At 68.3% G+C, this 57,671-nt stretch carries 47 protein-coding genes (2 of these 47 cut by a window edge); 22 read left to right on the forward strand and 25 right to left on the reverse strand.

Features of this window, described 5'->3' with window-relative positions; all coding sequences use genetic code 11:
- Positions 1-780, reverse strand: the 5' portion of a protein-coding gene (locus tag RTL41_RS10050) for an HlyD family type I secretion periplasmic adaptor subunit (RefSeq protein WP_312163914.1). 594 nt of this gene lie to the left of the window's left edge; the window shows 780 of its 1,374 coding nt (coding positions 1-780); its start codon is at positions 778-780; its stop codon lies beyond the left edge, outside the window.
- Entirely contained in the window at positions 777-2,504 is a 1,728-nt protein-coding gene (locus RTL41_RS10055; protein ID WP_312163917.1) for a type I secretion system permease/ATPase, read from the reverse strand. Before RTL41_RS10055 ends, RTL41_RS10050 begins: the two co-directional genes overlap by 4 nt.
- A 210-nt stretch (positions 2,505-2,714) precedes the next feature.
- Between RTL41_RS10055 and RTL41_RS10060 the strand changes: the two genes are divergently transcribed.
- The gene (locus RTL41_RS10060) at positions 2,715-3,482 is read left to right on the forward strand and encodes a DUF6270 domain-containing protein (protein WP_312163920.1); all 768 of its coding nucleotides are present in this window, start codon (positions 2,715-2,717) and stop codon (positions 3,480-3,482) included.
- Here RTL41_RS10060 and RTL41_RS10065 read toward each other — a convergent pair.
- Genes RTL41_RS10065 through RTL41_RS10075 form a run of 3 tightly spaced genes read right to left on the reverse strand, consistent with a single transcriptional unit; the run spans position 3,464 to position 7,663 of the window.
- Positions 3,464-4,696 (reverse strand): hypothetical protein, encoded by a 1,233-nt coding sequence (locus tag RTL41_RS10065; RefSeq protein WP_312163922.1) that lies wholly within the window; start codon positions 4,694-4,696, stop codon positions 3,464-3,466. The genes RTL41_RS10060 and RTL41_RS10065 overlap by 19 nt on opposite strands.
- A gap of 55 nt (positions 4,697-4,751) precedes the next feature.
- A complete protein-coding gene (locus RTL41_RS10070; protein WP_312163923.1) occupies positions 4,752-5,795 on the reverse strand; it encodes a hypothetical protein in 1,044 nt (347 codons plus the stop codon).
- Positions 5,792-7,663: a hypothetical protein gene (locus tag RTL41_RS10075; RefSeq protein ID WP_312163924.1), complete on the reverse strand. Its 1,872-nt coding sequence runs from the start codon at positions 7,661-7,663 to the stop codon at positions 5,792-5,794. Before RTL41_RS10075 ends, RTL41_RS10070 begins: the two co-directional genes overlap by 4 nt.
- 192 nt (positions 7,664-7,855) lie before the next feature.
- On the opposite strand from RTL41_RS10075, the gene RTL41_RS10080 reads away from it, so the two are divergent.
- From RTL41_RS10080 to RTL41_RS10090, 3 genes are read left to right on the forward strand one after another with little or no spacing between them, the layout of a single operon-like run.
- Positions 7,856-8,875, forward strand: a complete 1,020-nt coding sequence (locus RTL41_RS10080; RefSeq protein ID WP_312163926.1) for a hypothetical protein — start codon at positions 7,856-7,858, stop codon at positions 8,873-8,875.
- A gap of 24 nt (positions 8,876-8,899) precedes the next feature.
- Entirely contained in the window at positions 8,900-12,097 is a 3,198-nt protein-coding gene (locus tag RTL41_RS10085) for a glycoside hydrolase family 99-like domain-containing protein (protein ID WP_312163928.1), read from the forward strand.
- Positions 12,094-13,236: a glycosyltransferase family 4 protein gene (locus RTL41_RS10090; protein WP_312163930.1), complete on the forward strand. Its 1,143-nt coding sequence runs from the start codon at positions 12,094-12,096 to the stop codon at positions 13,234-13,236. The genes RTL41_RS10085 and RTL41_RS10090 overlap by 4 nt, the downstream gene beginning before the upstream one ends.
- A gap of 60 nt (positions 13,237-13,296) precedes the next feature.
- Here the strand turns inward: RTL41_RS10090 and RTL41_RS10095 are convergent, their stop codons facing one another.
- Complete coding sequence (locus tag RTL41_RS10095; RefSeq protein ID WP_312163931.1) at positions 13,297-13,992, reverse strand: hypothetical protein; 696 nt, start codon at positions 13,990-13,992, stop codon at positions 13,297-13,299.
- A gap of 207 nt (positions 13,993-14,199) precedes the next feature.
- Between RTL41_RS10095 and RTL41_RS10100 the strand changes: the two genes are divergently transcribed.
- The 6 genes from RTL41_RS10100 to RTL41_RS10125 all read left to right on the forward strand — a co-directional run bounded on the left by RTL41_RS10100 (position 14,200) and on the right by RTL41_RS10125 (position 20,837).
- Positions 14,200-15,237, forward strand: a complete 1,038-nt coding sequence (locus RTL41_RS10100; RefSeq protein ID WP_312163933.1) for a dehydrogenase — start codon at positions 14,200-14,202, stop codon at positions 15,235-15,237.
- 10 nt (positions 15,238-15,247) lie between these two features.
- On the forward strand, positions 15,248-15,973 hold the full coding sequence (locus RTL41_RS10105) for a methyltransferase domain-containing protein (protein WP_312163935.1): 726 nt from the start codon (positions 15,248-15,250) through the stop codon (positions 15,971-15,973).
- A 142-nt stretch (positions 15,974-16,115) separates the two neighbouring features.
- Entirely contained in the window at positions 16,116-16,949 is an 834-nt protein-coding gene (locus RTL41_RS10110) for an ABC transporter permease (protein WP_312163938.1), read from the forward strand.
- Complete coding sequence (locus tag RTL41_RS10115) at positions 16,946-17,701, forward strand: ABC transporter ATP-binding protein (RefSeq protein WP_312163939.1); 756 nt, start codon at positions 16,946-16,948, stop codon at positions 17,699-17,701. The genes RTL41_RS10110 and RTL41_RS10115 overlap by 4 nt, the downstream gene beginning before the upstream one ends.
- 17 nt (positions 17,702-17,718) lie before the next feature.
- Positions 17,719-19,602: a hypothetical protein gene (locus RTL41_RS10120; RefSeq protein WP_312163941.1), complete on the forward strand. Its 1,884-nt coding sequence runs from the start codon at positions 17,719-17,721 to the stop codon at positions 19,600-19,602.
- Complete coding sequence (locus tag RTL41_RS10125; protein ID WP_312163943.1) at positions 19,599-20,837, forward strand: glycosyltransferase family 4 protein; 1,239 nt, start codon at positions 19,599-19,601, stop codon at positions 20,835-20,837. The genes RTL41_RS10120 and RTL41_RS10125 overlap by 4 nt, the downstream gene beginning before the upstream one ends.
- Here RTL41_RS10125 and RTL41_RS10130 read toward each other — a convergent pair.
- Positions 20,822-22,021 carry an MFS transporter gene (locus tag RTL41_RS10130; RefSeq protein WP_312163945.1) on the reverse strand — a complete coding sequence of 400 codons (1,200 nt, stop codon included), beginning with the start codon at positions 22,019-22,021 and terminating at the stop codon, positions 20,822-20,824. The two genes, RTL41_RS10125 and RTL41_RS10130, sit on opposite strands and share 16 nt — an antisense overlap.
- A 137-nt stretch (positions 22,022-22,158) precedes the next feature.
- Positions 22,159-22,428 carry a hypothetical protein gene (locus RTL41_RS10135; RefSeq protein WP_312163947.1) on the reverse strand — a complete coding sequence of 90 codons (270 nt, stop codon included), beginning with the start codon at positions 22,426-22,428 and terminating at the stop codon, positions 22,159-22,161.
- A 121-nt stretch (positions 22,429-22,549) separates the two neighbouring features.
- Between RTL41_RS10135 and RTL41_RS10140 the strand changes: the two genes are divergently transcribed.
- Complete coding sequence (locus tag RTL41_RS10140) at positions 22,550-23,203, forward strand: type II toxin-antitoxin system HicB family antitoxin (RefSeq protein ID WP_312163949.1); 654 nt, start codon at positions 22,550-22,552, stop codon at positions 23,201-23,203.
- Between the two features lie 6 nt (positions 23,204-23,209).
- On the forward strand, positions 23,210-24,463 hold the full coding sequence (locus RTL41_RS10145) for a DUF445 domain-containing protein (protein ID WP_312163951.1): 1,254 nt from the start codon (positions 23,210-23,212) through the stop codon (positions 24,461-24,463).
- A 15-nt stretch (positions 24,464-24,478) separates the two neighbouring features.
- Here the strand turns inward: RTL41_RS10145 and RTL41_RS10150 are convergent, their stop codons facing one another.
- Positions 24,479-26,068: a methyl-accepting chemotaxis protein gene (locus RTL41_RS10150; protein ID WP_312163952.1), complete on the reverse strand. Its 1,590-nt coding sequence runs from the start codon at positions 26,066-26,068 to the stop codon at positions 24,479-24,481.
- An 11-nt stretch (positions 26,069-26,079) separates the two neighbouring features.
- Positions 26,080-26,400, reverse strand: coding sequence for a hypothetical protein (locus RTL41_RS10155; protein ID WP_312163954.1), 321 nt, complete (start codon positions 26,398-26,400; stop codon positions 26,080-26,082).
- 255 nt (positions 26,401-26,655) lie between these two features.
- On the opposite strand from RTL41_RS10155, the gene tauD reads away from it, so the two are divergent.
- Complete coding sequence (gene tauD / locus RTL41_RS10160; protein ID WP_312163957.1) at positions 26,656-27,534, forward strand: taurine dioxygenase; 879 nt, start codon at positions 26,656-26,658, stop codon at positions 27,532-27,534.
- On the opposite strand, the gene RTL41_RS10165 is transcribed toward tauD, so the two are convergent.
- The 3 genes from RTL41_RS10165 to RTL41_RS10175 all read right to left on the reverse strand — a co-directional run bounded on the left by RTL41_RS10165 (position 27,535) and on the right by RTL41_RS10175 (position 30,150).
- Positions 27,535-29,196 (reverse strand): glycosyltransferase family 4 protein, encoded by a 1,662-nt coding sequence (locus RTL41_RS10165; protein ID WP_312163959.1) that lies wholly within the window; start codon positions 29,194-29,196, stop codon positions 27,535-27,537.
- A gap of 32 nt (positions 29,197-29,228) precedes the next feature.
- A complete protein-coding gene (locus tag RTL41_RS10170; RefSeq protein WP_312163962.1) occupies positions 29,229-29,363 on the reverse strand; it encodes a hypothetical protein in 135 nt (44 codons plus the stop codon).
- A gap of 73 nt (positions 29,364-29,436) precedes the next feature.
- Positions 29,437-30,150 carry a 2OG-Fe dioxygenase family protein gene (locus tag RTL41_RS10175; protein ID WP_312163963.1) on the reverse strand — a complete coding sequence of 238 codons (714 nt, stop codon included), beginning with the start codon at positions 30,148-30,150 and terminating at the stop codon, positions 29,437-29,439.
- Positions 30,151-30,347: 197 nt separating this feature from the next.
- Between RTL41_RS10175 and RTL41_RS10180 the strand changes: the two genes are divergently transcribed.
- Together RTL41_RS10180 and RTL41_RS10185 are read left to right on the forward strand one after the other, a co-directional pair.
- Positions 30,348-31,370, forward strand: coding sequence for a DJ-1/PfpI family protein (locus RTL41_RS10180; RefSeq protein ID WP_312163966.1), 1,023 nt, complete (start codon positions 30,348-30,350; stop codon positions 31,368-31,370).
- Positions 31,371-31,465: 95 nt separating this feature from the next.
- Positions 31,466-31,966, forward strand: coding sequence for a response regulator (locus RTL41_RS10185; RefSeq protein ID WP_312163968.1), 501 nt, complete (start codon positions 31,466-31,468; stop codon positions 31,964-31,966).
- 9 nt (positions 31,967-31,975) lie between these two features.
- Here the strand turns inward: RTL41_RS10185 and RTL41_RS10190 are convergent, their stop codons facing one another.
- On the reverse strand, positions 31,976-33,115 hold the full coding sequence (locus RTL41_RS10190) for a hypothetical protein (RefSeq protein WP_312163970.1): 1,140 nt from the start codon (positions 33,113-33,115) through the stop codon (positions 31,976-31,978).
- A gap of 174 nt (positions 33,116-33,289) precedes the next feature.
- On the opposite strand from RTL41_RS10190, the gene RTL41_RS10195 reads away from it, so the two are divergent.
- Both RTL41_RS10195 and RTL41_RS10200 read left to right on the forward strand, forming a co-directional pair.
- Positions 33,290-34,282: a hypothetical protein gene (locus RTL41_RS10195; protein ID WP_312163972.1), complete on the forward strand. Its 993-nt coding sequence runs from the start codon at positions 33,290-33,292 to the stop codon at positions 34,280-34,282.
- A 64-nt stretch (positions 34,283-34,346) separates the two neighbouring features.
- Positions 34,347-34,613 (forward strand): DUF2171 domain-containing protein, encoded by a 267-nt coding sequence (locus RTL41_RS10200; protein ID WP_312163975.1) that lies wholly within the window; start codon positions 34,347-34,349, stop codon positions 34,611-34,613.
- 8 nt (positions 34,614-34,621) lie between these two features.
- On the opposite strand, the gene RTL41_RS10205 is transcribed toward RTL41_RS10200, so the two are convergent.
- The 7 genes from RTL41_RS10205 to RTL41_RS10235 all read right to left on the reverse strand — a co-directional run bounded on the left by RTL41_RS10205 (position 34,622) and on the right by RTL41_RS10235 (position 44,204).
- On the reverse strand, positions 34,622-34,945 hold the full coding sequence (locus RTL41_RS10205; RefSeq protein WP_312163978.1) for a hypothetical protein: 324 nt from the start codon (positions 34,943-34,945) through the stop codon (positions 34,622-34,624).
- Between the two features lie 61 nt (positions 34,946-35,006).
- Positions 35,007-36,470 (reverse strand): esterase-like activity of phytase family protein, encoded by a 1,464-nt coding sequence (locus RTL41_RS10210; RefSeq protein WP_312163981.1) that lies wholly within the window; start codon positions 36,468-36,470, stop codon positions 35,007-35,009.
- Complete coding sequence (locus RTL41_RS10215; protein ID WP_312163984.1) at positions 36,460-38,799, reverse strand: TonB-dependent receptor domain-containing protein; 2,340 nt, start codon at positions 38,797-38,799, stop codon at positions 36,460-36,462. The genes RTL41_RS10210 and RTL41_RS10215 overlap by 11 nt, the downstream gene beginning before the upstream one ends.
- Before the next feature lie 344 nt (positions 38,800-39,143).
- The gene (locus RTL41_RS10220) at positions 39,144-40,139 is read right to left on the reverse strand and encodes a nitronate monooxygenase (RefSeq protein WP_312163986.1); all 996 of its coding nucleotides are present in this window, start codon (positions 40,137-40,139) and stop codon (positions 39,144-39,146) included.
- A gap of 160 nt (positions 40,140-40,299) precedes the next feature.
- Positions 40,300-41,934 (reverse strand): AMP-binding protein, encoded by a 1,635-nt coding sequence (locus tag RTL41_RS10225; protein ID WP_312163989.1) that lies wholly within the window; start codon positions 41,932-41,934, stop codon positions 40,300-40,302.
- 381 nt (positions 41,935-42,315) lie between these two features.
- Positions 42,316-43,221 (reverse strand): LysR family transcriptional regulator, encoded by a 906-nt coding sequence (locus RTL41_RS10230; RefSeq protein WP_312163992.1) that lies wholly within the window; start codon positions 43,219-43,221, stop codon positions 42,316-42,318.
- A 209-nt stretch (positions 43,222-43,430) separates the two neighbouring features.
- A complete protein-coding gene (locus tag RTL41_RS10235; RefSeq protein ID WP_312163994.1) occupies positions 43,431-44,204 on the reverse strand; it encodes an enoyl-CoA hydratase-related protein in 774 nt (257 codons plus the stop codon).
- Positions 44,205-44,449: 245 nt separating this feature from the next.
- On the opposite strand from RTL41_RS10235, the gene RTL41_RS10240 reads away from it, so the two are divergent.
- The 5 genes from RTL41_RS10240 to RTL41_RS10260 all read left to right on the forward strand — a co-directional run bounded on the left by RTL41_RS10240 (position 44,450) and on the right by RTL41_RS10260 (position 52,850).
- Positions 44,450-45,946, forward strand: a complete 1,497-nt coding sequence (locus RTL41_RS10240) for a fatty acid--CoA ligase family protein (RefSeq protein ID WP_312163996.1) — start codon at positions 44,450-44,452, stop codon at positions 45,944-45,946.
- Between the two features lie 75 nt (positions 45,947-46,021).
- Positions 46,022-47,305, forward strand: coding sequence for a MaoC family dehydratase N-terminal domain-containing protein (locus RTL41_RS10245; protein WP_312163998.1), 1,284 nt, complete (start codon positions 46,022-46,024; stop codon positions 47,303-47,305).
- 376 nt (positions 47,306-47,681) lie between these two features.
- Positions 47,682-49,046, forward strand: coding sequence for an MFS transporter (locus tag RTL41_RS10250; protein ID WP_312164000.1), 1,365 nt, complete (start codon positions 47,682-47,684; stop codon positions 49,044-49,046).
- A gap of 585 nt (positions 49,047-49,631) precedes the next feature.
- Complete coding sequence (locus tag RTL41_RS10255; protein WP_312164033.1) at positions 49,632-51,716, forward strand: TonB-dependent receptor; 2,085 nt, start codon at positions 49,632-49,634, stop codon at positions 51,714-51,716.
- A 282-nt stretch (positions 51,717-51,998) separates the two neighbouring features.
- Positions 51,999-52,850: an SDR family oxidoreductase gene (locus tag RTL41_RS10260; protein ID WP_312164002.1), complete on the forward strand. Its 852-nt coding sequence runs from the start codon at positions 51,999-52,001 to the stop codon at positions 52,848-52,850.
- A 277-nt stretch (positions 52,851-53,127) separates the two neighbouring features.
- Here the strand turns inward: RTL41_RS10260 and RTL41_RS10265 are convergent, their stop codons facing one another.
- From RTL41_RS10265 to RTL41_RS10280, 4 genes are all read right to left on the reverse strand, one after another.
- The gene (locus RTL41_RS10265; protein ID WP_312164004.1) at positions 53,128-54,204 is read right to left on the reverse strand and encodes an acyl-CoA dehydrogenase family protein; all 1,077 of its coding nucleotides are present in this window, start codon (positions 54,202-54,204) and stop codon (positions 53,128-53,130) included.
- Positions 54,201-55,415 (reverse strand): acyl-CoA dehydrogenase family protein, encoded by a 1,215-nt coding sequence (locus RTL41_RS10270; RefSeq protein ID WP_312164006.1) that lies wholly within the window; start codon positions 55,413-55,415, stop codon positions 54,201-54,203. The genes RTL41_RS10265 and RTL41_RS10270 overlap by 4 nt, the downstream gene beginning before the upstream one ends.
- Positions 55,416-55,503: 88 nt before the next feature.
- Positions 55,504-56,679, reverse strand: coding sequence for an acyl-CoA dehydrogenase family protein (locus tag RTL41_RS10275; RefSeq protein ID WP_312164008.1), 1,176 nt, complete (start codon positions 56,677-56,679; stop codon positions 55,504-55,506).
- A protein-coding gene (locus RTL41_RS10280; protein ID WP_312164010.1) for an acyl-CoA dehydrogenase family protein crosses the window boundary here: on the reverse strand, positions 56,676-57,671 show its 3' portion. It continues 153 nt past the right edge of the window; only the last 996 of its 1,149 coding nucleotides appear in the window; the start codon falls outside the window, past its right edge — the gene reads right to left on this strand; it ends in the stop codon at positions 56,676-56,678. The genes RTL41_RS10275 and RTL41_RS10280 overlap by 4 nt, the downstream gene beginning before the upstream one ends.

Consider the following 57,671-nt stretch of genomic DNA (forward strand, 5'->3'; position numbering starts at 1 on the left):
GATCTGCTCGCGCAGCCGGGTGATCTCGGCGATCAGCGATCCCCGCCGGCCGGCCAGGTCGGCCAGGGTGCGCTGGTAGCGCAGGATCAGCGTCTTGGGCGCATAGCCCTTCTCGTAGAGGGTCTGGTAGCCGGCCAGCTCCTCGCGGGTCAGCCGGTCCGATTCCTTGACCGCGTCGACCTGGGCCTGGACCCCGCCGATCTGGGTCTCGAGCTGCTGCAGCTTCTGGGCGAGCACCGCGCCCTGGGTCTCGAAGAACTGCCGGCGCGAGGTGAAGAGGAACTCCTGGTCACGGATGATTCCCGCGACCCTGGGATCGCTGGCGGCCCGCGCCGTGAGGTCCGGCGGAATCACCAGCACCTTCTGGTCGGTCGCCTCGGCCTGGAAGCGCGCCAATTGGGCGGTGAAGGTGTCCTGCTGGTTCTGCAGCACGTCGGTGCTGGCCCGCGGCTGGACCTCGTCGAAGGTCAGCAGCACCTGATTCTGGCGCACATGCTGGCCTTCCCTGACCAGGATGGCCTTCACCGTGCCGCCTTCGCGATGCCGGATCGTCTTGCGGTTGTCCTCGACCCGGACCATGCCGGGCGCCACCACGGCGCTGTCGATCCGGGCCACGGCCGAGAACAGCGTCAGGCCGACGACGAACACCCCGACCACGGTCGCCCCAGCCACGATCGGCCGGCGCATGCGCTGGGCCAGCGCCGGGTCGAGCGGAACCAGGTCCTTGTCGTCGAAAGACGGCGTGACGTAGGGCTTGGGCGCGTTGAAATCCATCTTCATCGGCCGGCCTCGATCGCGCGGGGAGTAGCGGGCTGGACGACCCGCGCCATGACCTGGTCACGCGGCCCGAACATCTCCATCCGGCCGTCGCGCAGCATCAGCATCTTGTCGGCCGAACGGAACACGCTCGGCTTGTGGGAGACGATCACGATCGTCGAGCCGCCGGCCTTCAGCGCGTCGAGCGCGTTGACCAGCGCCTCCTCGCCTTCGGCGTCCAGCGCGGCGTTCGGCTCGTCCAGCACGATCAGGCGCGGCGTGCCCAGCAGCGCGCGGGCCAGGCCCACCCGCTGGCGCTGGCCGGCCGACAGCACGTGGCCGGATTCGCCCAGATCGGTGTCGTAGCCGCTGGGCAGGCGCAGGATCAGTTGGTGCACTCCGGCCACCTGGGCGGCGCGGACCACCTGCTCGTCGTCCACGTCGGCGCGGAAGCGGGCGATGTTGTCGCGGATGCTGCCCGAGAACAGCTCGGTGTCCTGCGGCAGGTAACCGACGTGACGGCCGAACTCCGAACGGTCCCAGGAGAACACGTCGGCGCCGTCGAGGCGGACGTTGCCGCTGTTGGGCTGCCAGATCCCGACCATCAGGCGGGCCAGGGAGGACTTGCCGGCCCCCGACGGCCCGATGATGCCCAGCATCTCGCCCGGCTCGATCTTGAAGTTGACGCCCTGCAGCACGAAGCGCGTGGCGCCTTGCGGCGCGAAGTTGACGCCCTCGACGGACAGTTGGCCCAGCGGCTTGGGCAGGGTCGTGGCGGCCTTGGTCGGCTTGTAGTCGGCGAACAGCGAATTGAGCCGCTGATAGGCGCGGTAGCCGTTGGTCAGCGCGTCCCAGGAGCCGACCAGCCGCTCGATCGGCTGCAGCGCGCGGGCGGCCAGGATCATGTTGGCGAACAGCAGGCCCGAGTGGATCTTGCCCTTGACCACGAGGTAGGCGCCGATGGCGATGATCAGCACCTGGATCGCCTGGCGGGTGAACTTGCTGACGTTGCTCAGCACGCTGGCCCGCTCGCTGGCCGCGGCGCTGCGCTCCATGGTGATCGAGCGGAAGCCGGCCCAGCGCGAACCCAGGGGCTCGACCATGCCCATGGCGCGCACGACCTCGCCGTTGCGAAGCGCGGCGTCGGTGAAGGCGTAGCTGCGCAGGGCCGCGTCGTTGGCCTCCTTCAGCGCCGGCCGCGTGGCGCGGTCCTGGATCAGGGTGATGACGAACAGCAGCACGGCGCCGGCGATGGTCACCATGCCGATGAGCGGGTCGATGATCAGCAGCACGACCATGAACACCGGCATCCAGGGAAGGTCGAACATGGTGCTGAACGCCGGCCCGGTCAGCATCTGGCGGAAGGTGTCCAGGTCGCGCAGGGCCTGGGAGCGCGCCGCCGGATTGCCGCGGATCACGCTGTCGAACAGCGCCGAGAACACCCGGCCCGACACCCGTTGATCCATGATGACGCCGTAGTTGATCAGGACCTTGGCGCGGTAATCGTCGATCAGGCCCGAGACCAGGAAGGCCAGCATCACCATGAAGGTGAGGACCAGCAGCGTGGGGACGCTGTAGCTGGACAGCACGCGGCCGTAGATCTGGAAGGTGAAGATCGGCAGGGCCAGGTACAGCAGGTTCGAAACCAGACTGAACCCGCCGGCATAGGCCAGCGGCTTGTAGCCTTCCTTGATCGCCCGGGTGAGCGGATTGTCAGGCATATCCGCGAACGGATTGAAAATCTTCATGCGCGCCGCGCCGTTCCGTGGATGGTCGCCGCCGATGGCCGGAGTGACCATGGCCGAAATAGGTGCTCGAAGTCCAAGGCGGATTGCGCCAAAAACGCGCGACACATGATCGGGCCTCTTAAGGATGTCAATGGCGCACGCTGCTGCGTGGATTCTCGCCATGCGTGTTTGAATTGCAGCGGTCGTCGCCCGAGACGCGAGGAGTAGGGATTGTCCAGGGTCGCCGTAATCGGGAGTTGCATTACCCGCGATGTGTGGCCGATCGTGGGCGAAGCGCCGACGGACGACCTGCTCTATATTTCACGCACCAGCCTGCCGAGCCTGTTTGCGCCGCCGCTCAAGGGCGTGGAGATCAGCGAAGACCTGCCGCCTGCGCTCGCAGTCTTCCCACATCGCTCCATGGTCGCCGATCTACATAAGAGCGCGCTGGCGGCGCTTGTGGAGCATCGCCCCACCCATATCATCTTCGACTTCGTCGACGAGCGCCTGGACCTGCTTGCGGTGCAAGGCACCATCGTCACCCACAGTTGGGAACTGGACGTCAGCGGCTACCTCGGCCAGCCGGCCTTCGAGGGCGCGCGCGACATCCCGCGCACCAGTCCCGCCAGCGACCTGATCTGGCGCCAGGGACTGGACCAGATGGCCGCCCTGCTGCGGATGACGCCGCTGGCCGAGGCGGCCCTGATCCTTCACGAAACGAAGTGGGCCACGCAATACCTGGACGAGGCCTGCGTGCGGCGGCCGTTCGACGTGGTCGAGATATTCACCGGAAAGCCGGCGTCGATCGCCGACTACAACACCGTCCTGGCCCAGCATCAGAACGCCTTCGCGGCGGCGCTGCCGCAGGCGGTGCGCATCTCGGCGCCGGCCGATCTTCATCTGGCCGACAGCCGTCACCGCTGGGGACTCAGCCCCTTCCACTACGTCGAGGACTATTACCGCGACATCTGGCGCCAGCTTCAGGCGCTCGGCGTCTGAGCGCGGGCCCACCGCTCCAGCGGCGTCAACGGACGGCCGGCGCAGTCGGCCGCCGCGTCGAGGAACCCGATCTCCGGCCGGCCCAGCCACGGCTCGCTGATCCGCCAGGCGCCGCCCTGGAGATAGTCCACCAGGGGATTGCGCCCCGGGGCCAGTCCCTCGACCCGCAGGGCCAGGTATCGGGGCGTGTCGAACCAGGCGCTGGGACTGCGCCCCTCCGCGCCGCCGACCAGCAGGAAATGCACGAGCGGCTCGCCGCCGGCCGCAACGTCCGGATACTGGCCGCGATACCAGCCCGGATCGAACAGCGGGTGCGGCTTCAGCCCTGAAGCCGCGCCGGCGGTCAGGTAATGAGCCAGCGAGGGCGCGTCATCGAGGCCCGCCTGCGCGACCTGGGCGGCGTAGTAATCGGCGGCGAACAGCGGATGCGGGCTCAGTCCCCGTGCCGCGCCCTCGCGCTCGTAGTGCAGGATCGGGTTTTCGCCGCTGGAAATCAGGTCCGGCGCCTGGCGCACATAGTATCCGACATCGAACAGCGGGTGGGGATCGCGCCCCTCGCCCGCCCCGATGCGCACGAAATGCTCGAGCGGCGAAAGGCCGGTCTCGGCCAGTTGCGCGGCGTTCCGCGCCCGATAGAACTCGCCGTCGAACAGCGGATGCGGATCGATCCCCTCGGCGGCGCCATGCAGCAGATAGTGCGCTAGCGGGCTGACCCGCGTCCCGGCCAGGTCGCTCCGCCGCCGCAGGTACCAGGCCTGGTCGAACAAGGCGGGCGGCTGCAGGGCCAGGTCGCCGCCGCGGCGGGCATAGGCCGCGATGGCGCGCAGGCGGCGTCCCTCGCCGGCCTGGGAGGCCCAGAGACCGGACCGGGCGATGACGAGCGCCTGGCCGATCGAGCCGAGCCGTTCCAGCGCGCCGTCCAGCCGCCGGGCGATGCGGTTGTAGCGGCGCGGGCGCGCGAACGGACGCGCGGCCGCCTGGTATCCGGTCAGGGCGATGCTCCGGGCCTCGGCCTCCAGCGCCTCGCGGGCCAGCAGCGCGTCGCTCAGCGCCGCGCCAAGCCGGGTCCGGTTGAGGCCGTTCTCGGCGGAGGCGCGCTGGCTGGCGCCATGCAGCGTGGCGCACAGCCGGGCGAGAGCCTCGACCTTGTCGATCAGCACGCCGGTCGTCTGGGTGTCTTCGGGCGCCGCATCGGCCCCGATATCGGCCGCCATGATGGCCCGGCCCTCCTTGGTTCTCGGCTTCGTGTCGGTCCGGCCGGCGCGGCTGTCAAGCCGCCGGGCGCGCCGCCAGCCCTTCGTCGCGCAGCCAGGCGAGGTAGCCGCCATCGGTCACGTCGAAGGGATCGGGGAAGCGCTCGCGCAGGTCGGCGCGGTCGCGCCAGATCAGGCGATGGGCCTTGTCGATCGGCGTTCCGTCGCCAAAGACGCCATAGGCCCAGTAACGGTCCGGGATGATCGGATCGCGCGCGGCGTCGACCTGCTCCTTGTACCAGCGCCAGATCTCGAAGACCGCGTGGTTGTCGCCGGCATAGCGCCGGGTCATCGCATCGCCCGTCGGCCCCAGCTTGGTGAAGTGCCAGAATCGCAGCGGCGCGCCGTTGACGGTGATGGCCCCGTCGCGGCCGATCGCGACCGTCCGCTGGCTGATGTTCCAACTGGCGACGTTGCAGCCCGGGTCGCGGACCACGCCGACCTTGTCGAACAGCGCCGGCGCATGGTCGCACCACTTCTGGTCCACGAACAGGCCGGCGGGAATGTCGTCGTAGCAGAACTCGAGAAGGCGGTCGTTCCACCACCGGGCGAAACGCGCCCCCTCGCCGCGGGTGCGGATCGCCACGAAACCCAGGTTGAAGATGCCCGTGCGCGAGGCCGACAGGTCGTTGTCCAGGATCGCCTGACGATCGGTGTTCGGGTCGAGCAGGTGCGGGGTCAGCAGGATGTCGCTGTCCTGCAGTCGCGCCAGCACCGGCCCCAGGCTCTCGAAGAGCGCGGTGTCGGGATCGAGATAGACCACCGCATCGGCGCCGGAACCGCAGGCCTGGTGCAGGAACGGCCCCTTCACGGCGGTGCAGACCTCGACCACGTCGTGCTTGAACAGCCAGGCCTCGAAGTCGGGGATCGCCAGGTCCTGCGCATAGACCACCCTGTCGAACGGCTCGTCCTCCACCCGCAGTTGGAAGCCCGGCGGCGGAACGTCGGTGATCAGGGCGACGAGATCCCAATCCGGATGGAAGCGGCGCAGGCTGGCGAACAGCACGCGCGCCCGGTCGAGATAGGCGAAGGTGAAGCTCGAGAAACAGGTGACCCTCACGTCGCCTCCACCAGTTCGGCGGTGAGCTTGCTGAAGGCGAGGTCGTAGAGCGCCGCCCCCCGCCGCGCCCGCGCCAGTTTCAGGATCTCGCCGCTCTCGAACAGCGCTTCCAGAGCGCGCTCGTCGTCCAGCAGCAGCCCATGCTCGCGGGCGAAGACCGCGACATTGCCGCTATCGGGTCCGGTCACCACCGCGGCGCCGGCGGCGGCGGCCTCGTAGGCGGCGAACGAAAAGGTCTCGATGCAGAGCGACCAGATCATCGCCGCGTCGATCTCCAGGTCGATCATCGCCTGGCGCATGGCCAGCGGTTCGGCGGCGGTGACCGTCACCGGATGATGCGCCGCCAGGGCGCCGGCCGCCGGCTTGCTGGCCAGGTGGATGAACGCATAGCGCTCGTCGTCGGCGAAACGCGCCGCCAGGTGGCGGAAGATCGGCCAGCCCTTGTGCACCGAGGGCGTGCCGGGAAAGGCGAAACGGAACGGACGCTCGGAGGCCGGGCGCGGCGCCTCGCCGGTCGGGACGAGGCGCGCCAGCGGCGCGACCACCTCGCCCGTCGCCTCCAGGTCGCCGCCGGCGCGCCAGGCGTCGAGCGCCACCTGCGAGGGCGCGGCGACGGTCAGGTCCAGCCGCTGGAACAGCCGCTGGTGCTCGCGCACATGCGCGGCGCGGGCGGGGCCATAGACGCAGACCCCGCAGGCCGCGCTGCCCTGGGGCGGCGCCCCGCAGCTCTCCACGTCGTTGCGCATCAGGTGGATGCCGGCGCAGAGGCTGCCCATGTCGTGCAGCCAGAAATGGCCGGCGTTGAGACCGGCCGAGCGGACGATGTCGATCACGTCGCGGCTGGAATGGCCCAGCATGTTGTGGATCGCGAAACTGCCGGGCCCCGCCGGCGTCGCCGCCTTCAGCGCCTGGGCGATGGCGGCCCGGACGAAGGCGCCGACGGCCTTTCCGTTCCAGAGCACGCCCATCGGCGTCTCGGTCGCGCCGCTGCGCACGGTGGGCCAGCCGTTGGCCGGATGGACATGCAGGTGGTTGCGGCCCAGCCGGGCGAACTCGGCCGACTCGCGCTGCACGCAGAGCTGCGAGCCTCCCACCGAGCGGCTGTAGTCGTCCTGGCTGAAGGTCAGGTGCAAGCCCTGGAGCGGAGAGGCGCGCATCGTCTCGATCAGCGCCTCGGCGGACGAGAGCTCCACCGGGCGCGCCCAGCGCCGGGCGTCGGCCACCCGCGCCGCGAACGGCTTCAGGTTCGCCAGCACCTCCTGCCGAAAACCGTTGTCCGCCTTGGTCGTCCGGCCTTCACGGCGGCCCTGCGTCACATAATGGATGAACGGATGACGGCCGCTGGCCGCGACGTCGGGGTTGAGCTCGAGATAGCTCGCCGTCGAAAAGTCGTAGCTGGGGTCGCGCCCCTCGCGCCAGCCCAGCCGCAGGAAGTGGTCGAGCAGGTCGCCGCCCGCCTCGGCCACGTCGGGGTTCATGGCCAGGTAGAACTTCGGATCGAAGAACTCCGCGGCCGCGGCGCGCTCGTCGGCGCTGATCCGCGTCCCGCCGACCCCGTGGACCAGGGCGTAGTAGTCCCCCGCCCGCGCTGACGGAACGATCTCGCGCCCCTGCCGCCAGCCGATGGTCAGATAGTGCGCGAACGGGTTGGTCCCGCTCTCGGCCACGTCCGGGTTCTGTTCGAGATAGGCGTCGGTGGAGAACCAGGGCGCCGGGTCGCGGCCTTCGCGCCAGCCCCTGAGTCCATAGTGACCCGCCGGATCGACATCCGCATAGGTGAGGTCCGAATGGGCCTGGCGGTAGAAGTCGAAGTCCATCGCCACCACCAGCAGACGGTGGGCGCGATCTGGTGAGGCCGCGGCGGCCATGTGCGATCTTTCCGTGCGACGCCAAGCCTGGGTTTGCATCAGATGCGCCGGGCGATCAACCGCGTCGGCCTTGCAGCGACGGCCAAGCGGCCATACAGCGGAGCGTTAGGGCCGGGGGCCCTGGTTCGAAACCGCGCCGCCATCGCAGGTTTCCTCAACCGGCGAAGACGCCCAAGGCGAGACAAGGCGACCATGCAGCAGACCTTCGAGCGGACCGCCTATCTGGTCCTGGGCATGCACCGTTCCGGCACCTCGGCGACCGCGCAACTGCTGGCCCTGGCGGGCGCGGAACTGCCCGACAACGTCATGCCGGGCGACGAGCACAACGCCAAGGGCTACTTCGAACCCTGGAAGATCTCGGTGTTCAACGACCAGCGCCTGCGCGCCGCCGGCAGCGCCTGGGACGACCCCTTCAACCTGCCCTACGCCCCGCTGGCGCCCGAGGCCGAAGCCGACTGGACCGCGCGCGCGCTCGACCTGTTCAAGGCCGAGTTCGGCGAGTCGATCCATCCGCTGCTCAAGGACCCGCGCGTCTCGGTGCTGCTGCCGCTGTGGCGCGCGGTGCTGAACGCGGCCGGGATCGGGGCCCGCGTGGTGATCCCGGTGCGCCATCCGCTGGCGGTGGCCGGCTCGCTGGCGCGCCGCGACGCCTTCCCGGTCGAGAAGTCGGTGCTGATCTGGACGCTCTACATGCTGGCCGCCGAGGCCGGCAGCCGCGACCTGCCGCGCGCCTTCGTCTCCTATGACGGGCTGCTGGCCGACTGGCGCACGGAGGTCGCGCGCATGGAGACGGCGCTCGGCGCGCCCCTGCCGCGGCTGACCGAGCGCTCGGCCCAGAAGATCGACGCCTTCCTCACCAAGGACCTGCGTCATAATGACGGCCTGGGCGAGCTGGCCGACGTGCCGATGGCGGGCCCGATGGCGCAGGAGGTGCTGGACTGGTTCACCGCCGCCGCGGCCGGCCAGGCGCCCGACCGCGCGCCCCTGGAGCGCGCCGCCGCCCAGATCGCCCAAATGAAGTCGCAGATGGGCGTATTGGTCTCGCCCGTGACCAGCACCCTTGATTCGACCCGCGCCGAGCTTCTCTACCAACGCCAGCTAGGCGAGGTGCAGGAGCAGCAGATCAGGACCCTCCAGCGCGAGCTCGCCGAGCTGCGGCAGGAACGCGCCCGGATCGAGGCCGTGGTCGACTCGGCCCTGGCCGGCCGCTAATCACCGCGCCCGAGACTTCAGACCTTGGCCAAAGACACTCCCAAACCCGTTCCCGACGTCGCGGCGGAAGCCCTGCTGGCCAAGCGGCGCGACCTGCACCGCGCCCACCGGGTCGTGGCCGAAGACCGCTGGAACCGCTTCCGCAAGGCCGCCGCCCGCCGCGTCGGCGTCGCCGACAAGGGCCCGACCGAGCAGCGCATCGACCTGATGCTGGCGCGGGCCAAGTGGCCCGGCCGCGCCGCCCTGATCGCCCGCTCAGGCGTCTGGGACTTCAGCCTGCGCAGCGGCCTGGGACGTGACGGCGGCAAGGCCCGCGGCCTGATCGACTATGTGCGCGCCGGTCCCGACGGCAGCGCCAATCCCAAGGCCCTGTTCGACCAGGCCTGGTACCTGGAGCGCAACGACGACCTGGCGGGATCGCGCTGGGCGCCGCTGGCCCACTACCTGGTCGCCGGCGACAAGGAGGGGCGCGACCCGCACCCGCTGTTCGACCTGAAGGACTATCGCGCCCGCCACGCCGTAAAGGTCGCGGCCACCGGCCTCACCGCCCTGCAGCACTTCCTGCACAAGGGTGTCGCCGAGGGCTACGATCCCCACCCGCTGTTCGACGTGCGCTACTATGTCGGCCAGGCCGAGGAGGTCGCCGACAGCGGCGAGAACCCGCTGGCGCACTATCTGCGCGAGGGCTGGCGCAAGGGCTACGAGCCGCATCCGCTGTTCAACGGCGCCTGGTACCTGGCCATGAATCCGGACGTGGCCGAGACGGACGCCGCCCCCCTGCTGCACTACGCCACCAGCGGCGCCAGCGAGGGCCGCAGCCCGCACCCGCTGTTCGATCCGGGCTGGTACATGGACCGCTATCGCGACGCCGCGCCGATGGGTTCGAGCGCCCTGGCGCACTTCCTGGCCTACGGCTTCGAGGAACGCCGCGACCCCAGCATCCACTTCGACACCGCCTTCTATCTCGACCAGCAGGCCGACCTGCCCGAGGGCGTGCATCCGGTGGTCCACTACCTGACCGCCGGGGCCTTCGAAGGCGTCTCCCCGGCCGCCGACTTCAACGAGGTCGCCTACCTGCTGGAGAACCCGCAGGCGGCCGAGACGCCGATCTCCTCGCTGGAGCACTGGGCGCTCAGCCGCGCGCCCAAGCCCGAGCCGGGCGCCACCGTCCCGCGTCCGCAAGGCGAGGCGGGCCTGTTCGAGCAGTTGCGCGCGGCCGGCCGCGCCCGCGACGCCGGCGCCTATGACAACCAGGCCTATCGCGACCTGAAGGCGGCGCGAAAGCGCATCCGCGAGCGCGCCCTCGCCGACGTGCGGGTCAAGCCCTTCGACCTGATCAAGGTCGAGGCCCGCGACGTCGAGAAGGCCGCCGCGGCCCTGGCGTTCGACGCGCCCAAGGCGCCGAAGGTCTCGATCGTCATCCCCGCCTACAACAACCTGACCTTCACCCTGGAATGCCTGGCGGCGCTGAAGGCCGGCGGCGACCTGGCCGAGGCCGAGGTCATCGTCATCGACGACGCCTCCAGCGACGACACCGCCAGGGTGCTGGCCAAGGTTCCCGGCCTGAAGCTGATCTCGAACCCGCAGAACCTCGGCTTCATCCGCACCTGCAACCGCGCCGCCCAGGACGCCACGGGCGAGTTCGTGGTCTTCCTCAACAACGACGTCCAGGTGCGCAAGGGCTGGCTGTCCGCCCTGCTGCGCCCCTTCGCCGAGGAGCAGGACGTCGGCGCCAGCGCGCCCAAGATGCTGTTCCCGGACGGCCGCCTGCAGGAGGCCGGCGCGCGCATCGGCGTCGACGGCGCCTCGGAGATGATCGGGCTGTTCGAAGACCCCGCCCTGCCGCGCTGGAACGTGCGGCGCGAGGTGGACTACGCCTCGGGCGCCTGCCTGATGGTCCGCCGCCAGGTGTTCGCCGAGCTGGGCGGCTTCGACCTGACCTTCGCGCCCGCCTATTGCGAGGACGCCGACCTCTGCTTCCGCCTGCGCGAGCGCGGCCTGCGGATCATCTACGAGCCGACCTCGCAGATCGTCCACCACCTCAGCGTGACCGCCAATTCGATCGACAGCGGCTACAAGCATCGCCTGGCGGTGCGCAACCAGCAGAAGTTCGTCGAGCGCTGGGGCGAGCGGCTGGAAGCGCTCAACCGCATACGGACGATCGCGTTCCACCTGCCGCAGTTCCACACCGTGGCCGAGAACGACCGCTGGTGGGGTCCGGGCTTCACCGAGTGGACCAATGTCAGCCGCGCCCTGCCCAACTATCGCGGCCACTACCAGCCGCATGTGCCGGCCGATCTCGGCTTCTATGACCTGTCCAATCCCGAGGCGATGCGCCGCCAGGCCGAGCTCGCCAGCCGCTATGGGATCGGCGGGTTCTGCCACTACTTCTACTGGTTCACCGGCGGGCGCCGGATCCTGGAGACGCCGCTGGCGCCGCTGCTGGCCGGCAAGGAGGACGACTTCCCGTTCTGCCTCTGCTGGGCCAACGAGAACTGGACCCGCACCTGGGACGGCCAGGAGCGCGACGTGCTGCTGGCCCAGACCTATGCGAGCGGCGACGCCGAGGCGTCGATCGCCGAGATGGAGCCGTTCCTCCGCCAGCCCAACTACATCCGGGTGAACGGCAAGCCGCTGGTGCTGATCTACCGCCCCGGCCTGCTGCCGGACGCCAGGGTCTGGGCGGACGCCTGGCGCAGCCATTGCCGCAAGGCGGGCGTCGGCGAGATCTTCCTGGCCTTCGTCGAGAGCTTCGAGAAGGCCGGCGGCAAGATCGATCCGGCCAGCATCGGCTTCGACGCCTCGGTCGAGTTCCCGCCCGCCGGCGCCGGCGCGCTGATCCATCCGCCCGGCCCGCTCTACAACGCCCGCTTCGAGGGCCGCGTGAACGACTATCGCCAGATGGTGCGCGGCTACCTGGCCGCCGAGCCGCTGGGCCACAAGCGGTTCCGGGGGGTGATGCCCTCGTGGGACAACACCCCGCGCCGCCAGGACAGCGGCTGGGTCTACCAGCACGCCAGCCCCGGCGCCTTCCAGGCCTGGACCGAGGCGATGTTCGAGGAGACCCGCCGCCAGAACTTCGGCGACGAGCGCATCGTCTTCATCAACGCCTGGAACGAGTGGGGCGAAGGCGCTCACCTGGAGCCCGACCAGCGCTACGGCCACGCCTGGCTGGAGGCGGTGAAGAACGCCGCCGACGTCGACCTGCTGGACAAGTCATGACCCCAGACGATCTCGTCCTCGTCGGCCACCCGTTCTCGGCCATCGGCATGGCCGAGCATGTGCGCTCGGCCTTCCGCGCCTTCCGCGCCGCCGGCGCCACGCCCGGCCTCATCGACATCTACGGCATGGACCGCGGCAAGGACCCCGACTTCGAGCGGGAGTTCGCCGGCCACGTCGTTCCCAGGCTCAGCCCCAAGGCCAACCTCTTCTGCATCAACGCCGACGAGGTGGAGCAGGCGATGGGCGTGCTGGAGCACCTGGGCTCGGGGCCGGCGTTCGAGAGCGCCTACAACATCATCTATCCGGCCTGGGAGCTGGCGAAGTATCCCAAGCCCTGGGCCAGGATCCTCGACCGCTTCGACGAGGTCTGGGCGCCGTCGCAGTTCATCCAGGGGGCGGTGAGCGCGGCGACCAAGCGCCCGGTCGTGCACATGCCGCTGTCGGTGGAGCTGACCATGTCGTCGTTCCTCGGCCGGCGGCACTTCGGCATCCCGGAGAACGCCTTCGTCTGCCTGTTCTTCTTCGACTTCTCGTCCTACGCCGAGCGCAAGAACCCCTTCGCCATGCTGGAGGCGTTCGAGAAGCTGGTCGCCCAGCGCCCGCACGCGCCGCTGCATGCGGTGGTGAAGTACAAGGGCGGCGACGACGGCAATCCGGCCCGCAAGGAGCTGGAGCGGCGCATCCGCGCCATGGGCGGCCAGATCCAGGCGATCACCCGCCAGCTCAGCGACAACGAGATCAAGAACCTGGTCCGCTGCTGCGACGCCTTCGTCTCGCTGCACCGCTCCGAGGGCTTCGGGCGCGGGCCGGCCGAGGCGATGGTGATGGGCCGCGCGGCGGTGGCCACCAACTATTCCGGCAATCTCGACTTCATGACGCCGGAGACCAGCCGGCTGGTCGACTGCAAGCTGATCCCGGTGGCCAAGGACGCCTATCTGTTCGGCGAGGACCAGGTCTGGGCCGATCCGTCCGTCGACCACGCGGTCGAGCTGATCGGCGGCCTGCTGGACGATCCGGCCGAAACCCGCGCCCTGGGCGAGCGGGCGCGGCGCCACATCCGCAGCCGCTTCAGCGCCCGGGCCATCGGCCTGCGCTACGTCGCCCGGATGGAAGAACTGGCCGCCGCCAAGGCCGCCTGACCCTCCGAGCGCTCCGGCGAACGCCTCTTTTCCTCCCCATTGATGGGGGAGGAAACAATACTAGCGCGAGGCGATCGTGGTCGGCCCGACCGGGGCCATGGCCAGGGCGTTGGCCCCGGGGTTCTCCGTCACCGCGATCTGGTGGACCATGAACCCGCCGCCGGCCTGGTCGTCGGTGTCGAGACGGATCTGGTCGATCAGCGAGGTCGTCCAGTCGTCGCCGCCCCTCTTCAGGTTGGCCATGTCGTAGACCAGCACCACGGTCTCGTTGACCGCCGGGTCGGCCCCGTCCCGCGGCTTGGCCTGGTACTCGCCGGCCTCGCCGTGATTGGCGGTCGAATAGAACACCGAGCCGTCCCAGTCGGCGCCCGCGCGGGTCCGCGTCAGGCGCACCAGCACCAGCGAATAGCGGCTGCCGTCCAGGGCCAGGCCCTTGGGCGAGCGCAGGACGGGATCGACCCCGGCGTTGCGCAGGTCCATGCCCAGCGGGCTGGCGGGCAGCACCTCGCCGCCGGCGGCGACGAAGCCCTCGGTCGAGCCGTCGAAGGTCCACAGCCGCCCGGCCTTCAGCGGCGCGCCGTTGATCTCGAAGCGCTGCGCGTCGTCGTTCCAGGTCACCACCTGGGGGCGCTGGTTCTGCGCGATCTTGATGGGTTCGGGCGCGACGGCGGCGCGCGCCCACGGCGCGGGCTGATCGCAAGCTGCGAGGGTAAGCGCAAAGGCGGCCACACCCGCGATTGTCAGAGTGGATTTCATGCGAGACTTCCGAGCCCCCTTGGGGGGAGGTTGACGCGGCCCAAAGCCCAGATAGATAGCCATCCCCGCTCTCGCCAGGGTCACGGTGAAGATATTGCGACGAGTCGAAGGGCGGTTCTGTGGCGCCGTTCGAGGTTGCCAAGCCGGCCCGCGGCGACTACCCCGCCAGACATCGCAGTCAGTCAGGTCGGGATCCGAGCGCCCATCATGCGTCATGAACTGGTGCGCGCCCGCGCCCCCCTTCGTCTCGGTTTCGGCGGCGGCAGCACGGACGTCTCGCCCTATTGCGACGAGCACGGCGGCGTGGTGCTGAACGCGGCCATCGACCTCTTCGCGCACGTCACCGTCCAGGCCCGCGACGACGACCAGGTCCGGCTGGTGGCGGCCGACCGCGACCAGACCTGGCAGGCGGGGGCCGTCGCGCCGCTGCCCACCGACGAGCCGCTGCGCCTGCTCAAGGGCGTCTACAACCGCTTCATGGCCGATCATGCCGGGGGCCGCGCCTTGCCGCTCACCCTGGTCTCCTACGCCGACTGTCCGCCAGGCTCGGGCCTTGGCTCCTCCTCCGCTCTTGTCGTGGCGATGGTGGAGGCCATGCGCAGGTTCATGGGACTCTCGATGAATCCCCACCAGGTCGCCAGCCTGGCCTTCGACATCGAGCGGCGCGAACTGGGCCTGGCCGGCGGCGCGCAGGACCAGTACGCCGCGGCCTATGGCGGCCTCAACCTGATGCGCTTCTTCGACGAGGCCCGCGTCGAGGTCGAGGGCGTCCCCGTCCCCGACCGGGTGATGAAGGAGCTGGAGGCCAGCCTCGTACTCTATTTCACCGGGGTCAGCCGCGAATCCGCCGCGATCATCGACGAGCAGACGGCCAACATGCGCAGCCAGGCCCCCAAGTCGATCGAGAGCCTTCACGCCATCAAGGCCAGCGCCTTCGAGATGCGCGACGCCCTGCTGGCCGGCGACCTGCCGCGGTTCGGCGAGCTGCTGGACTCCGGCTGGAGCCTGAAGAAACAGACCGCCCACAACATGTCCTCGCCGATGATCGATGCGGTCTACGAGGCGGCCAAGGGCTTCGGCGTGTTCGGCGGCAAGGTCTCGGGCGCCGGCGGCGGCGGCTTCATGATGTTTCTCGTCGATCCGACCCGGCGCGAGGGGCTGAAACGCCTGCTTGGAACCTTCGGCGGCGTGGCCCAGGCCGCCCGCTTCACCGCCGCCGGGGCGGAATCCTGGGACGTACGATAGGATCAAGGCCTTGAAAGAACTTTCGAAATCCATCGTTCGCCGGATGGCCGACCCCAACTTCACCCGGCGCTGGTTCGTCGGCGAAGGGCTGGACATCGGCGGCAAGCCCGACCCGCTGTCGCTCTACGTCCCGTTCTTCCCGGGCCTGAAGTCCGTCCGGGTCTGGGACTGGGAGGACGGCGACGCGCAGTATCTCGAAGGCCTGGCGCCCGAGAGCCTCGACTTCGTCCATTCCAGCCACTGCCTGGAGCACCTGGTCGATCCGCGCCAGGGCCTGAAGGCCTGGTTCGGCGCGATCAAGCCCGGCGGCTTCCTGATCGTCACCGTGCCCGACGAGGACCTCTACGAGCAGGGCGTCTTCCCCTCGACCCACAACCGCGACCACAAGTGGACCTTCACCATGCTGAAGGCGCGCTCATGGAGCGACCGCTCGATCAACGTGCTGGAGATCCTCTCCGAGCTCGGCCCGGCCGCCGACGTCGAGAAGGCGGCGCTGCTGAACTCGACCTTCCGCTACGACCTGCCCCGCTTCGACCAGACCCTGACGCCGATCGGCGAATGCGGCATCGAGTTCGTCGTGCGCAAGCGTTCGGCGGCCGAACTGGAGGCCGGCGGCCTCGTGCGCGAGACCGCCCAGCCCTCGCCCGCCGAGCGCCGCCACTTCAACCAGTACCGGGCCGACCACGCCCACATGAAGACCAGCGCTCCGCCGTTTGAGGACGAAAGCCCGCTCTAAGCCGCCGCGGGGCGCGCCGGAGCAGATTTTCCTTTGGATTCCGCGGCCGGCGCCATGCTTGCGCCGCAAAATGCGACCTGTTACCCACCGGCGCGAGCAACGTGCGGCGGGTGCGCCGGCGCGCTCTTGGTCGGGAGACTGAATGCAATCCGTACAGCACATGGTTCGCACCGGTCGGCGCGGGGCCATGCACGAGTTCAGCATGGCGGTCGCCGACCTGCGCGCCTCGTTCGACCGGATCGGACTGGCCTGGTCGCTGGCCAAGCACGACGTGGTGTCGCGCTATCGCGGATCGATCCTGGGACCGTTCTGGATCACGCTGTCCATGGGCCTGATGGTGGCCGGGATCGGCTTCCTCTACGCCAACCTGTTCAAGGTCCCGGTCAACGAGTTCATCCCCTATGTCGCCCTCGGCATCGTGTTCTGGGGCCTGATCGCCAACGTGATCATCGAGGGCTGCGGCGCCTTCGTGCAGGCCGCCGGCATCCTGAGCCAGAGCTCGCTGCCGATGTTCACCTTCGTGTGGCGGACGGTCATGCGCAACGTGATCAACCTGCTGCACCACCTGATCATCATCGTCGGGGTGCTGGTCTACTACGACCACTGGCGCCAGACGGACGTGCTGATGGGCGCGGTCGGCGTGCTGCTGCTGCTGGTCAACATCGCCTGGATCAGCCTGGCCGCGGGCATCGCCTCGGCGCGGTTCCGCGACATCCCGCAGATCGTGGGCTCGATCGTCCAGTTCGCGATGTTCATGACCCCGGTGTTCTGGCTGCCCGGCGGGCGGCTGCTCGATCACGCGGTGCTGGTGCTGAACCCGTTCTATCATATGCTCGAGGTCGTTCGCGCGCCGCTGCTCGGCCATGCCGTGGAACCGCGCACCTACCTCTTCATGACCGTCCTGGCCGTGCTTGGCTGGGCCGGGGCCTTCACCGCTTTCGCCCTCACTCGCCGACGGATTGTGCACTACCTATGAAGGGTCCCGAGGTTTCGATCCGGGTCAGCGACCTGACCCTGCGCTTCCCCGTCTACGGGGTCGATTCCAAGTCGCTGAAGAAGCACCTGGCGCGCATCACCGTGGGCGGAAAGCTCGGCCGCACCGGCATGGGCGCCACCGAGGTCACCGCCCTGTCGGGCATCAATCTGGAACTGCGCTCGGGCGACCGCCTGGGCCTGATCGGCCACAACGGCTCGGGCAAGACCACCCTGCTGCGCGCCCTGGCCGGCGCCTACGAGCCCGACGAGGGCACCATCGACGTTCACGGCCAGATCGCTGCCATGCTGGACCTCAACCTCGGCATCGACCCCTCGGCGACCGGGCTCGACAACATCCGCCTGCGCGGCCGCATCGCCGGCCTCTCCGCCCGGGAGATCGAGGGTCGGATGCAGGAGATCGGCGAGTTCACCGGCCTTGGCCCGTTCCTGGCCATGCCGCTGAAGACCTATTCGGCCGGCATGCAGGCGCGGCTGGCCTTCGCCGTGGCCACCGCCGTCCACGCCGACGTCATCCTGATGGACGAATGGATCGCGGTCGGCGACGCCGACTTCCAGAAGATCGCCCACAAGCGGATCCTGGAGCTGATGGAGCGGGCCGGCATCCTGGTGCTGGCCTCGCACGACCTCGAACTGATCCGCCTCTACTGCAACAAGGTGATGCGCATCGAGGGCGGGGTCGCCTCGCCGGTGATGGACGTCAAGAAGCTGGACGAACTGCTGGCCGCCGCCTGACGCCCCGGGGAGCGACCTTGGACTTCATCTTCACGATCGTTTCGCGCAACTACGCCGCCCAGGCCGCCAGCCTGATGGAGAGCCTGGGCGCGGTCGAGCCCGGCGTCCGGCGCGTCGTCGTCACCACCGACGGCCCCATCGCCTTTAAGGACCCGGGCGTCCGCACGCTCGACGCCGCCAGCGTCGTGCCCGACTTCGCCGCCATGTGCGCCTATTACGACGCGCTGGAGCTGAACACCGCGGTCAAGCCGCTGTGCTTCAAGGCGCTGCTGGCCGAGGAGGGCGTCACGGCCGGCGCCTATCTCGACCCCGACATCTGGGTCTACCGGCCGCTGGACGCCGTGCGCGAGGGCCTGGCCCGCGCGCCGCTGGCGCTCACCCCGCACACCACCCGGCCCCTGCGCGGCGAGGCCAGCCCCAACGACCACGTCATCCTGCAGTCGGGCGCCTACAACCTCGGCTTCATGGCCGTGCGGGCCGAGCCGCAGATCTTCGACCTGCTGGACTGGTGGGCCGAGAAGCTGCGCTTCGACTGCCGCGTCGACTTCGCCGCCGGCCTGTTCACCGACCAGAAGTGGATGGACCTGGCGCCCGGCCTAGTCAGCGACGTCGCCATCCTGCGCACCCCGACGCTCAACCTCGCCTACTGGAACCTCGAGGGCCGCCAGGTCGCCCGCGCCAAGGACGGCTGGAGCGTCGACGGCCAGCCGCTGGCCTTCTTCCACTTCTCCGGCTTCGACCCGGCCCGCCCGGACCTGCTCTCCAAGCACCAGGACCGGGTGAAGGTGACGCCGGGCTCCGACCTTTCCGCCCTGCTGGCCGACTACGCCGCCGCCCTGCTGCGCAACGGCCATGTCGAGGCCTCGGCCATCCCCTACGCCCACCGCGCCTTCCCCTCCGGCGAGATGGTCCCGCGCGAGACCCGCCGCCGGATGCTGGCCGCCGCGCGGGCCGGCGAGAATTTCGGCGGCGGGCTGACCAAGGCCGCCGAGGCCTGGGCCGCCGTGCGTCCCGGCGACGTGATCCGCGAACCGGCCGGCCCGACGCCGCCGGGTCCCTGGCTCGCCGGATCCGCCGAACTCTCCGGCTGGCTCTCCAGCGCGGCCGAGGCGCCGGCCATCGGCGCCCTGACCAACGCCCGCCGCGACCTGCGCGACCGCTTCGCCGCCGACGAGATGGGCCTGAAGGCCTGGCTGCTGGGGCCCGAGTCGATCGAGGGCCGCTTCTCCGCGCGCCTGGCCCCGCCCGAGGCGTTCGCCGCGCCGGAGCTGCCGCTGCGCGCCGCCCGCCAGATCGCCGGCGACCTCTCGGAGGCCAGGCTCCGCTTCGCCGCCTACGGCCTGGCCCACCGCGCCGCCTGGCCCCAGTGGGTCGGAACCGCCCTGCGCTCGGGCTTCAACGCCCCGGTGCGGGACCTGGCCCGCGGCATGCCCTTCCCGCGCCTCTTCCTGTCGATCTGGGAGAGCCGCGGCGACCTGCAGCGGCTGTTCCCGCTGACCAGCTTCAAGGGCCGCTTCGCCTATCTGCGCTGGCTGATCGGCGGCGGCCTGGCCGAGTACGGCGTCGACGTCGCCGCCCTGCCCGCCGCCGTCGACAGCCACCCGATCTTCGAGACCGCCCGCCTGTCGGTGCGGCGCATGCCGGTCGAGCCCGGCCGCGCGCCCGCCGCCGGCGCGATCAACACCCTGCTGGCGGTCGAGCGCTGGACGCCCGACGCCGCCGGCGGCGAGGCGCTGGTGTTCGACGCCGGGGCCGGCCGCTTCCGCACGCCGGACGGCGCCCCCGCCGATCCGCCGGCCAGGGTCGGCAAGCTGGTGTTCCGCACCGCGCCCGGCCTGGTCGCCGCCGACGCCGTGGCCCTGCTGGCCCAGGGCGTCTCCTGGGAGTCCGCCAGCGCATGAGTCTGCTGTCCAAGGCCAGGGGCGCCTGGCGCAGCCTGACCCCCGAACCGGTCCGCAGGCTGGCCCAGCCGATCCTCGGCCCGGCCCTGGAAGCCTATGTGCGCCATCAGGCCCGTGCGCCGCACGCGGCCGAGGACGCCTCCGGCCCGATCCGCGTGGTCGGCGACTTCGGCGGCTCCTACGGCATCGCCGCCTCGGCCAAGCTGGCCGTCCGCGCCTTCGAGGCGCTCGGCGCGCCGGTCGAGCAGGTCGACATCGCCGGGGCCAGGCTCGACTGGATCGGCGCCTCGCAGGCCGCCCGCACGCCGGGCCCCTGGATCTTCCACGTCAACGCCCCCGAGCTGCTGGCCGCCCTGGCCTTCCTCGGCCCCAGGAACGTCCGCGGCCCGCGCTACGGCTACTGGGCCTGGGAGCTGCCCCGCGCGCCGAAGTCGTGGCTGAAGGACGCCGGCTTCCTGGACGAGGTCTGGGTTCCCAGCGCCTTCACCGGCCAGGCCCTGGCCGCCGCCGCCGCCCCGGTCCGCGTCGTGCCCCACCCGCTGTTCATGGAAGACTATCGCGGGATCACGCCGGCCCCCAGGGACGAGCGCTTCACCGCCGTCACCCTGTTCGATTTCAAGTCCTCGGCGGCGCGCAAGAACCCGGACGGCATGATCGCCGCCTTCGCCAAGGCGTTTCCCGCCGACCCGACCGCGCGGCTCGTCATCAAGACCCAGAACGGCCAGGCCTTCCCCGACCTGCTGGCCAGGCTGCGCGCCCAGGCGCCGGCCAATGTCGAGGTGCTGGACGTGGTCTGGCCCTACGCCCAGGTCAAAAGCCTGATCGCCTCGGCCGACGTGCTGGTCTCGCTGCACCGGGCCGAGGGCTTTGGCCTGACCATGGCCGAGGCCATGGCCCTGGGCACGCCGGTCGTCGGCACCGGCTGGTCGGGCAATGTCGACTTCATGGACGAGACCTGCGCCCTGGTGATCCCCTCGCAGCCGATCGCCGTCGACGACCCGCAGGGGATCTATCGCGGCCAGTCCTGGGCCGACCCGGACGTCGACGCCGCCGCCGCCGCCCTGCGCCGGCTGCGCGGCGACCGCGAACTGGTCGCCCGCCTGTCCGAAGCCGGCAGGCGCCGCGTGGCCGAGCGGCTGTCGCCGCAGGCCTGGTTCTCGACCCTGCCCGACGGCGTCCAGCGCGCCGCCCTCGGGGCCGCAGGGGCTGCGCGAAGGGCTCAGGGCTCGCGGTAGGGCCGCCCGAAGGTGGTCAGCACGAACACCGCGGCCATGGTCGCCAGCGCCGCCGGCGCCAGGGCGCTCAGCACCTCGCCGGGCCCCGCGCCCGCGGCCCGGAGATTACCGGCGATCAGCGGGCCCAGGATCGAGCCCAGCCGTCCGCAGGCCACCGACGCGCCTGCGCCGGCCGCCCGGAACTGCGGCGGATAATAGACCGGGGCCAGGGCGTAGAGCACATAGAGCCCGCCGATCACCGTGAACCCGGCCGCGCCCGACGCGATCAGGATCACCGCCATGCCCTGCGCCCAGGCCAGGGCGTAGAGCGCCGCCGACAGACCCGCGAACACCGCGACCAGCAGCCAGCGATAGCCGATCCGGTCCGCAGCCCAGCCCAGCGCCAAGGCGCCGGCCACCGCCATCAGGTTCATCGAGAACGCCGCCGCCGCGCCCTGGGTCGCGGTGAACCCCTTGGCCACGACCAGCAGCGGCAGCCAGTTGAGCAGCAGGTAGGTCACCAGCAGGTCGAGGGCGAAGACCGTCCAGATCAGGACGGTGGAGAGCGCCCTGCCCTCGGCGAACAGCCCGCTCAGCATCCGGGTCGGCGCCGCCTGCGCCTGCGCCGGCCGCGTCTCGGGCAGCAGGAAATACACCGCCGGCGCCAGCAGCAGCGGCAGCGCCCCGCCGATCATGAACAGCATCCGCCAGTCGACCCCGCCTTCGCCCAACTGGGCGGCCAGCGCCACCAGCGCGCCGCCCACCGGCAGGCCGCAGAACATGCTGGTGGTGGTCAGGGCGCGTCGGTTGGGCGGGCTGATCTCGGTGGCGATGGCGATCAGGTTGGGCATCGCCCCGCCGAAGCCCAGGCCCGCGGCCAGCCGCGCCAGGGTCAGGGTCTCGAAGTTCAACGACAGCGCCGTGGCCAGCGAGAACATCCCGAACAGCGCCACCGATCCCAGCAGCACCGGACGGCGTCCGTAGCGGTCGGCGGCCCAGCCGCCGAACAGCGCCCCGATCACCAGGCCGATCATCGCCGCGCTCCCGGCCCAGCCGAGCTCGGCGGGCCCGAGGTCGAGGTCCGGGGCCATGTGCGGCGCGGCCACCCCGAACGCCTGGATGTCGTAGCCTTCCAGCGCCGCGATGCCGAAGCAGATGGCGACGATGAGGGCCGGACTGGCCTGTCTAGCGATCGAGCCCGTCATGGCCGCCTTCTCCCCGGCGCGCCCGCTCAGGATCTGGTCGATCGGGCTGTGCGGCTCCACTATATCGCCGCTCGTCGCGTTCGGTCAGCAAAGCAGGCGTCCCCTGGACGATCCCGCCGCCGACCGCCGACCGGCGCCTAGCCGTCCAGCCGCTCGGGCGTGAAGCTGATCACGCCCTGGCGTTCCAGCTCGGTCAGGATCTGGTCGATCTGGCTGCGCAGCTCCAGCATGCAGTTGGGCGTCAGGATCAGGTAGCCGGACTTGACCTTCTGCTCCTGCCCCGCCTCGTCCGCGACATTGGCGGCGAAGGCCAGCCGCGCGACCCCCGACTGGAAGCCGAGGCCCGCCATGGCGTCGCCGAAGATCATCGGCAGGTCGAACTCAGGCAATCCGGGCGGGCTGGGCATGGCGCGACTGATCGCATGATTCCGCCGCCCCCCGCCAAGCCGGAAGGCCACGATGCCGCATCTTGAAATTGCGCAAAACTACACAACGTCTATCCTTCGACCCTTCACGGAGGCTTCTCCCATGACCACCCTCGTCTTCGTCGCCCTGGCGCGCAGCGCCCCGGCCGGCGGCTACACCGCCCATTTTCCCGACCTGCCCGGCCTTGGCGTGGACGGCGCCGACATCGCCGCCCTGGTCGTCGGCGCCCGCGAAGCGGTGCAGAAGGAGCTGCAACGCCTGACCGACGAAGGCCTCGACTGGCCCAGGCCCGCGCCCCTCGAAGCCCTGCAGGTCGACGCCGGCGTCGTGCCGTTCATCGTCGACGTCTCGGTCGAGGACACGCCGGTACGGGTGAACATCTCGATCGGCGAGCGGCTTCTGAAGCGCATCGACCAGGCGGCCGAGACCCGCGGCATGAGCCGCTCGGGCTTCATCGCCTCGGCCGCCCGCACGGCCCTGGGCGAGAAGATCGGCGCGGGGACCGGGGCCGACTTCGACGCCATCGCCCGCAAGCTGCAGGACGAGTGGTCGGTGCTGGGCCGCAAGATCACCGAGGGCCTGGGTCCCAACTCGACCTTCAACCGCAACGTCACCGAGTTCGACAACAAGGTGACCGAGACCATCCGCAAGACCGCCGACAGCATCTCGGCGGCCATGGCGCGCCGCAAGGAGGCCGAGGCCCGCAAGGACGAGCCGGCCGCCAAGGATCAGCCCGCCGACGCGACCGCGACCTAAGCCGGCATGTCCATGGTTACGACCGCGGCGTCGCGGGACGCCGTCAAGCTGCGCGAGCTCAAGCGCATGCAGGCCATCGCCACCGGGCTGCTGGTGGCGATGGCGGTCGTCTTCGTGGCCGCCAGCCGGGCCGACGACCACTGGCCCTGGCTGGCCTATGTCCGCGCCTTCGCCGAGGCGGCGATGGTCGGCGCCTGCGCCGACTGGTTCGCGGTGACCGCCATCTTCCGGCGCCCGCTCGGCCTGCCGATCCCGCACACCGGCATCATCCCGCGCAACAAGGAGCGGATCGGCCAGGCGCTGGGCGGCTTCATCGCCGACAACTTCCTGACCGTCGACGTGCTCGACAGCCGGCTCAGGCAGATCGAGGTCGCCCGCTGGGGCGGCGAATGGCTGCGCCAGCCGCGCCACGCGCGGCGGCTGGCCAGGCGGCTCTCGGGCCTGGTTCCCACCATCCTGAAGGTGCTGCCGCGCGACATGCTGCGCGAGACCGCCGGCTCGGCCGCCCTCGCCGCCGTCCGCGCGATCCCGGCCGCCCCGACCGCATCGAAGCTGCTCGCCGCCTTCTGGAACGAGGGCCGTTCCCAGGCCGCCTTCGACTGGGGCCTGGACAAGCTCTCGGCCTATCTGGAGGCCAACGAGCAGGCGATCCAGGAGAAGGTCGAGGCCAAGTCCTGGAAGTGGATGCCCAGGTTCATCGACAAGATGATCGCCCAGAAGGTCACCACCGGCCTTGGCGAGCTGCTGGTCGAGATGCGCGAGCCCGAGCACCCCTGGCGCCGGGAGCTGAAGGCCTGGATCGAGGGCTTCATCCAGCGCCTGGCCCACGATCCCGACCTGATCGCCCGGGGCGAGGAGCTCAAGGCCCGGCTGCTGGCCGACCCGGCCCTGCGCGAGCAGGCGGCCGGGGTCTGGCGCGAGATCGAGCAGCGCCTGGCCGACGGCGACGGGGCGGGCCTCGCCGAGCGGCTGGAGCAGATGCTGCTGGCCCTGGGCGAATGGCTGCACACCGAGGAGACCGCCCAGGCCCGGCTCAACGAATGGGCCCGCATCCTGGCCCGCCAGGTCATCGCCCCGCGCCGCCACGAGATCGGCGGCTTCGTCGCCCAGGTGGTGGCGAGCTGGGACACCAAGGGCGTGGTCGACAAGCTGGAGCTCCAGGTCGGCAAGGACCTGCAGTACATCCGCGTCAACGGCACCCTTGTCGGCGGCCTGGTGGGCCTGGCGATCTTTTCGGCGAGCCGCGCCTTCGGTCTCTAGCGCCGGCTGCGGTCGTCAGGCCGCGCGGGCGGCCCGGGGCGGCGCCTCGCCCAGGCGGAAGCGCGCCATGGACCCGGCCAGTTCCTCGGCCTCGTAGGCGAGGTTGCGGCTGGCCGCCGCCGATTGCTCGACCATGGCCGCGTTCTGCTGGGTGACCTGGTCCATGCTGTTCACCGCGGCGTTCACCTCGTCCAGGCCCGAGGCCTGATCCTGGGCGCTGGCGGCGATCTCGACGATCAGGCCGTCGATCTCGGCGACGCGGCCGACGATCCGCTGCAGCGCCTCGCCGGTCTCGCCGACCAGATGCACGCCCTGCCCGACCTGCTGGGTCGAGGCGCTGATCAGGGCCTTGATCTCCTTGGCCGCGTCGGCCGAGCGCTGGGCGAGCGCCCGCACCTCGGAGGCGACGACCGCAAAGCCCTTGCCGGCCTCGCCCGCGCGGGCCGCCTCGACCCCAGCGTTCAGCGCCAGCAGGTTGGTCTGGAAGGCGATCTCGTCGATCACCCCGATGATCTGGCCGATTTCCTGGGCCGAGCTTTCGATGTCGTCCATGGCGGCCACCGCCCCGGCGACGACCTCGCTGCTCTTCTGGGCCTCGCCGCGCGCCGCCATCACGGCCTCGGAGGCCGCCCTCGCCCCGCCGGCGGTCTTGCGCACCGTGGCGGTGATCTCGCCCAGGGCCGCGGCGGCTTCCTCCAGGCTGGCGGCCTGCTGTTCGGTGCGGCGCGACAGGTCGGCCGCGGCCACGGAGATCTCGCCCGCGCCCCGGCGGATCGTCGCCGCGGCGGCGACGATGCCCGAGACGGTCTGCAGCAGCCGCTCGCCCGTCGCGTTGAAGTCGGCGCGCAGCTTTTCGTACTTGGCCGGGAAGGCCTGGGTGATGCGATAGACCAGGTCCCCGTCCGCCAGCCGCTCCAGGCCCTCGGCCAGGCCGGCGACCACGCCGGCGCCCTCGGCCTCCAGGCTCTGCTGCAGGGCCAGGCGCTCGGCGCCGGCGCGTCCTTCCGCGGCGCGCGCCTGCTCGGCCGCGGCGGTCGCCGCCTCGGCCTCCCGCCGCGCCGTCTCGGCATGGGCGAGCGCCCCCGCCGAGCGGGCGAACATGCCTTCGATGCTCACGGCCGCCCAGCCCAGCACCACCGCCTCGCAGACCAGGATGACCGCATGGGCGGCCACCCGTCCCAGGTCGCCGCCGCCGGGGAAGACCGCCGCCGGCAACAGGAAGCTCAAGGTCAGGTGATGGACCGCCACCACCGCCGTCGCCAGGGCGATCACCCGCCAGTCGCAATAGACGATCAGGATCGCCAGCGCCGCGAAATAGGCCATGTGCATGTCGATCTGCCAGGGCTGGCCGGCCAGGGCGGCCACCAGCAGCGAGACCGAGCCGGGCGCGGCGGCCGCCGCCGTCAGCCGCGTCGCCGCACCGGAGCGGTCCGTCCGCCAGACCAGGGTCAGGGCCGCGGCGAATCCGGCCGCGCCGGCGCCCAGCGCCGCCCAGGGCGCCCCGACCGCGGCCGCCGCTCCGGCCACCACCAGGGCCAGGACCCACAACAGGCCCACCAGGATGCGGTCTCCGAACCTGCGCTGCTCGTCGATGCTCTGAAACATGGCGGCTCTCCTCATATCCCGCAGGCGCGCGCCTGCATGGGGTCGACCGAAAACAGGGCGCCGGCCCGCCTCAGGCGGCCGGCGGCGTCGCCCTCCGGCGCGCGGACCACGATCACGAAGGGCGCCCGGCCGACCGCGATCACGGCGCCTGCGCGGCTGGCGGCGGCGAGCGCTTCTTCCTGGCTCCACCAGGGCGGAAAGATCCCGGCCGCTTCGCGCTCGTCCAGCGGCCGCGCGGCGGCGACCGCCGCGCCCACGGCGCCGGCCATGGCCAGCAGAAGGGCCGGCGCCCAGGGCGCGAGACGGCGGAATGTGGAAGAGGCCAGGATCACGAACCTCAAACTCGGCCGTTAAGGTTGATTCCGGGTTAGCAAACGCCCCGGTTGCCTGGCCTGAAGAGCTCAAATCTACTGAGAAAACAGGCAGAAGTCGTACACGCGCATCCGAGAGTTGCTTTCCAGGCCAGCGGCGCGCCTGCAGGCGAACTGGCGGCCGGGCGATCTTTTCTGCGGGCCGCGCCCCGCCGACTCCAGTAGCGCGCTCACGCCATGCGCGCTTAGATGCCATCTCCAAGCGGAGAGCTAGACATGGCCCAGTTCAAGGTGACCCCTCTGACCCCGACCATCGGGGCGCTGATCGAAGGCGTCGACCTCGCCCAGCCGCTCAGCGACGACCTGCTGCACGAGATCCGCCAGGCGTTCCTCAAGCACCAGGTGGTGTTCTTCGAGGACCAGCACATCACCCCGGTCCAGCACCGCGACTTCGCCGCGCGGTTCGGGGCGCTGCACACCCATCCGCTCTATCCCGGCGTGCCCGAGGCGCCCGAGCTGTTCATCCTCGACAACCACAAGGACAACCCGACCGACAACGACAGTTGGCACACGGACGTGACCTTCATCGAGACGCCGCCCATGGCCTCGATCCTCTACGCCAAGCTGCTGCCGCCCTCGGGCGGCGACACCATCTGGTCGAACATGAAGGCCGCCTACGAGGCGCTCTCGCCGGCCTTCCGCGAGTTCCTCTCAGGCCTGGACGCGGTGCACGACTTCGCCCGCGGCTTCCCGACCCGCGGGATCGTGGCCAACGCCGCCGGCGCGGACAAGCACGCCCAGGCCGTGGCCCAGCACCCGCCGGTGCTGCATCCGGTGATCCGCACGCACCCCGAGACCGGCGAGGACGGGCTGTTCGTCAATTTCGGCTTCACCGAGCGGATCAAGGGCCTGCGCCGCAAGGAGAGCGACGCGATCCTGAACATGCTGTTCGAGCATATCCAGAAGCCGGAGTTCCTGGTCCGCTGGCGCTGGAGCGAAAACGCCATCGCCTTCTGGGACAACCGCGTCACCCAGCACTATGCGGTGAACGACTACCTGCCCCACCGCCGGATCATGAACCGCGCCACCGTGCTGGGCGACCGGCCCTACAACCGCGCGCGCCTGCCGGCCGGGATCAAGGCCGCCGCCGAGTAGCTAGCGCCAGTCGAGCAGGCCGAGCTTGCACATCCAGACGATGGACATGCCCAGCAGCAACTGACGTCCCTGCGGGAACGGCGCGATCAGGTCGCGCACGCTCATCTCGCCCTCGGCGATCAGCCGCTGCAGCATGGCCAGGTTGTCCTCGTGCGGCGCGTGCAGGTTCGAGGCGAAGTGATCCAGCCGCACGGACCTGGTGCGCTCGAGGTCCGCCAGCGTGACCCCCGGCCGCGCGACGACGCGAGTCCCGCCTCCCAGCACCGACGTCGCGAACCTGGCGAACGCGCCATAGGGCTCGGTTTTGGTGGGGTTGCGCTTGTACTTCAGCGCCTCCGGCGCCGCGGCCGTGCGGATCGCGGCCAGCTCTCGTAAGAGTTCCTGCAAGCCGCCGACGACAACCTGCCAGTCGAAGGTCTCGCGGATGCGCCGGCGGCCGGCCTCGCGCATCCGGGCCCGCAGCTCCGGCGAGGCGATCAGGTCGGCGATCCGCGCCGCCGCGTCGCCGACATTGATCGCCGTATGCTGGGCCACCGACCCGACATAGGACTGATAGGTCACGCCCAGGTGGATATGGCGGTTGAGCAGCCCCTGCCCGGCCCCGACCGGCCCGCCCAGCGAGCGGACCAGGAACCCGTCGATCCCGTCGCGGACCGTGAAGCGATAGCCGTCCCAGTCGCTGGCCACCACCGGCAGGCCCGCCGCCATCGCCTCCAGCGGCGTAATCCCGAAGGTTTCCTGGATGTTGTCGACCAGCGACAGGAAAATGTCGCCCGCGGCCCACATCCTGCCGACCAGGTCGCTGTCGTTGCCGTTCAGGTAGTGGACGCTGACCGAGGGCGCATAGGCCTGGGCGGCCTCGTCGTACATCTGTCGGTGCATGTCCGGGTCGGGGAACCAGCCGACCAGGGCGAAGTGCACCTTGACGCCCCTGGCCCGCGCCGCCTCCTCCGCCGCGCGGAACATCGGCTGCGGGAAGGCCTTCTCGTAGAAGGACAGTCGCCCGACCCACATCACCACGATGTCGTCGGGCCCGACGCCCATCTCCTCGCGGGTCGCGGCGCGCACGTCCGGGCGGTCGGCCAGGGCGGCGAAGGCCGAGCCCTCGACCCCCAGCGGCAGCAGCGGCAGATGCGGCCGGATCTGCTTGGTCCCGCCATAGCGGTCGGCCAGGTAGCCGGTCCATTCGTCGAACATCTCGGTCAGGGCGTCCTGCACCACCGGCGAGGTGCAGATCAGCGCGTCCCAAGGCTGCATCGGCGCCACCGCCGCCTTGGCGATCATCTCGCGCATCGCCGGCGGCGCCAGGGTGTGGACCATGCCCACCAGGCTGTAGGCGTTCTCCAGCCCGGCCTGGCGGCGCAGCCAGGCCATGTCGGTCAGGTCCGGCACGCCGCGCACCAGGGCGCCGGCGTCCGCGGGCGGGCGCTGGTCGAGCAGATGGGTGACGGTGACCTGCGGCCGGGTGATCTCGCCGGGGGTCAGCCCCGCGACCAGGTCCGCGGGCGCGACCTGGGCGCCGGTCAGGAAGTCGACGCGATCGACGTCGGCATAGCGCAGCACCGCCTTGAACAGCTCGACATTGGCGACGTCCTTGCCGAACGGGTTGTTCTTCGGCCGCACGCCGGCGGACGGATGATAGAGCGCGATGCTGCCTGCCAAGGGGATATCCGTATCTGCGAAGGGGCGCCGCGTCAGGCCAGGCCGTAGCGGGTCAGGTAAGGGAAGCCGGCGATCCTGGTCGGACGTGGACCGTCGCGGAGGCATTGGTTCACGCCGTCGGCCGGCGCCGGCAGCTTCAGGCCATATGCTTCCGTCTGCACCCGCATCGTGCGCGCTTCCCCAATCCCGGACGGACGGTCTGTCGCATGCGCGGGCGCGGCCGCCAAGCGGCCCGTCGCCTCACCCGTCGCTGCGCCGGAAGGTCGTCACCAGCACGTCGCGATAGGCAGGCCTGGCCGGATCGACCGCCTCGATCGCCGTCACCCCGTGGAACACCCGGCGATCGTCGATGAAGACCGCGTCCAGCGGCTCCATCAGCGTGAAGCCGCCCAGCGCGCCGCCGGCCGGATCGAAGATGTCGGTGACGCCCGCCGCGACGTTCTCGCGGGCGACCAGCATGACCAGCACCCAGTCGACGCCGTCGCGATGGGCGCCCTCCGGGGTCGGACGGCCCGATTCGCCGGCCCGCGCCTCGATGCGGAACTGGTGCATCTCGGTGCGCCAGGGAAAGCTAGGATCCGGCGCCGCCCCGCCGAAGACGTCCAGCGACAGGTCGAGGATGCGGCGGGTCAGCGGCAGGTCGCCCACCGCCCGGGTGATCGGCTCGAACCAGCGCTCCACGCCGCCGTTCAGCCGGTTGTAGGCCAGGCTCTGGAAGTGCGGCTGGTGCGCCAGCCGCGTGACCTTGCCCGGCTGCGCCTCCAGGCTGGCGTAGCGCCGCCGCCGATAGCGGCCGCCATCGGCCATGTACTCGTCGATCGCCAGCTCGTTCCAGCTCTGCGCATAGGCCGGCCAGTCGGCCAGGGCCGCTTCGCCGAGCATGCCGCGCATGTCCGGGGCCCGCACCCGGGCGAACCCGTCCCTGGCCACCTGCAGTCTGACTTGATCGAGCAACGGCGCGTCCCCTTCGGCGCACCCGAGCTATGTCATTGCGGCCAACATTCAACCCCGATCAGCGCGGCGCGGACGGCGGCGGGGTCAAGTCCGCATGGCCCAATTCGAGGTATTTATGTCATTTCGGCCACCCGGCGGCGGGGATAGATGTTGGCGGCCCAATCATGTGACGCCTCGTCAACCGGGAGCCTGGCCTGATGCTTCGCCTCGTCATGGGTTTGATCATGGCGCTGACGCTCGCCGCCGGCGCCGCCGCCAAGCCGCTGGTCGTGATCCTCGCCGATCGCGGCGGCACGGTGGCGAGCGACCTGCTCGCGCCCTATGCGATCCTCGCCGAGAGCGGCGCGGTCGACGTGCGCGTCGTATCGGCGACGGCCGGGCCGATCCGCCTGACGCCGGGCGTGGCCTGGGCCGCGCCGCAGATGACGCTGGCGCAGCTTGCGCAGGAGCGGCCGAACGGACCGGACGTGGTCATCGTGCCGGCCCTGAGCGTCGAGAACGATCCGGCGCGGTCGGCCTGGCTGCAGGCCCAGGCGCGCCACGGCGCGCGGATCATGTCGATCTGCAACGGCGCCAAGGTGCTGGCCGCGGCCGGCCTGCTCGACGGACGCCAGGCGACGATCCACTGGTACAGCCGCGGCAAGGTCGCCCGGCGCTATTTGAAGACGGCCTGGCGCAGCGACGCCAGATGGATCACCGACGGGCCGATCACCACCACCGCCGGGATCAGCGCCGGCGAGCCGGCTTCCCTCGACCTGCTGCGCGAACTCGCCGGCGAGGAGGTGATGCGCGAGACGGCCAGGCGCCTGGGCCAGCCCCTGCCGGACCAGGCGCATGAGGGGCGGGACTACAGGCTGACCTTGCGCGGCATGATCCTGGTCCTCGCCAATCGCCTGGCCTTCTGGCGGCATGAGGAGGTCGCCGTGCCGCTGTCGCCGGGCTTCGACGAGATCGCGTTCGGGACGGCCCTGGACGGCTGGTCGCGCACCTACCGCTCGACGGCGTGGGCGCAGGGCGCGCCCAGCGTGACGTCGCGGCGCGGGCTGCGGATATACCGCGCCCAGGCCCTGCCCGAGCGCTTCGACCGAACGGCGATGCTGCAGGAGCCCGACGTCATGGAAGGAACCTTCGACCAGATCCGCGCCGCCTATGGCGAGGCGACGGCCCGCTTCGTGGCCCTGCAGTTCGAGCACCCCTACGGCGCGGTCAGCGCCTGGTGAGCCGACCCGCGCCAAAATGGGTTATGGCCCGCATTCCGTGAAGGGTTCGGCAACCCTGCGAGATCATTTGAGCAGCCCGTCCAAGGAGGCTCGACATGACTGGTCTGGCGGCGCTGACCATACTTGTGGTCGATGACAATCCTCAGATGAGGACGATCGTCGGAACCGTCCTGGCGGCGGCGGGGGTCCGGCGCCTGCACTATGCGCCGGACGGGCTTTCGGGCGTTCGCGCCGCGCTCGCCTGCCAGCCGGACGTCTGCTTCGTCGACTACGAGATGCCGGTGATGAACGGCCTGGACTTCCTCAGCGCCATCCGCACGCAGCCCTCCCCGCTCCGCTTCGCGCCGATCATCATGCTGACGGGTCACTCGGACGAATTGCGGCTGCGGCGCGCGCGCGACCTGGGCGTGACCGAGTTTCTCTGCAAGCCGGTCTCGGCGACGACCATACTGCGCCGCCTGGAGGCGGTGATCGTGCGGCCGCGGCCCTTCGTTCAATCGTCGAACTTCTTCGGACCGGACCGGCGGCGGCTGAAGCTGGCCGACTATGCCGGCCCCTGGCGGCGCCAGTCCGACGGCGGCGTCATCGAGCTCTGAGCCGGGCCCCTAGTCGACCAGCGCCAGCCGCGGCGGCTCGCAGACGAAGGCGAGCCCATCCTCGAAGTCGAGGAACACGTCCATGAGCTCCGTGGGCGAGATCAGCTTGGGCCGCCCCTCGGGGAAGCGGAAACGCCAGAAGCTGATGACGTGCTGGATGGCGCCGAGCTGTTCGCCGAGGTTCTTGAACATGGCCGGGGCGGTGAGCAGGAACTCGCGGAAGGCGGCCGGATCGTTGTGCTGCGTCAAGGAGGCGTAGGCGCGATTGTAGATGTCCAGCATCCCCTGCACGCTGCGGGTCGCCGCGCCGATGCCCTGCCGCAGGCGCTGCTTGGCCTCGGGGATGTAGCTGGCCGCCTCCGGGTCGCGCGGACCCCGGCCCTGGATGCGGCCGATGTCGGCCAGGACGTGCGCCATGGGCTCGGCCAGATCGGCCAGAAGCCATTTGTAATAGAGGAATCCGCGCCAGGAGAAGACGCCGTCCAGGTACTCCTGGTCGCTGAGCTTCAGCGTCGCCTTCAGCGGTTCGAACCCGCTGTCCGGCGCGCTGGAGAGGAGCTTCTCCACCAGCCGGGTGGCATGGGCGTTGGCGCCCTGCTGCTCGCCCGCCGACAGGGTCACCAGCGCCATCACCTCCTGGCGGACGAACTCGAACATGCGCTGGACGTCGGCGTCCGAGATTCCGAAATAGGCGCGGGCGGGCTCTATGCCGTTGGCGCGCAGGTGCTCGCGAAGCAGGAACGGATCGAGCGAAGGCAGTTCATCGATCAGGTCCAGCACCCGCCGATCGCGCGATCCGGCCCGAAGGTCGTCCCCGAACACCGATTCGAGCGCGGCGCTGAAGTCCCGCTGGCCGATGAAGGCCGAACGCGCGCCGGCGCGCAGATCCGCGCCGTCGATGGGAATGAGGATCTTCGTGGCGGTCGGGCGCGGCGAGGAGAACAGCCCGTACTCGTGAGGCCGCAGCCGATGCTTCAGGATGATCGCCCGGTCCATCAGCCGGCTGTTGAAGAACGGCGAGGCGGCCAGGCTGGGGTCGTCATGGCTGCGCTGGTGGACGCTCAGCAGGTTCAGGACCCGGGCGGTCGACGCCGACTGCTGCAGGGCGGTCAGCCGACGGATCGTCCGGTCATTCTCAAGTCCGCGCACAGTCCGGCGATCCCCATCCACAGGTGTTCCCGGGAGGCGGTCTGGCGCCATTTTCTTACCGACATGACGAAGATCAAATCGGGGCGTACCCAAATTGAACATTGTCATCTGGCCCGGCGGCTAGCGCCGTCGAGGCGGTTTGGTCAGAAACGGCGCTTTGGAAGCGGACCCCTCATGGCGCGCGCGCCCACAGACACCGGACGCTCGCGCCGGCCGCTGCTGGAACCCTGGATGGGCTGGACGCCCAGCCCGGAGCAGCAACCATCCGAGGCGCCCGGCGCCGTCCACAGCCCCCGCACGGCCAGTATCGCGATGCGGGCCGCCAGCCGCTTCATCCTGCGCGCCTATCTGGCGGGCACCGACGGTTCGGGCGGCGACGCCCTGACCGCCTTCGTGCTCGTCGCCCTGGTCGACGCCAATATCGGCCACGTCGACGCCGACCCGATCCTGTCGCGCAGGTACGCCGCCTTCGATCAGGTCCCTCCCGACGGCTTCAAGCGTCCCACCAGCACGCGCGCCCTCGCCGCCCGGCTCGGCCTGCCCTACGAGACCACGCGGCGCCGCGTCGAGCGCCTCGTCGGCGCCGGGCTGTGCGTGCGCACCCCGGCTGGAATCCATGCGCCGCACCTCGCCCGGGCCGAGTACCGGAACGGGTCGGAGGCCAACTTCAAGGCGGTCCGGACGCTGTTGCGCGACCTGCATGCGGGCGCGCCCGACATGGACTGGCCCGCCCTGGACAGGTTCGCCGGCCCCGATCCGCTTCCCTGGCGCCTGGTCTCGCGCCGCGCCAGCGCGTTCGGCATCGATTTCGGCTCGCGGGTGACCGAGCTCACCGGCGGCTATGACGAGACGATCACCTATCTCGCCCTCGTCGAGGCGACCGGCGCCGCCGACGATGCGGAGCCGCGCAGGTACGTCCAGACCCTGCCCCTGGCGCGCTCGATCCAGCAGCCGACGGCCAGCGTCCGCCGCCGGCTGGCCAGGCTGGAAGCCCGCGGGCTGGTCACCCGCGGGCCAGCAGGACACACCGCCTCCCCGGCGCCGGCCGCCGAAGACCGCGTCGCGCGCCTCAATCAGGAGAGCCTGCTGCTGCTGCGCGACCTGTTCGGCCAAATCCTGCGGCTCTGGCCGACGCCGCAGGGCGGCGGCGAGCGTCCCGTTCCGTGAGCTCGGAACATCGCGCCGTCCGCTCCGTTCACCCTCAGCCAGATATCCTGAAGGAGCGCGAGCCATGGCCGACCTCTCGGCGATCAAGGAACATATGGAAGTCATCGGCGCCGACGGCGTCCACCTCGGCACGGTCGACAAGGTCGAGGGCGACCGGATCAAGCTGACCCGGGCGGACAGCGGCTCCCACGGCGACCACCATCACTTTCTCTCCGGCGGCCTGGTCGCCGGCGTCGAAGGCAATCAGGTCAGGCTCTCGGCCAATGCCGACAACGCCGCGTTCCTGGAGGAGGAACAGGGCGGCGAGGCGATCGCGGATCGGAACGGCTAGCCGGCCGGCTAGTCCTGGTCGGGGGAGCGGCCGCCGGCCTTGGTGTTGCGTCCCACAAGCACGGGCCCATCAAGGCGCGCGCCATAGCTGAGTTCGGCGACGCGGGCGGGATCGGGCGACCAGAGCGGCGCGCCCGAAGCCTGCATTTCTGCCAGGGCCTCCTTCTCGAAGCGCCGCTTCAGAACGCCGAACGCGGCCGCGACCTGCTCGTCTTCGGACAGCGGCGGAAGGGCCTGCGCCCGCGCGCCCAGCCGCAGTCCGACGACGAACGAGACCACGCCCACGCCAAGCAGGACGAGCAGGTATCCAAGGGCGGCCGGCGCAACATCCATGACGAACTCCTTCGCCCTTAGATGGGAAGCCTCCCCATGCCCGCGCAAGCCCGGCGCCGGCCTATCGCAACGGGGCCGGCAGGCTCACGCGGTAGACCAGGACCCAGTTGTCGTTGTCGATGTCGGAGTCGCAGGACTGGCCGGACATCACGCAGCGGCGCGCGATGAAGTCGTTGTCGTTGCCGACGAGCAGGAAGTAGTCGGCCGAACGATCCGGCTCCAGCACCGGGACGAGATCCATCGCCTCCCACTTCTCCGACAGCGCCTCGACGCTGAGCCCGAAGCGCGCGAGCTGGTCGGGACTCAGCATGTTCACCAGTTCGACCTGCTGGACCGGGACGATGCCGGGCCGCAGGGCCGGGCTGGCCGGATCCTGGAGCAGCGATGCGGCGCCGGTCTCGTATGGCGTGCCCGCGAGGTTGGTCGCGCCCGCGACGTCGACCAGCAGGATGCTCTTGTAGACGACGGGCGCCCCGCTGGCCGCCCCGCGTCCCGCGCCGTCGCGTGAGAGCATCAGGAACCGGTGGTCGTCCAGCGCGCGGATCTCGCTCTGCGCGGCGGTGCGATCGGGGGGGCCGCCCTGGCCGTCGGCGGTGTAGGCCGGCAGCCGCATCACATAGTGCGCGACGGGCTGCGCCGGCGTGGGGGTGCGGCTGACGTCGTAGACCAGAACGCGGGTGTTGACGCGACCGGCGGCGTCGCCGGCGGCGCTGTCCTGGATCAGCGCGCTCTGCAGCGCCACGAACAGGGTGCGGCCGTCGGGCGACAGCGACACGCCCTCCGGTCCCTGGTTGTTGCGCCGACCGGTCTTTGGCGTCTGCAGCGAGCGGAAGTCGGGCCGCCCCTCACTGCGCGGCGCGACCGCCGGGGGCGGGCTTATCACCCCGCGCAAACGCCCGCGGCGATCGAAGTAGTAGACGTTCGCGGTGTATTCATCGCTGACATAGAAGCCGCCGTCGCGCGTGAACTGCAGCCCCTCGGCGTCGAGCGACACCTTGCCGGCGCCGACCCCGCTGGCGGGCGCGGGCAGCACCAGGCCGCGCTGCGTCAAGGTCCCTTCGCCCGGATCGGCGCCCGTGAACGGCCGGCCGCGGAAGTCGCGCAGCTCGAGCCCGCCGTCGGGAACGAGGTCCAGCCGTCCATCGCCGGGCCAGAAGCGGACGCGCAGGCGCTCGAGCCGGGCGCGATAGTCGAAGAAGAGATTGGCGCCGGGATCGTTGCGGCCGCGGTCCGGCAGCGTCCAGAGGACGCCTTCATAGTGATCGCCGACGCGCTTCCAACTGCCGGGCGCGACCTGCAGCGACGAGAAGGAACCGAGCGTGTCGCCGAGGAAATCGACCGTGTCCGCCGGCAGCCGGCCGGCCCCGACCAGGCCGTGGCTGACGAAGGTCTGGTCGTGCAGCGAGACGCTGTGCGGGGGCGCGGTCTGATCCAGATGCGGCCGGGTGACGGGCTCTTCCGCGCCGGCCAGGGCGGGGAAGAGCCACAACAGGGTCAGGGCGGCGAGGAGACGCTTAGAAGTCAATGCTGAGCGTACCGAAGATCTGCCGCGGCGCCGACGAGTGGAACACCAGGATGGAGCCCGCCGCGTCGTCCGGCGCGAACACGCTGCTGTCGAAGTTCGAGGCGTAGCGCTTGTCGGTCAGGTTGGTGACGTTCAGCGCCAGCTTGGCGCCTTTCATGACGCCGATACCGTCGAAGCGGTAGCCGAGGCCGAGGTCGAAGGTGGTGTAGCCGCCGAAGCTCTGGTCGTTGGTGTAGGTGTAGTAGCGGCGGCCGGTGTACTTGCCCTGCAGCGAGGCCGAGAAGCCGCCGTGCGTCAGGGTCAGCACGCTGGCGGCCATCTGCTTGGGCGTATCCACCTGCTGCTTGCCGGCGGTGGCCTTGACCACGCAGGTGGCCGTGCACCAGTTGAGGTCCTCGTCATAGGTGGACTTGTTGTACGAGGCCGAGTTGTACCAGTTCAGCCACGGCAGCGGCCGCCACAGCACCCCAAGCTCGGCGCCCTTGCTGGTGACGCTGCCGGCGTTGTGGAAGGAGTTGCCGCAGCCCGGGTTCTGCTGCTGGTTCGTCGGGCAGGGGTTGTACTGCAGCAGGCGGTCGTTGAAATCCACCTCGTAGAGGGCCAGCGAGACCTGCAGCGGGCCGCTCACATAGCGGTAGCCGCCTTCGAAGCTCTTGGAGGTCTCGGGCTTCAGGTACCGGCCCTGCGCGTCCCAGACGGCCTGCGACACCGATTGCGGGCCGAGTTTGAAGCCGCCCTGGAACATGGCCATGTTCTCGGCGTAGCTCGCGAACACCTCGTGGCCGGGCGCGAACCGCCAGCGCACGCCCGCCTGCGGCAGGAAGTTGTCCTTGGCGGTCAGCACGCCGCTGGCGAACTGGCTGGACGCCGGCGGCGGCGCCTTGGCGATGCCGCGGATGGCCTGGGCGTCGGACTTCGCATAGGTGCTCTTGAAGCCGAACTCGATGCTCAGGGCGTCGTCGAACAGGCTCACCGTGTCCTGGATGTAGAACTGCCGCGTGGTCCAGTCGGTCGCCTGCGCCCACTGGGCCAGGTCCGGCTGGCCCTTCAGGAACTGCGCCAGGCTGAACGGCTCGGTGACGTTGGTCCAGATGTAGCGCACGGCGCTGCTGGTGTTGTCCTCCAGCCAGAAGCCCGTCTCGATGCGGTTGACGCCGACGTCCCAGGCCAGGCTTCCCAGCACGCCGCTGCGGTCGATGGTGTAGCGCGTGTCGCGGATCTGGACCGGCAGGTCGTCGGCGGTGGACGGAGTGCCCTGGGTCGACCAGCCGGTGATCCAGTTGTTCCCGGCGCCCTTGTCGGTGTGCTTGTACACCTGGGCGCGCAGGTGGAGGGACTCGGTGAGGTCGTAGTCCCCGGCGATGTAGTACAGCTCGTCGTTGCGCAGGATCTGACCGTTGGTGAAGGTCACGTCGGAGCGCTTTTCCGGCGGCGTGGAGTCGACGCACTTGGTCGGCGCGGTCGGCGCGGTCACCGAGCAATAGGCGCGGTCGAGATAGGCCTGCCAGTTCGGCGCATAGCCGCCCCAGTCCCAGCCCAGGCGGCCCAGCATGTCCTTCGAGAGATAAGTGTCGTCGGCCTGGTTGGTGCGCGAAATGTCCGCAAACGCGGTCAGCACGCCGCGGTCGAACGCATACTGCAGCTTGCCGTTGAACTGCTTGCCGGTGGACTTGTTCCAGGCGCCCTGGTCCACGAACAAGTCCTGCTCGCTGTACTGGCCCGACAGATAGGCCGAGAAGCCGCGGTGCTCGCCGGTGTCGAAGCGCAGGAAGGTGCGCGCGGTGTTCTCGCTGCCGATGGTCTGGCTGACCGCCAGCCCCATCTCCTTGTGCGGGTCGCTGGACACATAGGTCAGCGCGCCGCCGAGGTTGCTGGTCGAGGCGATGCCCAGGCCGGCGATGCCGGTCGCCAGGTCGGCGCGACCGAGGTTCTCGGAGATCAGCGCGCGGCTGATGGTGAGGCCGTTGTAGTTGTTGTAGGCGCCGTCGCCGAGCGGCGCGCCGTCGAGCGTGTAGCCGAGGTGGGTGGTGTTGAAGCCGCGCACCTGGAGGGACAGCGACTGTTCGTTGACGCCCAGCGCGTCGATCGACTGCGCGCTCACGCCCGGCAGGAAGTTCAGCACCTTCTGCACGCTGGTCCCCGGCGGGTACAGATCGAGGTTCGACGGCGCCAGGGTCGAGACCGAGCGGGTCGCGCCGACGCCGACGATGATGACCGCCTCGACTTCGGCGCCGTCCGCCTCCGTGGCCGGCGCATCCGCCGCGTGGGCCTGCGTGGCGACCGAGAAGCAGGCGGCGACCGCCAGGGCGGCAGCGGACTTTTGCAGCATTCAGGCTTCCTTTAGAACAAAGGCGCCGCAAGGACCCGAGGTCCGCGGCGCCGACTGTTGTCAGAAGCTCTGCCATTTCACGCCTCGATGACGTTTTTGCCGACGCATCGATGACGTTTTTGCTGCAGTCGGCGACCTCTGCCGCCGTTACATCGCTGGGCATAGTCCTATTGCTTGGAACAATGAGTGCCGAACGCCAACTTCGATGACCTGGCCGCCTTCGTCGTGGTGGCGCAGAAGCGCAGCTTCACGAAGGCCGCCGCGAAGCCCCCCGGCAGGACGGCGCTAACCGTTGAGTGCGTACCCGGAACCGCGTTGGGAGCCTCAAGGCATCGGTCCGCTACTTAGGCGATCTCACTTTCCGAAACCGTCACACGCCGCGCGCCACGGAACAGACAGCTCTCGGCCTGGCGCATGATGTTGCGCACCAGTTCGGCGACGGTCGGGATGTCGTGGATCAGGCCCTGGCTCTGGCCGACGGTCCAGATGCCGTCGTCGGTGTCGCCCTTGCCCATGACGTTGGTCCGGCCGCGGACGCCGGCGACCAGGTGGCGCACGTCCTCGATGGTCTTGGTCGGGTCCTGCTGGATGCGCACGACCTCCTCGGACACCGCGTTGCGCGCCACCCGGCTGGTGTTGCGCAGCGTGCGGTTGGTCAGCAGCGTGTCGCGCTCGGTGTTCTCGACGATCTTCTTCTTTACGTTCTCGTGGATGGCGCACTCCTGCGTCGCCATGAAGCGGGTGCCCATGTTGACGCCCTCGGCGCCCAGCGCCAGGGCCGCTACCAGGCTGCGGCCGTCGGCCATGCCGCCAGAGGCGATGACCGGAATATCGACCGCATCGACCGTCGCCGGCAGCAACACCACCAGCCCGACGTCGTCCTCGCCAGGGTGACCGGCGCACTCGAAGCCGTCGATCGAGATCACGTCGACGCCGTGCTTGGCGGCGGTGACCGCGTGACGGACCGAGGTGCACTTGTGAATCACCTTTACGCCCGCCTCCTTGAAGGCCGGCAGGTGATCGGTGGGGTTACGGCCGGCAGTCTCGACGATCTTGATGCCGGACTCGATGATCGCGTGCCGGTACTCGTCATAGGGGATCGGGTTGAGCGACGGCAGCAGGGTCAGGTTGATCCCGAACGGCTTGTCGGTCAGTTCCTTACAGCGCTTGATCTCGTCCCACAGCGCTTCGGCGGTCGGCGAGTGGTGCGCAGTGATGAAGCCGAGCGCCCCAGCGTTGGCCACGGCGGCCACCAGCGGCGCATAGCCCACCCCGGTCATGCCGCCCATGATTAGCGGCGTCTCGACGCCGAACATCTCAGTGATGCGGGTGTTGATCATGCGTTTTCCATCCCTACGTCTTTTCTGAAGCTGCCTCGTCAGGCGTATTGATCACGGCCGAAGCATTGGGCTCGCAAGACCATCGAAACTCCGACCTGACGATGACTGGCCGCAATTTTCGCGATCTTGCCCTGCCCGTCGGCGGCGGACATCCTCAAGATCATACTTGAGCCTTCAACTGCTCCCGCAACTCGATCTTCTTCACCTTCCCGCGGGGCGTTCGGGGGAAATCGGTCACGATCTCAAGACGCTCCGGCGTCTTTTGCTTGGCGAGACCGAGTTGACCGAAATGCACCCGCACCGCATCGAGGGACACTTGATGGCCAGGCCGCAGCACGACAAACGCGCACACCTTTTCGCCGTAGAGCGGGTCGGGCATGGCGACTGCAGCCGACTCGGCGATGGCCGGATGGCTGCAGAGGGCGTCTTCGATCTCCTTTGAAGACAGGTTCTCGCCTCCCCGAATAATCACGTCCTTCTTACGATCGACGACGCTGAGATAGCCGTCGGCGTCCCGTGAAACGATGTCGCCGGTCCGGAACCATCCGCCCGGCAGGAACGCATCGAGATCCAGCGCCTCATCCAAATACCCCACGAAGAGATCGGGCCCACGCGCGAGCAGTTCACCGGACTCGCCCTCTCCGACATCCTGGTCGTCGTCGTCCACGATGCGGATCTCCACCCCTGGCAGGAGACGCCCGTCCGTGTAGGCCCTCTTTTCCAGGGGGTCATCCTTCCGGCCAGAAGAGATAGTCGGCAGTTCAGTGGACCCGTAGGTGCGCAGGCCCGTGATGCCTGCCTCCGCGAGCCGCAGGATTTGTGATGGATTGATGGAGGTGCCGCCCATCGTGAAGTATTTGAGACTGCTGATGTCCCCAAGTCCTTTGTCCACGAGGTCAAAGAGGGTCAGCATGAAAAACGGAACGCCGTTGCTGGTGCAGGGCTTCAGGCGGCTGATCAGATCCAGACAGGCCTGGGCCTCCCAGCGATCCCGGGTGATATTGCTGCCCCCGGTCAACGAGCCCCTGATCAGTTCCAAGGCGCTGCCGATATGGCCAAACGGTCCGGCCGAAAGGAACACAGGGTTTTCTTGGTCTACCGGACGATAAAGCGGGAAGGTCCCGGTCTCCGCGATCAGGGTGTTATGTGTGTGCCGCACACCCTTCGGCTTTGAGGTCGTCCCGGAGGTGAACATCAACAAGCAGGTGTCATCCGACGTGATCGCCGGCGCCACGAAGTCCTCGGCTTGAATGCTGAGGAACTGCTCCCAGGTGAGCGCTTGACGAGGGGCCTCGTCGCCCACCACCAAAACGTGCTCCAAATCCGGCAGAGAGCCCAGGGCCTCCAGGCGCTCCAGGAAGTCGATGTTGTGCATCCGCCGAGGAACGATCAGCATCTTAGCCCGAGAGGCGGTCAGGATGTATTGCAGGTCGCCCGCGCCGTAGATCGGGATAATCGGCAGCAGGGTCGCTCCAGCGAGGATGACCGCCTGGCTGAGCATCACCGTCTCCCACCAGTTGGGCATCTGGACGGCCACCACATCACCGGGCCCGACGCCGAGCTTCTGCAAACGGGCGGCATAGCCGCTACTTAGCAAGTAGCCTTCTTGCAGCGTAAATTCGCGTTCTGGCCTCTCACTTGAATAGAAGGAACGCTTGGCGTGCGGAAAGGCGGCCGCGCCCTCCCGGAGCACATCGCCTATCGTTTTCGTCCCGTAGAATCCTTCCTCGTACCAGCGCCGCCGGAGGTGTTCACGGTCCTGCCGAATCCGCTTCAGGGCATTCTCTCTGGACACGGTCGGATCCTGAGGGGAATGGCGTATATCCATAAGAGAGAGGCCCTTCGTCACTTTGATCCCACGTCGACTGGATGTGTGCTGTGCTCATCGCCGCCGACCAATCCTGGTTCGACGGGCGCGGTTGCACCCGCGAGCTTAGTGGGTTGCCGCGTGGGTTTCATGGCTCAATCACACCTGCACCCATGCGTGACTCTCCTCGCTTGAGTGTGAAATCCCCTAGGTGACGCTGAAGGGCGAACCACCACGACGGCAGCCAGCCGGTTGCGGCGTCGGCCGGGCGCTTGGCTCGAGAAGACATCCAACTAGGACCCGCCGCAGGACGCCCGCGAAGATGGCAGCCCCAGCCCCCAGGGTTCGGCGAGCGCCGATGAGACGAGGCTAACCCGCCTCCACGGGCGCGCGCTTTCTTCCTATCTCCTCGCCCAATCGCCAGAACCTATCGACAGCCGAGGACGTCACCCCCTTGCGGCGGACGAGATAGAGGTCGGCGCGTGGCTTGGGCCCCCGAATGGGGCGTCTGACGAAACTGGACGGGACCTTTTCCTCGGACGCGAGATTGAGGAGAATCAACCGTTCGCGCTCGGCGACGTCAGCCATGAAACGACGTCCTTCCAGGATCACCACCGCCTCGGCGCCGACTTTATCCACCCAACCATAGGTGATGGCGTGTCGCGCGGGGTTCACCGGCGTCCCGACCGCAACCCTGCGCCCCCGAAGATCAGAAAGCGCCACCGAGGCGGCATGCGCCAGAGGATCTTCCTCGGGAATGGAAAGCGTCGTGTGGCCGCACTCGATGCGAATCTGCTCCATGTCAGGTTCATCGACGGGGCCTACGAGCAGACCGACGTCCACAGTGGAGTTCCGGACCAGCCCCAACACCCCGTCGGAGAGCTCCGCCATGGTGACCTCTAGGTTCACTCCGGGCCGGATCTCCTTGAACCGCTCGAGCAAGGCCGTCCGCCGTGGAAACCAGTAGGTGAAATAAGCCACGCCGATCCGCAAATCCGACTTGTGGCGGCGTTGCATCTCCTCCGCCTTCTGGCAGGTCTCTTCGGCCACCTCGGTCAGGCGCTCGGCGTAGCCTAAAAACTCCTCCCCATCCGGCGTCAGAAGAATGCGACCGCCCTCGCGCTTGAAGAGTGCGAACCCCAACTGCCCTTCTAGCTGCATCATTTGACGCGAGAGCCAGGGCTGGTCGATCCGCAAGCGCGCCGCCGCCCGTGTGAACGAGAGTTCCCGGGCCACGACTACGAATCGCAGCACGCGCTCCAGATCCAACCTCATTGCACAGCCCTTCTGGTGAACTGCGACGATCGTAACGCAGGCGGCCGACACTTCACAACGAGACGACCTCTCGCAGTGACGCGGCGGCGCCGGGACGCTCCTTTCGCGCCCCGGCTGGCAGGCATGCGCCAGTGGTTGCTGGCCGAGTGCCGGCGGCACGAACCGAAGCTCCATCATCACGATCGGCGTCGACGTCCCGGCTCCGTCGCTCAGCGGCCGATGAATTCAGCCCGACGCTTCTCGGAAAGCGCGGCCGCCCCTTCGCGATGGTCCTCGGTCAGGAAGCTCAGCGTCTCAAGCCCCAGTGAGAGATCCATGTGGGCTATCGCCTGCTGGCGCAAGGCCGAGTTCAAGGCGCGCTTGGTCAGGGCCACCGCCGCTGGCGAGCCCTGCTCCAGTCGCTGCCGCCAGAAATCAATGCGCTTGTCCAGGTCTCCGCGAGACACCGCCTCGGTGACGAGGCCGACAGCGGCGGCCTCCTGCCCCGTCAACAGGTCGCCGGTGAGCAGATAGCGCTTCGAAAGCATCGGCCCCACCAGGTTCGGCCACAGGAGAGAACCGCCGTCACCACACGCCAACCCCACCTTCACGTGCGTGTCGCCGATCTTAGCCTCCGTGACCATCACGGTGATATCGCAACACAGCGCGATCGAGCAGCCCTTGCCGACGGCGTGCCCGTTGATCCGAGCGATGATCGGCTTGTCGCAGTCAAGCAGGCTGAGGATGACCTCCCGCGCGCCCGCCATGCCCCGGAACCAGTAGGCGTTGCGTCCAGCCTCGTCGCGCGGCGCGCCCGCGCCGCCGCCGCCGACGCAGAACGCCCGCTCCTCCGCGCCGGTCAGGACCACCGACCTGACTTCGGGGTCCGTATTGAGACGGCGGAAAACCTCCGCGAGTTCGGGGTTCAGATGCGTTTCTCCGAGATGAACCCAGGCTGTCGCGCCGCGTCGCTCCACCGCCAGCCCCTGAAAGTCCCCGTACATGTCCATCTCTCCGCCGCCGCTTCAGGTTGCTTTTGCTTGCTTTTCGCTAGTCTCGCTCCCTGGGGCCACGTGGTCTAGGCGCCTGCTGCACCCCGGGCCATGCGTCAAATCCCTGACGACATGCGAGATTCTCATTGGAAGTCCGGGGTTTGAAAACGCGATCCCTTGGAGGTGGCGCACGCGTCGCTGGCGACTGCTGGCGACGGTTGGGGTCGTCGAACTCCGATGGAGAGCAATTCAAGGTGATGACGCGATTGATCGAGCGGTTCCGCGAAGTCCTTGCTCTGGACAGCGCGGCCTGGGCGCTGGAGTTCGAGGGGAAGCGGCGCACATGGGGCGAACTCGCGCAGGGGGCCGAGGTCGTCGCTCAAGCCTTGGCTGAGCTCGGCGCCGCCCCCCACGACGTGATCGGCTGGGCTGCCCACAATTCGCCCTCCGCGGTCGTGTCTCTCATCGGCCTCGTCCTCTCGGAGAGCTGCACGGCCGTGATCAACCCCCACATGGCCCCAAAGATTCTATGTGATGAGATCATCCGGCAGCGGTTCCCGGTCATCGTAGGTGATCCGGGATTCTGGAAGATTCCAGGCGTCGCGGCCGCCGCCGCCGCCGTCGGGAGCGCCGGCATGGTCGTGACATGGGGCGCCGCCGTCACCACCGCTCCCCCCCATCCCGGGCTCGGCGCCATAGGCGCCGGGCCGCACCGCGAACCGATGCGCGACGTGGTCATCGAACGCCTGAGCAGCGGAACAACAGGCCCACCGAAACGCTCGCCTCAATCGGCGACCGCCCTCATCAACGCGCTCAGAGCTGGGGAACGCAGGGAGGCCGGGGCGGCGCAAACGGCGCTGACTCTCAAGCGTTCGCCCGCCGTCGTTTTCCGATCCCTAGCTCATTCCGGCTCTTTCGCCGTCCTGCTGGCGCTCTATTCCGCCAGACCCATCCTCCTGCAGGAAAAATTCACGGTCTCCGACACCGTGGACGCCATTCGCGAACACCGGCCCAAGGTCATTTCGCTGGTGCCGACCGCGATCAAAATGATCTGGGACGCTCAAGTGCCGCCGGAAGACCTCGCGAGCCTCGTGGCGATCCGCTCGGGCACCGCGCCGCTAGACGTCCAGCTGCAGGCGAAATTCGAACACAAGTACGGCGTCCCGATCCTCGTGGACTATGGGGCGACCGAGTTCGGCGGCGTCACCAGCTGGTCGCTGGAAGACCACCGCCTTCACGCCGCAAGCAAGCGCGGAAGCGTGGGCCGAGTCGTAGCCGGCGCCGAAATCAGGGTGCGCGACGCCGAGACAGGCGCCCTGATCGACGATGGGCGCACCGGTCTTCTCGAGGTGAGAGTCCCGCGCAAAGGGGTTGACTGGATTTCGACGAACGACCTGGCGAGCGTCGACCGGGATGGTTTCCTCTACATTCGCGGCCGCGCCGACGATGCGATCGTCCGGGGCGGGTTCAAAATCTTGCCCGACGAGGTCGTGAGCGTTCTTCGCCAGCACCCCGACGTCCAGGACGCCGCCGTGGTGGGAATCCCCGACCAGCGCCTCGGCCAGGTCCCGGTCGCGGTCATAGAAACGCGTCCCGACGCCGCGGCGCCCGACGAGGCGGGCCTTAGAGCATTCGCCCGCGAGCACCTCACGCCCTACCAGGTCCCGGTCGCCTTCAAGTTCATCCAGCGCCTGCCTCGCACCGCCTCGATGAAGGTCATTCGATCAGAGGTCCTGGACATCGCACTCGGCTGACGCCCGGTCCGCCAATGCCGGACGATCGTGTTGCAAGGCGCTCCTCAGCAGGCGCCGATCATTGTGGAGGTAAACGTGTCGGACATTGAAGAACAGACCGAGCCGAAGGCCATTGGGGCGAAGATCACCGACGCCGACATCGACCGTCAGCGCCAGCAGATCGGCATCTCGCAGTTCGTGCACGAACACCCGTTCAATCGTCAGGTTTCGGAGGACGTCATTCGTCACTATGCCTTCGGGATGGTGGGCGATGACAACCCGCTGTGGCACGAGCCCGACTATGGGGCGACTACCCGCTGGCGCGGACAGATCGCCCCTCCGCTGTTCGGCTCGAGCACCGGCGTCAACGAGACCCCGCCCTACACGCCGGAGCTGAAGTCGTTGTTCAAAGGGCTCTACCGGGGGGTCGGGCGGTATAATGTCGGCGCACGTTGGCGGCTCTTCAAGCCGATGCGCCCCGGCGACCAACTCTATCACGACCTCTCCGTGGACGATGTTCAGGTAAAGGAGAGCTCGTCGTTCTCAGGCCGTCGCACGGTGCTCGAGCGCTATCGCCATCTGTACGTCAACAGGAACGGTGAGCCCGTCGCGGTCCGCTACGAGAGCTTCGTGAACGCTGAGCGTGGCGGCTCCAAGGAAGTGGGCAAGCACGCCCACCTCTCGCGTCACGTCTACAACAAGGAGGAAATGGCCGAAATCGACCGCCTCTACGCGGCCGAACAGAGACGAGGCGCTGAGCCCCGCTGGTGGGAGGATGTCTGCGTGGGCGACGAGCTCGTGCCCGTCGTCAAGGGTCCGTTCGGCTTGGTCGAGGTCATCTGCACCCATATGGGCTGGGGCCTTGGCTCGACCTATGGCGGCGGGCCGCTTCGCTACGGCTGGAAGATGCGCAAGAAGATGCCCAACTTCTATTCTGAGGACCGATACGGCGTCCCCAGTTCGATGATGCGCGTTCACTGGGACGCCGACCGCGCCCAGGACCTTGGCCTGCCCGCCCCCTATGACTATGGCCAGATGCGCACTAACTGGTCGGCCCACTTGGTGACGAACTGGATGGGCGACGACGCGTGGATCAGCGCCCTTGAGAGCGAAGTCAGGATGTTCAATTTCCACGGCGACACCACCGTGATGAGCGGGCGCGTGGCGGACAAGCGAATCGAAGGGAACGACCGTATCGTCGATATCGATGTCCGCGGCACGAACCAGCGTCAGGAAGTGACGATCGTAGCGAAGGCCACCGTGCTCTTGCCGTCGCGGGAGGCTGGTCCGATGGTCCTACCCCAACCCGACTCCGATCTCATCGGCAGAGGAGCGCAGCTAATGACGGAGGCCGCGCGCCGTCTGCGCGCGAATGCCTGAACCTTAATAGGCCGGGGTTGAGGGCTGATGTCACCTGCCTGCTCGAAGATGCGAATGTCCCCGGCGACGCCGGGCCCGGGTCTGGTGCGATCGGACCGCGTATCGTTCGGCTGGCGCGCCCATGACGATTTCCCCCGACTTCAAGACGACCTCCCCCTACACGGACCATACGATGGCCCCTAGCCTTCAGGCTCTGGCCGTGGCCGAAGCAGCGGGAGGTCGAAATGACGAAGGGGCGAGGCGCCTCCCCAACTGACGGCGACCGGCGGGGGCCGCGCCATGACGACCATGCGCGCGGCCGGCGCGACCAACCGCAGAGCTAGCCGGCACATGCCCCGTATCGGATGGGGCCAAGAGAAGAGATCAGAGAGCAGCAATGGCGTCAGTCACAGGCACCTCCGAAGAGTCGCCGCCGACCACCATCCCCGCATCTCGCGTCCCGCCCATGGCCTGGTGGGTGCTGATCGTGGCGATGATGTTCTATGCGATGTCGATCGTAGACCGTCAGATCATCACTTTGCTCGTGGAGCAGATAAAGGCCGATCTAGGCCTGAGCGACACCCAGATGAGCCTGATCCTGGGTCCGGCGTTTTACCTGTCTTTCTCACTTTTCGGCTTGCCCGCCGGATGGGTGGCCGACCGGGTGTCGCGCCGTCTCGTGCTCTATCTCGGCGTGACGATCTGGTCGATCTCCGCGGCCGGCAGCGGACTCGCCGGCGGCTTCCTCCTCCTATTCCTGTGCCGGGCCGGGGTCGGTGCAGGCGAATCCGTGTTGTCTCCGGCCTCATATTCCCTTCTCGCAGACCACTTTCCCCGCAACCGCCTGGCCTTCGCTATCGGCATCTATCAATCGTCCCTGAAGCTGGGCACGGCGATCGCCTTCGGGCTAGGAGCCTATCTGATCCATGTCGCGGGCGATCTGACGCGCGACACATCATGGCTCAACCAGTTGGAAACCTGGCAGCTCGTGCTGATCTTGACCGGCGCGCCGGGCGTCCTGCTGGCCCCTTTGATCTTCACTGTGACCGAGACAAGCCAGAAGCGGCCGGTAGCCGAGCGGGTTGACGACAGAGGTTTGTGGACCTTTGTACGGTCGCACGCCAAGGTCCTGCTCCTGTTGAGCCTGGGCTTCGGCTGCATCTCCGCCACATCAGGCGCGCTGACGTCATGGACCCCCGCCTATATGGAACGGCACTTTGGTTGGTTGCCGACGCAGTCCGGCCCATGGCTGGGCGCCCTTAGCTTGGTGACCGCTGCGGCCTTGATCTTCAAGGGCGGCGTGATGGACTGGTTCTACAATCGCGGCATGCGTGACGTTCACGTGCGGCTCTACCATTGGCTGACCTTGGGCGCGTTTCCGTTCGTCGTCGTCATTTTCATGATCCCATCGCCCGAGATCTTCCTGGTGGTCTACGGCATACTGCAGATCCTCACGCTGACGTTCATGGGGTTCCTGGCGCCCGCCCTCCAGATCCTGACCCCGCACCATCTCAGGGGCCAGGTGGTGGCGCTGTTCCTGCTGGTGTTCGCCGTGTTCGGATCCATTGGACCGGTTTTCGTCGGCATGATCACGGACTACGTCCTCAAGGACGAGCTGCGTCTTGGAACCTCTATGTCGATCGTGGTCACCACTTTCATCCTGGCCAACATCATCCTCCTGCGCCTGGCCCTTTCGCGACTGCATCCTCTGCTGTCCGCCGCGGGGGAGGCCCAGCCGCAGTCGGCCCCCCCGAAGTCCTAGACGCTGTAGCGATAGGGCCCTCAGGCCCTTAGAGGCTCACGCGCCCTTCCTGGGCGGGAAACCCCAAACCAGACTTGGTCGGGGAACCGCATCGGCCAGCGCCCTGGAAGGCTCGGCTATGGTCTTGCAGCCCGCCGCACTTGCGCCCTGAGCGGTCCGCTCCGATGGCCGCCACCTCGCGCGTCGGCGCGAAGCGGCCCGCGCGCCTCTCAAATTCAGCCCGCCCTCCGAACGGCTAGTGGGCCGCAAAATAGCTCGACAGGTCGCTGCGCAACACCGTTCGACGACGTCGTGGTCGCAAGAATGCGCGACCGCCCTGGGGTGATGCCAACTACGCATTGGGAGGTTCGAAGAGGTCAACACACCCTATGTCCGCCAACTCTAATGAATTCCCATCAGGGAATACAACAATCGGGGGGACACATGAAATATTCACACAACTCAAAGAGCAGCGCATTCGCCCTCATGGGTGGAACTGCAGTTGTTCTGACGCTACTTTCCTCGCCGGCGGCCGCCGACGATCAGGCTGAACCTGGCCAGATCGAGGAAGTGGTCGTGACGGCGTCGCGCCGTTCCGAACGGCTCATGGACGTGCCCATGGCGGTGACGGCCGTGACCGCTCAGCAGCTCAAGGACGCCGGCGCCGTCACGACGAGGGACCTCAGCCAACTCGCGCCGGGCCTCAACACCGTGACCAACGGCAAGCTCATCCAGCCGGCGATCCGCGGCGTGTCCTCCACCAGCGGCGGCGCTGGGGAGGAGCAGAACGTCGCCATGTACCTCGACGGCGTCTACATGGCCTCGGCGACCGGCAACGTCTTCACCCTGAAGAACATCGAACGGGTCGAAGTGCTGAAGGGCCCGCAAGGCACGCTCTTCGGGCGCAACGCGACCGGCGGCGCCATCCGCATCTTCACCCGCGACCCGGGCCCCGAACGCGAGCTCAACGCCTCGGCATCCTACGGCGCCAAGCTGAAGAGCCAGGACTTCTCGCTCTACGCGGCCACGCCGATCACCGACAGCCTGGCCGTGAGCTTCAGCGGCAACCTCTATGACGACAAGGGCTACATCACCAACATCGTCCCTGGCTGGGACCAGGGCAAGCAGGGGCAGACCCACAGCTACGCCGCACGGGTCAAGTTCGCATGGAGGCCGCTCGACAACTTCAAGGCCGTGCTCATCGCCGACCAGGGAAGCTATCAAAGCGACGTCCCCTACTCCATCGCGCCGGTCGACAACATCAGTTCGACACGCAACACGCCCGGATATCTCGGTCCGACCGGACCCTACACCATCACCGACACCTTCAAGCCCACCACGAACAACCGCACGAGCGGGATTTCGCTGCAGCTTGACTATGACCTGCCGACCTATTCCCTCCAGAGCACCACCGCCTACCGGACGAATTCCAACCACTCGATGCTGGACGCCGACCGCGTGAACCTGCGCCAAGGCAAGACGGTTTCGGCCGACTCCAACATCTGGTTCACCCAAGAAGGCCTGTTCACGTCGAATTTCGAGGGACCGGCCAATTTCATCGCCGGCGTCTACTACTTCCGCGCCGACGCCGACGCGGAAAACACGAGCTATGTCAACGGCCCGATCACCACCCCGGGGGGCGGCTTGATCGGCAACGGAACCCTCAACAGCCAGGTGTTCGGCTACGTGAAGACGCAGGCCCTGTCGGGCTTCACCGACGGCAGCTACGCGGTCAGCGACCAACTGAAGCTCTTCGCCGGGATCCGATACACGAGCGAGACCAAGAAGCTCAGCAACACCCCGGTGTTGCCCGCGCGCCCGCAGCTTCATGACGAGACGACCTGGCGCAATGTCAGCTACCGGGTCACCGCCCAGTATCATTTCAACGATGCCACCAACGCCTACGCGACCTATTCCACCGGCTTCAAATCCGGGACCTACAACGCCACCAACGCCGCCCGGGTGGACAAGGCGGCGCCGGAGAAAATCAGCGCCTTCGAGGTAGGCGTCAAATCGCGGATCGGCGGTCTGCTCGACCTGACGGCCGCGGCCTTCCACTACAACTACGACAACATCCAGGTCACCCAGACCAACACCGTCAACGGCGTGCCCAACGCCATACTGCGGAACGCCGGCAAGGCGGTCATGGAGGGCGCCGAGCTGGAGATCGTGACGCGGCCGATCCAAGGCTTCCAGCTACGGGCCGGGGCGGCCTGGCTCCCCAAGGCGGAATACACCGAGTTCGCCAACGGCCTCGACTCCGTCCCCCGCGGCTATCCCGGCTCGCTCGATCCGTCGCTGTGCCCGGGGCCGAGCTGTGGACTGGGCAATGACCAGATTGTCCGGGACCTGTCCGGCACGCCCATCATCCGCGCCCCGGAGTTCACGACGAACATCGGGGCGTCCTATGAGCGCGACCTCGCCGGCGGCCGCCTGGAGCTCACCTCCAACTACTTCTACACCACCAAGTACTACCGGGTCCCTGGGGGCCACATCGCCGAGGACGCCTATTCCCTGCTGAACGCCACCGCCGCCTGGTGGGCGCCCGGCGACAAGGTCAGGTTCTCCCTGTGGGGGCGCAATCTTGGCGACCAGCTCTACTATGTGAACGTCAGCCCCAACGCTCAGGGCATCCAGGCCTCGCCGGCCGCGCCCCGCGAGATCGGCGTTTCCATCGAGTACAAGTTCTGACGCGGCCAGCGACCGCCCATCGCGGCCGCTGAAGCGACGACGGCTGATTGAGCGCGGCGGTCGCCCTTGCGGTGATCGTCGCGCGCCGTCGCCCCCGGACAACGCATCGGGCTCCCATGATCCGATCGGGAGCTGCCCCTTGCGCCATGCGTCAAATCCCTGAGGACATGCGAGATTCTCACTGGAAATACGGGGCTTGATAACGCGATCCATAGGGGGTGACGCACGCGTCGCCGGCGACGCCTCGGCGCCGGAGTTCGAGAGAAAACTCGGAGAAATTCAATGATTGAGCTGAGCGACAAGTGCGTCGTGATTACTGGAGCCGCCGCGGGGATTGGCCGAGCTTGCGCAATCGGCGCCGCTTCGCGGGGCGCAAGGGTGATCGTAAACGACATTGACGAGGCTGAGGCGGACAAAGTCGCATCGGAAATCCGCGCCAGCGGCGGTATTGCCGTCGCCCACGGCGCAGACATCAGCGATTGGCTCGCGGCCGAAGCTCTGATTGAGCGCTGCGCTGGAGAATTCGGCACGATTACCGGCCTGATCAACAACGCCGGCGTGTTCCGCATGGGTATGGTGGAAGAGCTAAATGCCCGTGACGTCACCACGATGTGGGAAGTCAACGTATTGGGCACCATAGCGTGCAGCCATCACGCGCTGCGCCACATGCTAGCGGGCGAAGGCGGATCAATCATCAACACTGTATCGGCCGCTCAAGCCGGCATTGCGGGAATGAGCGCATATGGCGCCACCAAGGGGGCCATTGCATCCTTCACCTATACGATGGCCGCCGAACTGGCGGGACGCTCCGTAAGAGTTAATGCGATTTCGCCGCGGGCGAACACCCAGATGCGGACCATATCCAGCTCCTTCCGAGCCGCACACGGCATCCGCGCCGCAAAAGACCGTCCGGAATCTCCGTTTCTGAATGTTCCGGTCTATGAATACCTGCTGTCTGACGCGTCCAAGGCCGTCAACGGGCAGATTGTCCGGATGAATGGGTTGGAACTCTCGCTCTGCAGCCACCCTCAGGTCATGTCCCCTGTTCTAACGCAGCCCGCCTGGACGGCCGAACTCGTGAACGAGGCGTTTCGCTCGGTCCTTCTCGCGGCGCAGGCTCCACTTGGCATGTAGGGTCCGCCCGCGAAGCACCCGCTCTCGGCTTTGCAAGCGGCCGGGCGCGGCTCGGGGGCTTAGGGCCCTGGCGGCGCAAAGCTGGCGCAGGTGATCGAACGATCGAAGCGACGTCGGCGCACGGCCCGGCTACACGGGCCTCATCGGGGCGATCGTTCGGCCCGAGCTGGGCGGTCCTTTCATAGCGCCGCTATCCCATGGGTACGCCGCCAGCGCGACAAGCGTCGCTCAGGTCTCGAGACTGAGCCTCCAAATGGCGGGCGGCGCTTCGCGCGCGTCACCAGCCAGCGAGGTCGGCGGCGCGGTTGAAGAGGCGGTCCGGACGACCGCCCCAGGCGAAATCAAACATCGCCCGCTTCAGCCAGATCTGGGAGTCGTAGTCCCAGGTGAAGCCGATGCCGCCATGGAGTTCGGTGCCCAGTCTGGCGCTGGCGATGAACATTTCAGCCGCATGGGCTTTCGCCAGGGCGGCCGCATGGCTCGACCGCTCCACCCACTTGTCGAATGTGTAGGCGGAGAACCAGTAGAGGCCCCGCGTCGGCTCGGTCTCGAGTTCCATGTTGGCGAGTTGATGCTTCACCGCCTGCCGTTGCGCCAGAACGGCGCCGAAGGTTTCACGAACCAGACTGTAGTCGCGAGCCATCTCCAGGATACGCTTCGCCCCCCCAAAGGCGTCCGCCGCCAGGAGGACGAGCGAAGCATCGCGCAGACGCGTAGCGCCCTCCACCCCATTCGCAAGCAATGTCACCTCGGCTTGGGTGAACTCGACCGCCGAGAGCGGCCGGGTAAGGTCGAGCCCATCCATTGGCTCCACACTGACGCCGCCCCCTGTTTCAACGACGGCCAACTGCCCCCCCTCGAGACCGACGATGAACAGGTCCGCCAACTGCCCATGAGGAACATTGATCTTCCGGCCTGTGATATGCGCACCATCTGGCGCGAGCCGCCAATCGCACGGGTCCCAGGCGTCATTGCGCTCGGAGAGCGCCACCGTCGCAAGCGTCTCTCCCGATGCGAGCCCCGGCAGCCAGCGGGCTTTTTGGGCCTCGTCCCCGCCAGCGATGACCGCGACAGTGGCCAAGGCATGCCCAAGAAAAGGGACCGCAGCGCCGGCATAGCCTAGCATTTCGGCTGTAAGCGCGAGTTCGACCATCGTCAGCCCGGAGCCGTCGTAGGCCTCCGGCACGATCATTCCAGTCGAGCCGAACGCCTTGAGTTTCTCCCACAGCGGCTCGTCCCACGAGGCCTTGCCGTCGATCACCCCACGCAACTGCTGACGGCTTGATTCGTCGAGCACCAGGCGACGAACCGCGTCCTGCAGAGCCTTTTGGTCCTCCGTCAGTTTGAAGTTCATCCGTTCGCTCCGACGTCCTCACGCGCCGCGACCCCAATGTGGTCGCGCGGCAATCCAAGGACCCTTTCCCCGATGATGTTGCGTTGAATGTTCGAAGATCCGCCGGCTATGGCGACCTTCAGCGTGTGGAACGAATGCTCGATCCACTTGATGTTCCCTTCCCGTCCGTCCTTTCCCTTGCCGGGGGTCGCCAGCAGGTAGTCGTCGGCCAGGAGGTCCCGGGTCAGGCGATCGATGAACTGGATCGTATCGGTGAGATACAGTTTCTGGGTGAGTAGATAGTCGCCGGAATGCTCTCCGGCCGCTTCCATGGACAGGTCCCTGTAGGCGGAGTAGCGCATGGCGTAGAGCCGCGCCTGCACCCGGGCGATCTGTCGCCGAAGGTCTTGGTCCTCGATCGCGGGCCGACCGTCACGGATCGTTTCCCTCGCCGTCGCTACGAGCCGACGGAGCACGGCCTCCATCCAATCTACGCTTCGGAAGCCGGATCGCTCATACCTGAGCGTCGTTCGGGACACCGCCCAGCCGTTCCCCCGACCGCCCACGGCGGCGTCGGCCGGCGCTTCGGCGTTGGTGAAGAACACCTCGCAGAACTCAGCCTCTCCGGTGATCTGCTTGATTCGCCGGATTTCCACACCTGGTTGATTGAGATCTATCAGCATGTACGAGATCCCCTGGTGCCGGGGAGCCTGCTCAGTCCGTATGAGCGCGTTCATGTACTGAGCCTTGTAGGCGTTCGAACTCCATATTTTCTGGCCATTAATGACCCATCGGTCGCCTATGAGTTCGGCGCGGGTCGTGAGCGCGGCAAGGTCGCTGCCAGCATTCGGTTCGCTATAACCTTGAGTCCAGGAGATCTCGCCGCTCATCGTCCGAGGGATGAAGAAGTCCTTTTGCGCCTCAGTGCCCCATTCCAGCAGAACAGGGATGATCCGCTGCACGCCACTGGTCGCGGGATCCGTCGGCGCGCGGACGCGCCTGAACTCTTCCTTGATGATCTCGCCCTTGAGGAAATCCGGTGGCTGCTCGGAGCCGCCATATTTCCGCGGCACATGCCGGAAGAGGTATCCAGCCTCCGTGGCGCGTCGCTGGAACTCAGCGACGCGCTCTTTGGGCGATCCCACGTCCTCGGGCAGCGGCCAGTTCGCCGCCAGGAATTCGCGCAGCTGCCGCCGATACTCCTCGTAGACTTCTGAGTATGAGAGATCCATTGCCTTACAGTCTTCCGACGCAGATCAAGAATAGGAAAAAATGGCTTGCGCCACGATATATATTTGCAGGACGAGATGGCCTCGATATCTAGATTCGGGGCATATTTAAACCGCGCTCAGCGATGAGATTCCTCATGACCTCATTGCTTCCACCAGCAATGGTGGATCCATATGAATCCAGATAGTCGTACATAGCAGCCCGGCGAGGCCCGTTACTTAAGACAATCTGACTCTGATAGCCTTCCAGACCCAGGCGCAACGCGCCAAAACGCTGAAGAAGCTCTGATCGGGCGAGTTTGACGAGCGAAGGAGTCATCGCCCACTGGCCCGCGTGTCGCGGCTCCTTCAGGAGCCTGCGCACCTGTCGACGAAGGGCCTGGAGTTCGCCAAAGAGGCGCATGAAGTCCCGACGCAGCTCATCGTCGGCCAGCCAGGCGGCCCCGTTCGCGAGTTCATTAGCGTAGAACTCCCGCACGAAGGCGTGTTCTCGCTCGAGAAACTCGAACGCAAGCACCCCCCGCTCAGACGAGAGCGTCGCCTGCGCGACCGTCCACCCCTGGTTTTCCTCCCCTACGCGATCCTCGACGGGAATGCGCACGTCCGTCAGGAACATTTCCGCAAACATGGACGCGCCCGTCGATTTCCGGATCGGCCGGACCTCGACCCCCGGGGCCGCCATGTCGAGGACGAAGTAGCTCAATCCCCGCTGCTTCTTCGTCGCCCCGTCAAAGTCCGTCCGAGCAAGCAAGATCGCGTAGCTTGCGAACATCGAGTAGGAAGACCAGATCTTCTGGCCGTTGATCACGTAGTGATCACCGTCGCGCACGGCGCGCGTGCTCAGGTTCGCCAGGTCCGAGCCGGCCCCGGGCTCGGAAAAGCCCTGACACCAGATCGTGCCCTTCGCCACCGTCGGAAGATACTTCGTCTTCTGGCGCTCACTGCCGAACGGAATGAGCGTCCCGGGAATGTGATTTAAGCCGATCACGAAGGATTCGCTCCCGGGCGCGTTCGCCTGCGCGAACTCGTCGGCGATAATGATCTGGTGCTCCACGCCCAGGTCGGCGCCGCCGTACTCGCTCGGCCAATGGGGCGTCGCCAGCCCGACCTTGTTGCGCTCCGCCATCCACCACTTCTGGATTTCGACGAGGTCTTCGACCTTAGCGTTGCGCCAGAGATGCGCCTTCTCGGGCGGCGCCGTTTCGCGCACCCATTCACGCACGGCGGCGCGGAACGCCGCGAGGTTGTCCTTGTGTTCGATAATCAAGCGCCGAGCTCCGTCGTCACGCGGCCCGACCGGGTCGCGATGGCAAGGGCCTCTGCGGCGAAGTCGCGCATGGCCCGATTGTCCCCCACCAGCGCTTCGTTCAGTCGCGCCCGCTTAGCGAAGATGTGCGGATCGAATTCCCAGGTATGCCCCACGCCGCCGTGCAGCTGGATGCAATCGCCGGAGACGAACGAGAAGCATTCGGTCGCGCCAGCCTTCGCCAAGGCCGCCCACATGCTGGCGTCCGGCGAGGCGTCGGCGGCGCACTCCGTCGCCTGCTCAAGCAAATGTTCCTGTGTGGCGATGCTCGCGACCAGATTTGCGGCGCGATGCTTGATCGCTTGGAAGGAGGCGATAGGGCGATCGAACTGAATCCGGGTCTTCAGGTAGTCGACCGTCTGATGCGCGATATTGGACGCGCCGCCGAGACTGTCGGCGGCCAAGGCGCGGGCCGCATGCCCCCAGAGCCGGCGACCGACGGTGCCGTCCGGGTCAGGCAGCGTCAGGATGCTGTCGACACCCGCGCAGTCGATATGGATGAGCTGGCGGGTGCGATCCCACGTCTCGAGGACCTCCAGGTTCGCGTCGCCCGGGCGAATGAGCGCCCATCCCGCCACCAGCCCGCCCGACCCGACCGGCACGACCGCAAGGCCAGCATCAGCCCCGCCCAGCAGGTCGGCCTGCCCCGTCACCTTGCCGTTATTGAGGTCGAGAGGGCAGGCGCCCAGCACCGCCACCGGCATCGCCGCGGTGAGTTCGCCTTGGGCGATCGATGTGATGTGCTCTCCGCAGGCCGCCCCGGCCGGAAGCTCGGCCAGCCACTGCGCGACACTGAGCGTTGCGATATAAGGGCCAGGCGCCGCGCGCCGGCCAAGCTCCGCATGCAGGACGGATAGTCCGGGCGCTCCCAGCCCAAGCCCGCCATGCATCTCAGGGAGGGCGGCTGCGAGCCAGCCAAGCCCGGCGGCTTGCCGCCAAAGCGCCCGATCCAA

This window comes from Phenylobacterium sp. (assembly GCF_031984885.1).
In the GTDB taxonomy this organism is placed as follows: domain Bacteria; phylum Pseudomonadota; class Alphaproteobacteria; order Caulobacterales; family Caulobacteraceae; genus Phenylobacterium.

What these genes read in the sequence shown, in the direction of transcription:
- RTL41_RS10055 (WP_312163917.1), bottom strand. Translation starts at nt 2,504, where the DNA reads ATGAAGATTTTCAATCCGTTCGCGGATATGCCTGACAATCCGCTCACC.
- RTL41_RS10065 (WP_312163922.1), bottom strand. Translation starts at nt 4,696, where the DNA reads ATGGCGGCCGATATCGGGGCCGATGCGGCGCCCGAAGACACCCAGACG.
- RTL41_RS10075 (WP_312163924.1), bottom strand. Translation starts at nt 7,663, where the DNA reads ATGGCCGCCGCGGCCTCACCAGATCGCGCCCACCGTCTGCTGGTGGTG.
- RTL41_RS10080 (WP_312163926.1), top strand. Translation starts at nt 7,856, where the DNA reads ATGCAGCAGACCTTCGAGCGGACCGCCTATCTGGTCCTGGGCATGCAC.
- RTL41_RS10090 (WP_312163930.1), top strand. Translation starts at nt 12,094, where the DNA reads ATGACCCCAGACGATCTCGTCCTCGTCGGCCACCCGTTCTCGGCCATC.
- RTL41_RS10095 (WP_312163931.1), bottom strand. Translation starts at nt 13,992, where the DNA reads ATGAAATCCACTCTGACAATCGCGGGTGTGGCCGCCTTTGCGCTTACC.
- RTL41_RS10100 (WP_312163933.1), top strand. Translation starts at nt 14,200, where the DNA reads ATGCGTCATGAACTGGTGCGCGCCCGCGCCCCCCTTCGTCTCGGTTTC.
- RTL41_RS10110 (WP_312163938.1), top strand. Translation starts at nt 16,116, where the DNA reads ATGCAATCCGTACAGCACATGGTTCGCACCGGTCGGCGCGGGGCCATG.
- RTL41_RS10115 (WP_312163939.1), top strand. Translation starts at nt 16,946, where the DNA reads ATGAAGGGTCCCGAGGTTTCGATCCGGGTCAGCGACCTGACCCTGCGC.
- RTL41_RS10125 (WP_312163943.1), top strand. Translation starts at nt 19,599, where the DNA reads ATGAGTCTGCTGTCCAAGGCCAGGGGCGCCTGGCGCAGCCTGACCCCC.
- RTL41_RS10130 (WP_312163945.1), bottom strand. Translation starts at nt 22,021, where the DNA reads ATGACGGGCTCGATCGCTAGACAGGCCAGTCCGGCCCTCATCGTCGCC.
- RTL41_RS10135 (WP_312163947.1), bottom strand. Translation starts at nt 22,428, where the DNA reads ATGCCCAGCCCGCCCGGATTGCCTGAGTTCGACCTGCCGATGATCTTC.
- RTL41_RS10140 (WP_312163949.1), top strand. Translation starts at nt 22,550, where the DNA reads ATGACCACCCTCGTCTTCGTCGCCCTGGCGCGCAGCGCCCCGGCCGGC.
- RTL41_RS10145 (WP_312163951.1), top strand. Translation starts at nt 23,210, where the DNA reads ATGTCCATGGTTACGACCGCGGCGTCGCGGGACGCCGTCAAGCTGCGC.
- RTL41_RS10150 (WP_312163952.1), bottom strand. Translation starts at nt 26,068, where the DNA reads ATGTTTCAGAGCATCGACGAGCAGCGCAGGTTCGGAGACCGCATCCTG.
- tauD (WP_312163957.1), top strand. Translation starts at nt 26,656, where the DNA reads ATGGCCCAGTTCAAGGTGACCCCTCTGACCCCGACCATCGGGGCGCTG.
- RTL41_RS10170 (WP_312163962.1), bottom strand. Translation starts at nt 29,363, where the DNA reads ATGCGGGTGCAGACGGAAGCATATGGCCTGAAGCTGCCGGCGCCGGCC.
- RTL41_RS10180 (WP_312163966.1), top strand. Translation starts at nt 30,348, where the DNA reads ATGCTTCGCCTCGTCATGGGTTTGATCATGGCGCTGACGCTCGCCGCC.
- RTL41_RS10185 (WP_312163968.1), top strand. Translation starts at nt 31,466, where the DNA reads ATGACTGGTCTGGCGGCGCTGACCATACTTGTGGTCGATGACAATCCT.
- RTL41_RS10195 (WP_312163972.1), top strand. Translation starts at nt 33,290, where the DNA reads ATGGCGCGCGCGCCCACAGACACCGGACGCTCGCGCCGGCCGCTGCTG.
- RTL41_RS10200 (WP_312163975.1), top strand. Translation starts at nt 34,347, where the DNA reads ATGGCCGACCTCTCGGCGATCAAGGAACATATGGAAGTCATCGGCGCC.
- RTL41_RS10205 (WP_312163978.1), bottom strand. Translation starts at nt 34,945, where the DNA reads ATGGATGTTGCGCCGGCCGCCCTTGGATACCTGCTCGTCCTGCTTGGC.
- RTL41_RS10215 (WP_312163984.1), bottom strand. Translation starts at nt 38,799, where the DNA reads ATGCTGCAAAAGTCCGCTGCCGCCCTGGCGGTCGCCGCCTGCTTCTCG.
- RTL41_RS10220 (WP_312163986.1), bottom strand. Translation starts at nt 40,139, where the DNA reads ATGATCAACACCCGCATCACTGAGATGTTCGGCGTCGAGACGCCGCTA.
- RTL41_RS10230 (WP_312163992.1), bottom strand. Translation starts at nt 43,221, where the DNA reads ATGAGGTTGGATCTGGAGCGCGTGCTGCGATTCGTAGTCGTGGCCCGG.
- RTL41_RS10235 (WP_312163994.1), bottom strand. Translation starts at nt 44,204, where the DNA reads ATGTACGGGGACTTTCAGGGGCTGGCGGTGGAGCGACGCGGCGCGACA.
- RTL41_RS10240 (WP_312163996.1), top strand. Translation starts at nt 44,450, where the DNA reads ATGACGCGATTGATCGAGCGGTTCCGCGAAGTCCTTGCTCTGGACAGC.
- RTL41_RS10250 (WP_312164000.1), top strand. Translation starts at nt 47,682, where the DNA reads ATGGCGTCAGTCACAGGCACCTCCGAAGAGTCGCCGCCGACCACCATC.
- RTL41_RS10255 (WP_312164033.1), top strand. Translation starts at nt 49,632, where the DNA reads ATGGACGTGCCCATGGCGGTGACGGCCGTGACCGCTCAGCAGCTCAAG.
- RTL41_RS10260 (WP_312164002.1), top strand. Translation starts at nt 51,999, where the DNA reads ATGATTGAGCTGAGCGACAAGTGCGTCGTGATTACTGGAGCCGCCGCG.
- RTL41_RS10265 (WP_312164004.1), bottom strand. Translation starts at nt 54,204, where the DNA reads ATGAACTTCAAACTGACGGAGGACCAAAAGGCTCTGCAGGACGCGGTT.
- RTL41_RS10270 (WP_312164006.1), bottom strand. Translation starts at nt 55,415, where the DNA reads ATGGATCTCTCATACTCAGAAGTCTACGAGGAGTATCGGCGGCAGCTG.